Origin of the sequence: Tumebacillus permanentifrigoris (assembly GCF_003148565.1) — a bacterium.
Lineage (GTDB): Bacteria > Bacillota > Bacilli > Tumebacillales > Tumebacillaceae > Tumebacillus > Tumebacillus permanentifrigoris.
Genome location: NZ_QGGL01000010.1, coordinates 53,669 through 111,339 on the forward strand (window position 1 = coordinate 53,669; position 57,671 = coordinate 111,339).

44 protein-coding genes are annotated in these 57,671 nt (G+C 53.9%); 36 read left to right on the forward strand and 8 right to left on the reverse strand.

The annotated features are described in order from the left end of the window. Positions 1-1,445: 1,445 nt before the first annotated feature. The 10 genes from C7459_RS12610 to C7459_RS12655 are packed head-to-tail and all read left to right on the forward strand — an operon-like array spanning position 1,446 to position 15,538. Positions 1,446-2,744 carry a hypothetical protein gene (locus C7459_RS12610; RefSeq protein WP_109689667.1) on the forward strand — a complete coding sequence of 433 codons (1,299 nt, stop codon included), beginning with the start codon at positions 1,446-1,448 and terminating at the stop codon, positions 2,742-2,744. A gap of 21 nt (positions 2,745-2,765) precedes the next feature. Next, positions 2,766-3,398 (forward strand): CIS tube protein, encoded by a 633-nt coding sequence (locus C7459_RS12615; protein WP_109689668.1) that lies wholly within the window; start codon positions 2,766-2,768, stop codon positions 3,396-3,398. 4 nt (positions 3,399-3,402) lie between these two features. Continuing rightward, positions 3,403-4,509, forward strand: a complete 1,107-nt coding sequence (locus tag C7459_RS12620; RefSeq protein WP_109689669.1) for a phage late control D family protein — start codon at positions 3,403-3,405, stop codon at positions 4,507-4,509. Further along, on the forward strand, positions 4,506-5,258 hold the full coding sequence (locus C7459_RS12625) for a phage baseplate assembly protein V (protein ID WP_109689670.1): 753 nt from the start codon (positions 4,506-4,508) through the stop codon (positions 5,256-5,258). Before C7459_RS12620 ends, C7459_RS12625 begins: the two co-directional genes overlap by 4 nt. 37 nt (positions 5,259-5,295) lie before the next feature. Further along, entirely contained in the window at positions 5,296-5,697 is a 402-nt protein-coding gene (locus tag C7459_RS12630; protein WP_109689671.1) for a GPW/gp25 family protein, read from the forward strand. 24 nt (positions 5,698-5,721) lie between these two features. Continuing rightward, positions 5,722-8,775 (forward strand): putative baseplate assembly protein, encoded by a 3,054-nt coding sequence (locus C7459_RS12635; protein ID WP_109689672.1) that lies wholly within the window; start codon positions 5,722-5,724, stop codon positions 8,773-8,775. A 21-nt stretch (positions 8,776-8,796) separates the two neighbouring features. After that, positions 8,797-11,049 carry a putative baseplate assembly protein gene (locus tag C7459_RS12640; protein ID WP_109689673.1) on the forward strand — a complete coding sequence of 751 codons (2,253 nt, stop codon included), beginning with the start codon at positions 8,797-8,799 and terminating at the stop codon, positions 11,047-11,049. Positions 11,050-11,061: 12 nt separating this feature from the next. Then, positions 11,062-13,167, forward strand: a complete 2,106-nt coding sequence (locus tag C7459_RS12645) for a phage tail protein (protein ID WP_109689674.1) — start codon at positions 11,062-11,064, stop codon at positions 13,165-13,167. 22 nt (positions 13,168-13,189) lie between these two features. Beyond that, entirely contained in the window at positions 13,190-14,863 is a 1,674-nt protein-coding gene (locus C7459_RS12650; protein ID WP_109689675.1) for a hypothetical protein, read from the forward strand. A gap of 12 nt (positions 14,864-14,875) precedes the next feature. Beyond that, positions 14,876-15,538 carry an eCIS core domain-containing protein gene (locus tag C7459_RS12655; protein WP_245884520.1) on the forward strand — a complete coding sequence of 221 codons (663 nt, stop codon included), beginning with the start codon at positions 14,876-14,878 and terminating at the stop codon, positions 15,536-15,538. Between the two features lie 109 nt (positions 15,539-15,647). Here the strand turns inward: C7459_RS12655 and C7459_RS12660 are convergent, their stop codons facing one another. Both C7459_RS12660 and C7459_RS12665 read right to left on the reverse strand, forming a co-directional pair. Next, positions 15,648-17,264, reverse strand: a complete 1,617-nt coding sequence (locus C7459_RS12660; RefSeq protein WP_109689676.1) for an MORN repeat-containing protein — start codon at positions 17,262-17,264, stop codon at positions 15,648-15,650. Then, entirely contained in the window at positions 17,265-17,684 is a 420-nt protein-coding gene (locus C7459_RS12665) for a DUF4280 domain-containing protein (protein ID WP_342766665.1), read from the reverse strand. Between the two features lie 113 nt (positions 17,685-17,797). Between C7459_RS12665 and C7459_RS12670 the strand changes: the two genes are divergently transcribed. The 11 genes from C7459_RS12670 (at position 17,798) to spo0A (ending at position 36,139) form a co-directional block, all read left to right on the forward strand. After that, positions 17,798-19,507 carry a TolC family protein gene (locus tag C7459_RS12670; RefSeq protein WP_109689678.1) on the forward strand — a complete coding sequence of 570 codons (1,710 nt, stop codon included), beginning with the start codon at positions 17,798-17,800 and terminating at the stop codon, positions 19,505-19,507. Between the two features lie 17 nt (positions 19,508-19,524). Next, positions 19,525-21,561, forward strand: coding sequence for a stalk domain-containing protein (locus C7459_RS12675; protein WP_109689679.1), 2,037 nt, complete (start codon positions 19,525-19,527; stop codon positions 21,559-21,561). Further along, complete coding sequence (locus tag C7459_RS12680) at positions 21,558-24,404, forward strand: adenylate/guanylate cyclase domain-containing protein (RefSeq protein WP_109689680.1); 2,847 nt, start codon at positions 21,558-21,560, stop codon at positions 24,402-24,404. Before C7459_RS12675 ends, C7459_RS12680 begins: the two co-directional genes overlap by 4 nt. A 147-nt stretch (positions 24,405-24,551) precedes the next feature. Further along, positions 24,552-26,444, forward strand: a complete 1,893-nt coding sequence (dxs, locus tag C7459_RS12685; RefSeq protein ID WP_109689681.1) for a 1-deoxy-D-xylulose-5-phosphate synthase — start codon at positions 24,552-24,554, stop codon at positions 26,442-26,444. 88 nt (positions 26,445-26,532) lie between these two features. Next, positions 26,533-27,351, forward strand: a complete 819-nt coding sequence (locus C7459_RS12690; protein WP_109689682.1) for a TlyA family RNA methyltransferase — start codon at positions 26,533-26,535, stop codon at positions 27,349-27,351. 90 nt (positions 27,352-27,441) lie between these two features. Then, positions 27,442-28,296 carry an NAD(+)/NADH kinase gene (locus C7459_RS12695; protein ID WP_109689683.1) on the forward strand — a complete coding sequence of 285 codons (855 nt, stop codon included), beginning with the start codon at positions 27,442-27,444 and terminating at the stop codon, positions 28,294-28,296. Positions 28,297-28,312: 16 nt separating this feature from the next. Continuing rightward, positions 28,313-28,759, forward strand: a complete 447-nt coding sequence (ahrC, locus tag C7459_RS12700) for a transcriptional regulator AhrC/ArgR (RefSeq protein WP_109689684.1) — start codon at positions 28,313-28,315, stop codon at positions 28,757-28,759. A 14-nt stretch (positions 28,760-28,773) separates the two neighbouring features. After that, positions 28,774-30,501: a DNA repair protein RecN gene (gene recN / locus C7459_RS12705; protein ID WP_109689685.1), complete on the forward strand. Its 1,728-nt coding sequence runs from the start codon at positions 28,774-28,776 to the stop codon at positions 30,499-30,501. Positions 30,502-30,613: 112 nt separating this feature from the next. Further along, positions 30,614-31,924 (forward strand): SpoIVB peptidase, encoded by a 1,311-nt coding sequence (gene spoIVB, locus C7459_RS12710; RefSeq protein ID WP_211320387.1) that lies wholly within the window; start codon positions 30,614-30,616, stop codon positions 31,922-31,924. Positions 31,925-32,085: 161 nt separating this feature from the next. Beyond that, positions 32,086-35,115, forward strand: coding sequence for an efflux RND transporter permease subunit (locus tag C7459_RS12715; RefSeq protein WP_170119443.1), 3,030 nt, complete (start codon positions 32,086-32,088; stop codon positions 35,113-35,115). 253 nt (positions 35,116-35,368) lie between these two features. After that, positions 35,369-36,139 (forward strand): sporulation transcription factor Spo0A, encoded by a 771-nt coding sequence (gene spo0A, locus C7459_RS12720; RefSeq protein WP_109689688.1) that lies wholly within the window; start codon positions 35,369-35,371, stop codon positions 36,137-36,139. Between the two features lie 411 nt (positions 36,140-36,550). Here spo0A and C7459_RS12725 read toward each other — a convergent pair whose 3' ends face one another. After that, positions 36,551-37,438, reverse strand: coding sequence for a DMT family transporter (locus C7459_RS12725; protein ID WP_109689689.1), 888 nt, complete (start codon positions 37,436-37,438; stop codon positions 36,551-36,553). A 584-nt stretch (positions 37,439-38,022) separates the two neighbouring features. Here C7459_RS12725 and C7459_RS12730 point away from each other — a divergent pair. From C7459_RS12730 to C7459_RS12740, 3 genes are all read left to right on the forward strand, one after another. Then, the gene (locus tag C7459_RS12730; RefSeq protein WP_109689690.1) at positions 38,023-39,210 is read left to right on the forward strand and encodes a helix-turn-helix domain-containing protein; all 1,188 of its coding nucleotides are present in this window, start codon (positions 38,023-38,025) and stop codon (positions 39,208-39,210) included. 298 nt (positions 39,211-39,508) lie between these two features. Beyond that, entirely contained in the window at positions 39,509-40,801 is a 1,293-nt protein-coding gene (locus C7459_RS12735) for a helix-turn-helix domain-containing protein (RefSeq protein ID WP_109689691.1), read from the forward strand. After that, positions 40,798-41,373, forward strand: coding sequence for a hypothetical protein (locus C7459_RS12740; RefSeq protein WP_109689692.1), 576 nt, complete (start codon positions 40,798-40,800; stop codon positions 41,371-41,373). Before C7459_RS12735 ends, C7459_RS12740 begins: the two co-directional genes overlap by 4 nt. A gap of 784 nt (positions 41,374-42,157) precedes the next feature. Here C7459_RS12740 and C7459_RS12745 read toward each other — a convergent pair. Then, positions 42,158-43,486, reverse strand: coding sequence for a rhamnogalacturonan endolyase family protein (locus tag C7459_RS12745; RefSeq protein ID WP_109689693.1), 1,329 nt, complete (start codon positions 43,484-43,486; stop codon positions 42,158-42,160). Between the two features lie 542 nt (positions 43,487-44,028). Here C7459_RS12745 and C7459_RS12750 point away from each other — a divergent pair. Further along, positions 44,029-45,099: a DUF4850 domain-containing protein gene (locus C7459_RS12750; RefSeq protein ID WP_109689694.1), complete on the forward strand. Its 1,071-nt coding sequence runs from the start codon at positions 44,029-44,031 to the stop codon at positions 45,097-45,099. 356 nt (positions 45,100-45,455) lie between these two features. Further along, positions 45,456-46,715 carry a hypothetical protein gene (locus tag C7459_RS12755; protein ID WP_109689695.1) on the forward strand — a complete coding sequence of 420 codons (1,260 nt, stop codon included), beginning with the start codon at positions 45,456-45,458 and terminating at the stop codon, positions 46,713-46,715. 226 nt (positions 46,716-46,941) lie between these two features. Here C7459_RS12755 and C7459_RS12760 read toward each other — a convergent pair whose 3' ends face one another. Further along, on the reverse strand, positions 46,942-48,585 hold the full coding sequence (locus C7459_RS12760; protein WP_109689696.1) for a SulP family inorganic anion transporter: 1,644 nt from the start codon (positions 48,583-48,585) through the stop codon (positions 46,942-46,944). Positions 48,586-49,090: 505 nt separating this feature from the next. On the opposite strand from C7459_RS12760, the gene C7459_RS12765 reads away from it, so the two are divergent. Both C7459_RS12765 and C7459_RS12770 read left to right on the forward strand, forming a co-directional pair. Next, the gene (locus C7459_RS12765) at positions 49,091-49,822 is read left to right on the forward strand and encodes a type 1 glutamine amidotransferase domain-containing protein (RefSeq protein ID WP_109689697.1); all 732 of its coding nucleotides are present in this window, start codon (positions 49,091-49,093) and stop codon (positions 49,820-49,822) included. Between the two features lie 195 nt (positions 49,823-50,017). Then, the gene (locus C7459_RS12770; protein WP_109689698.1) at positions 50,018-51,232 is read left to right on the forward strand and encodes a multidrug effflux MFS transporter; all 1,215 of its coding nucleotides are present in this window, start codon (positions 50,018-50,020) and stop codon (positions 51,230-51,232) included. A gap of 53 nt (positions 51,233-51,285) precedes the next feature. On the opposite strand, the gene C7459_RS12775 is transcribed toward C7459_RS12770, so the two are convergent. Beyond that, positions 51,286-52,278 (reverse strand): GNAT family N-acetyltransferase, encoded by a 993-nt coding sequence (locus C7459_RS12775; protein ID WP_170119444.1) that lies wholly within the window; start codon positions 52,276-52,278, stop codon positions 51,286-51,288. Positions 52,279-52,473: 195 nt separating this feature from the next. Here C7459_RS12775 and C7459_RS12780 point away from each other — a divergent pair, with 195 nt between their 5' ends. The 4 genes from C7459_RS12780 to C7459_RS12795 all read left to right on the forward strand — a co-directional run bounded on the left by C7459_RS12780 (position 52,474) and on the right by C7459_RS12795 (position 54,744). Continuing rightward, positions 52,474-52,818, forward strand: a complete 345-nt coding sequence (locus C7459_RS12780; protein ID WP_109689700.1) for a DUF1904 family protein — start codon at positions 52,474-52,476, stop codon at positions 52,816-52,818. A gap of 235 nt (positions 52,819-53,053) precedes the next feature. Then, positions 53,054-53,371, forward strand: coding sequence for a hypothetical protein (locus C7459_RS12785; protein WP_109689701.1), 318 nt, complete (start codon positions 53,054-53,056; stop codon positions 53,369-53,371). 113 nt (positions 53,372-53,484) lie between these two features. Further along, positions 53,485-53,880: a hypothetical protein gene (locus C7459_RS12790; protein ID WP_109689702.1), complete on the forward strand. Its 396-nt coding sequence runs from the start codon at positions 53,485-53,487 to the stop codon at positions 53,878-53,880. Between the two features lie 102 nt (positions 53,881-53,982). Further along, a complete protein-coding gene (locus C7459_RS12795; protein WP_245884524.1) occupies positions 53,983-54,744 on the forward strand; it encodes an ion transporter in 762 nt (253 codons plus the stop codon). A 43-nt stretch (positions 54,745-54,787) separates the two neighbouring features. On the opposite strand, the gene C7459_RS24005 is transcribed toward C7459_RS12795, so the two are convergent. Further along, positions 54,788-54,916 carry a hypothetical protein gene (locus C7459_RS24005; protein WP_281272773.1) on the reverse strand — a complete coding sequence of 43 codons (129 nt, stop codon included), beginning with the start codon at positions 54,914-54,916 and terminating at the stop codon, positions 54,788-54,790. 2 nt (positions 54,917-54,918) lie between these two features. Next, on the reverse strand, positions 54,919-56,097 hold the full coding sequence (locus C7459_RS12800; RefSeq protein ID WP_146200999.1) for a tetratricopeptide repeat protein: 1,179 nt from the start codon (positions 56,095-56,097) through the stop codon (positions 54,919-54,921). A gap of 446 nt (positions 56,098-56,543) precedes the next feature. Here C7459_RS12800 and C7459_RS12805 point away from each other — a divergent pair, with 446 nt between their 5' ends. The 4 genes from C7459_RS12805 (at position 56,544) to C7459_RS12820 (ending at position 57,659) form a co-directional block, all read left to right on the forward strand. Beyond that, complete coding sequence (locus C7459_RS12805) at positions 56,544-56,750, forward strand: alpha/beta-type small acid-soluble spore protein (protein ID WP_109689705.1); 207 nt, start codon at positions 56,544-56,546, stop codon at positions 56,748-56,750. A gap of 89 nt (positions 56,751-56,839) precedes the next feature. Continuing rightward, positions 56,840-57,043, forward strand: coding sequence for an alpha/beta-type small acid-soluble spore protein (locus C7459_RS12810; RefSeq protein WP_109689706.1), 204 nt, complete (start codon positions 56,840-56,842; stop codon positions 57,041-57,043). Positions 57,044-57,184: 141 nt separating this feature from the next. Next, complete coding sequence (locus C7459_RS12815) at positions 57,185-57,382, forward strand: alpha/beta-type small acid-soluble spore protein (RefSeq protein ID WP_109689707.1); 198 nt, start codon at positions 57,185-57,187, stop codon at positions 57,380-57,382. 82 nt (positions 57,383-57,464) lie between these two features. Beyond that, positions 57,465-57,659 carry an alpha/beta-type small acid-soluble spore protein gene (locus tag C7459_RS12820; RefSeq protein ID WP_109689708.1) on the forward strand — a complete coding sequence of 65 codons (195 nt, stop codon included), beginning with the start codon at positions 57,465-57,467 and terminating at the stop codon, positions 57,657-57,659. Positions 57,660-57,671 lie beyond the last annotated feature (12 nt).

The window sequence follows — 57,671 nt, forward strand, 5'->3', positions numbered from 1 at the left end:
GAGAACTACCTGCAGAGACGATGGTAGGTCTAGCTAATACAACCCCTCTCTGGAGAGCATCTCAAACAAACGCGGTGGAAGGTTTGGATAAGACCTCGCCACTCTGGAGAGCCCTTCCAGCAAGTGTGATACAGGCTCTAGGAATGTCATCCACCAACTGGAGAACCACCCTTGGAGCGGAACGAACTTCCGTAGGGACACCTTTCATTTGGCGGACGACCTCCGAAGCTGGAGAAGGAGCACAAGACGGATTACAAGTCCCGAGCGTGTCGACTGCTCCAAATGGAAGTCTCATTCAAGGCACAGCGCCAGAACAAGGTCAAGGTGTGATAGCCCCGCTCTGGAGAGAACTGCCTGCAAGAATGTTGGAAGGTCAAGGTCTGATAACTCCACTCTGGAGAGAACTACCTGCAGAGATAATGGAAGGTCTAGCTAATACAACCCCTCTCTGGAGAGCATCTCAAACAGACACGGTGGAAGGTTTGGATAAGACCTCGCCACTCTGGAGAGCCCTTCCAGCAAGCGTGATACAGGCTCTAACCATGTCATCCACCAACTGGAGAACCACCCTTGGAGCGGAACGAACTTCCGTAGGGACACCTTTCATTTGGCGGACGACCTCCGAAGCTGGAGAAGGAACACAAGACGGAATACAAGGTTCGAGCGTGCCAACTGCTCAAAATGGAAGGCTCATTCAGGGCATTGCGCCAGAGCAAGGTCAAGTGTTAGTAGCTCCGCTCTGGAGAGAACTACCTGCAGAGACGATGGTAGGTCTAGCTAATACAACCCCTCTCTGGAGAGCATCTCAAACAGACGCGGTGGAAGGTTTGGATAAGACCTCACCACTCTGGAGAGCCCTTCCAGCAAGCGTGATGCAGGCGCTAGGCATGTCAACCACCAACTGGAGAACCACTCTCGGAGCGGAACGAACTTCCGTAGGGACATCCTTCATCTGGCGGACGAACTCCGAAAATGGAGATGGATCACAACAAGACTCTCGCTTGTCATCACCCATCTTGAGAACGAGCCCGGCAACACCGATTGGTCTTGGAATGCCATCGTCCAACTGGAGCACAAACCCTCTAAGAGCCGCACTACCGCCAGAAGCAACATCCTCTAACTGGAGGATGAACTTGGCTGGATCGGTACAAAGGAACCTGCTTCCTCTGATCTGGAAATCAATCTATGCGAACTCGATTCCATCTCAGGCAGCAGAGGCAGTAACCTTCGTTGAGAAGTCAACCCACATGGGAGCACTTCATGGTCTAGGAACCCTATCTCCAAGTGGGAGAATGATTTCGATTGGGGCGATACAGGGTTTAGGGATGCCAGCTGCTCTCTGGATAGCGAACTCCACTGGAATCGAACGCAATCTGAAATCTGCCGAATTCATCTGGAGAATGCTCGCAACAGGAGATGCCTCAAATTCAATTTCAGGTATGCCAATGAGCACCCAATATCGCTCACCTGCTACTAACGGCAGGGCTGTTCCCACCGGGATTGCGAACCCATCACTTGAACGCTCAAACCGAGAAGTAGGCACGATAGGTGGAGCGAACGCTGCGGAAAACGTTCGTATCCTTCACGAGGGCATCCTGATTCCGGTTCCTTCCGCAGGTCAAAACCATCCTCAAGCCTTCCGCGACTTCGTGCAAGAATTACTAACCACGAAAAACGGACTGAGTTACACCGATGTTGGGCGAAACCTGTCCGAAGTCACCTCGCATTGGCCGAACGGAGAGGTGGTCTTGGACTGGAGGCAGGCCGTTGCTGAACCGCATGCTGGCAGGGATGGACACACCGCCACGACGCCATCAGGAGCCGCAATCGTACCACCCATCCAGTTCCATACCTTCTGGAACCAACTTAACAAAAAGCCGAGCACACAACTCGGCGCGCACCTCATCACACAACTTGGCAATGCAGGCCTTTCGCGATTCCTCGTGAACCGAGCACCGCTCATCGATCACTTAACCCGTTCGAACTCTCCGATCTCAGGAGGCACGTTCCCGGACATCCACCACTTGCTGAACGCAGGCGGTACTTCCTCCGCAGACTCGGTCGGCATCAACACGGCGACCGAAATGCCGAGAGCCCAACTCGAACGCCAAACGTTCGTCAACCGCCTGCTCCTCGCCTTGCGCGGTGCAGACGGAAGGCAGCCACAACCGAGCTTGCCCCGTTCCATACGCAACATCATGAGTTCAAGCAACGAGACCGACTTCCTCACCAACACCTCCAACGCCGAACGCTCGACCCCCTTCGCGACAACCGTCTGGCGCATGTTGGGAGCGTCTAGCAGTTCCGAGCCGCAAGCGGCGATGGAACGCTTTTTCACAAAAGGGACGTTGGGAGCTCACCAGCAACAAGCGTCGATCTCGCTGCTCCACCGCTTGCACACGGAGGAGCAGGCGATCACCTACGAACGGATACGCGACCGGTACTTGACCTTGCATGAGGAAACGACCCATGTCGTCCCCCTCCACCACCGCCAAGACCCAAGCTCCAACACCGAGATCGTTCGCCTCGACCACCGACAGCCGGAGTCCAGCACCTCCTCTGCACGTGACGAGAGCCGCAGCTCGACCAAGGCAGTCGTCACCACGCCGATCGTCACCGTCGAAGCGCCGACCAACCCGAGCCCGACCGATCTCTCGCAGGTGGACATCGACCGACTCGTCGACCGCGTCTACCGCGAATTTCAGAAAAAACTCGCGTTCGAACGCTCGATCCGAGGTATCTAACGCAGGAAAGGAGAATGCCAGATGGCGGAAAAAGCGATCATTCAGGTCTTGGACGGCAAGCAAAAAAACAAAAACTTCAAAGTACTGTTCAACCCGAATTCCTACAGCATCGACCACGGCAATCAGTACACGTGGCACACCATCCCTGGTCTCTCCCTTCCGCTCGCACAATTTGTGTCGGGACAAACACCGACGTTGTCGATGGAGTTGTTTTTTGATTGCAGTGACAAAGGCCCCAAGGCCGACATCCGTCTCAAGACCAGCGAGTTCGCCAACTTGCTCTCCGTCGACTCGGAACTGCACGTTCCACCAACCTGCAAATTTGTCTGGGGCTCCCTGCAATTCAAAGGCGTCATCGAGAAGATCTCCCAGAAATTCACGATGTTCTCCGCTGCGGGCAATCCGATTCGCGCCACGATGAACGTCACGTTCAAAGCGGTCGCCAGCGTCGAGGAACAGTTGCAAGGCACCCCGCGCCACTCACCAGACCGCACCAAGCAAAAAACACTCAAACAAGGCGACCAGCTCTGGTTGCTCGCCGCCGAGGAGTATGAGGACCCGAAGCACTGGCGAGCGATTGCCGATGCCAACAACATCGACAACCCCAGAATTCTGACGACCGGCCGCCGTGTGGTCGTGCCGAGATTGGAGTAGACCGATGGCGGAAGTCAAATTTGATGAAAAAACCTACTCATTCGATGACCTCGATGATACGTTCCACGACTTCAAGGCTCCGGAAATTGAGGTCACCAGCAACGGCAAAAACATCGTCAAGGAAGGTGCCGCGATCAGCTCGCTTCGTGTCACAACCAGCACATCTCCTGAGGCGAACAACTTCACATTTACCGTCACCAACGCATACGATTGGGTCTCGCGTGATTTCAAGTGGGTCAAGGAATTTTTTCCGTTGGGGACAAGTGTGAACATTTCAATCGGCTATGGCGGGACACGCGAGCCCGTTTTTACCGGCTTGATCACCGCGATTTCCTATGACTATCCATCGGAAGGCAACCCAACCCTGACCATCTCAGGCATGGATTACTCCTACCAGATGATGAAAGGCAAAGGCACCGCTGCGAAAAACATCTGGACCGACCAAAAGCACAGTGACATCGTGAGTGAAATTGCAAAGTCTTACTCGCTGACCGCCACCGTCGATGCTACCGCCGAACCGATGAAGGTCGACCGCGAAGGGCTCGATGACTACCAACTGCTGGTGCGACTCGCCAAAGAGAACCAGTACGAACTGTTCGTGATCGGGAAAAAGCTCTACTTCCGCAAGCCGGGCAAATCGACCACGCCGGTGTTGACGCTGGAATACGGGAAAAACCTGCACTCCTTCACGGCCTCGACAGACATTGCGACGCAGGTGGGCCAGTTCATTGTTCGTGGCTATGACAACAAAGAAAACAAGTGGATCGAAGCCAAGTCGGAGGCGATCAAGCCCTTTGGCGAAGGCTCCACGACAGGGCCCGATCTCATCCACAGCGTCACGAAAAACAAAATTCACTACGAATACACCAACTATGCCAAGCCCAAGCAGTTGGAGGAGCGGGCGAACGCGATGGCTCGTGAAGCCGCGATGCGGTTGATCACTGGGAGCGGGGAATCGATCGGGATTCCGTATCTGATCGCAGGGCGTTTTATCAAGCTCAAAGGGCTTGGCCCGCGTTTTAGTGGATTGCTGTACCTGACCCAGGTTTCGCACTTGATCAACAGCTCCGGCTACCTGACCAGCTTTACCGTAGGAGGGAACGCGCTATGAGTTTCGGTGATTTTGACTTTTTGGGAGGAGGGTTCTCTTCATCGGGGCAAGCCTCGTCCAACCGGATCAGCGGCGTCCTCGTCGGCGTCGTCACGGACAACAAGGACCCGGAAAACCTCGCCCGCGTCAAGCTGAAATTCCCGATTCGCGAAGGCGAGGAAGTGACCGACTGGGCACGCGTAGCCAGTCTGATGGCGGGCAGTGACCGCGGATCGCTGTTCATCCCCGAAGTGGGCGATGAAGTGCTGGTGGCGTTTCACCTCGGCGATGTCAGCCAGCCCTACGTGATCGGCGCGCTCTGGAACAAGGACCAAGCGGCGCCCAAGGGAGATGCGGACAAAAACAACATCCGCAAATTCCGCTCTCGATCCGGTCATGAGATCTTGTTCAACGACGATGGCGAGCAAGGCAACGTGCAGATCCTCACCAGCAAGGGGCACCAAGTGCTGATCGACGACAAAGCGGACACGATCACGATCTCGGATGCCAAAAGCAAAAACGTGATCGAGATCAAAGGCGGCGACTCTGGAAAAATCACCGTGACCTCTGCGGGTTCCGGTGCCAGCGCCGTCCTGACGCTTGCCGCCACTGGAGATGTCACGCTCAATGGTGCCAAGTCGATCAAAGTGGAATCCCCGCAGATCAACATCGAATCCTCTGGCATGCTCAATTTAAAGGCGAGCGGCAACATCCAGATGGAGTCGAACGCGATGGTGACGATCAAAGGTTCGATGGTCAAAATCAACTGACGCAACGAGAGCAAGATCAACGAGGAGGAATCCGCGCATGGACAACAACTTTCTCGGTCGAGGCTGGAAGTTTCCCGTCTCCGTCGACCCTGCCACCGGCCGGATTCTGATGTCGGAAGGCGAAGAGGACATCGCCGAAGCGATCCGCTTGATCGTCTGGACGGCCAAGGGCGAACGGGTGATGCGACCCGAATTCGGCTGTGGCATCCATGAATATGTGTTTGAGCGGACCGACCCGACGACGGTAAGTCTGATGGTTGAGAGCGTAAAGGTCGCGATCATGCGCTGGGAGCCACGCGTCCACGAAGTGGAAGTGGATGTGCAAGCTGACCAGCAGGAGGACGGGCGCTTGCAAATCCACGTCCAATACACCGTGCGCTCGACGAACAACCTGTACAACCAAGTCTATCCGTTCTACATCCATGAAGGCACGAGCTAACACACTGGAAAGGAGGGGAGAGCGATGCTGCCACCCCCGATCGACCCACGCACCTTGCAAGACCTGATCGACCACATGAAAGAGATGGTGCCGTACTACACCCCGGAATGGCGGTTCTCCCCAGACGACCCGGACCCGGGAACCGCGCTTTTCTACCTGTTTGCCGACATGTATCTGCAGAACGTTGACCGCATGAACCGCGTGCCCGTCAAAAACATGATCGCCTTCCTCAACCTGCTCGACCTTCAGCGATTGACCGCCCGCCCGGCGCGTGGTTATGTGACGTTCACCCTCAGCGAAGGAACCCCGCATCCTGTCCTCGTCCCTAGAGGTACGGAAGTCGCCGCCAAGGACGAAGAGGGTGCGCCTGTCGTGTTTCAGACAGACCACGCGATGCTGGTCACGCCGGCGCGCATCGCCGAGACATTTCTGGTCAGTGCGCGACAGGATCGGATCGTCTGCTTGACCGAACGCCTCGCCGCGCGCGAGGCCGTGACGATTTTTGACGTCACGCAGGGGCAAGACGAGCAGGCGCATGCGTTGTACATCGGACATCACGACCTGTTGTGGATCGATGGCATGGCAGAGGTGGAAGTGCAGTTTTTCAATTCCAAGGAACGTCACTTGGAGCGCACCTGTGGCGAATGGTTTGCCGACCCTGAGCGCGTCGAGTGGCGCTACCTCGGGGCGCAAGGCTGGGAGCCGTTTGAGGAAGTGACGGGTGATGGCAACCGACTCTGGTTGCGCAAAAAGCGCTCCGTCCCGTTCGCGCTGGACAATGTCAACGGCATCGAGAACCGCTGGCTCCGCGCCCGGCTGCTCCCCACAAGCGTTCCCCAAGGCTCGCATCCGCTTTTGATCGACGGCTTGCGGTTGAAGACGCAGTCCATCGATGAGCAGCGCCGCGGGGGATTTGCACCCGAATTGCTATTTGCCAACGACCAAGAAGCCGACCCGGCGGGATGTTTCCCGTTCGGGGAGTTTTTGGCCCCGTACAGCTTGCTCTACCTCGCCAGCGATGAAGCCTTCAGCAAAAAGGACAGCCTCATCGAGCTGTCCATGCGCCTCAAAGCGATCCACCGCCAACTCATGCCTGTCGAGGAGCCTGAGGTGGAATGGAAGCTGATCATGAAGGACTCCGACATCCCGAAAGCTCCGAAAATCTACCTCGCCTCGATTCGCAGTGTGGTCTGGGAGTACTGGAACGGCAAGTCATGGGCGCGCTTGACGAACGAGCTGGGGCATGAGGAACTTTTTTACCGACCGCTGCAGGAGGGGATCGATGTCAAGGTGCGCTTCCGCTGCCCGGACGATCTCGCCGAAACGTTCGTCAACGGACACTTCAAGCGCTTCATCCGCGTGCGTGTCCAGAGTGTTGACAACCTCTACACGCCCAACCCGGTACACCTCTCGCCGTGGGTGGAGAATGTTCGCTTGCAGTACCGTTATGAGCCGGATGTGTCATTTCCCGCCGAGCGCTTGCTTGCGGACAACAACATGCAGTGGAGCGACGGCACCCCCGATTTGACGGCGAATCCGCCGCGTCTGTTCCTGCCGTTTGCACCGCTCGACACAGGACATCCGGGGCTGTATCTCGGGTTTGACGCGCCGCCGACCAAGGGGCCGCTGCATCTGTACTTCTCCTTGCGCCAACAGAACGGCGTGGAGCAGAACCGCCCGATCGTCGATTGGGAGTACCTGCGCCGCGAAGGGGATCGCGCGGAGTGGGCGACGTTGAAAACGGTCGATGAAACGCTCGACTTCACCCGCAGTGGTGCGGTGCAGTTCGTCGGCCCGTCCGACTTCACCCGCGCTTCGCTGTTCCGTCGCGAGCTGTTCTGGATTCGAGCTGTCAACCGCGACAATCGCTATGACAGCCCGGCCACCGATCAGAAACGGCCGATCCTGCAAGCGTTGCACCTCAACACGGTGCGCGTCACGCAGCAAGAGACCCTGCGTGACGAATCGCCGAAGCAAGTCTCCCTGAACGACACCGAAGTGGAGTTCCAATTGGCGCATGCGCCCGTGTTCTCTGAGGAAGTTTGGGTGGACGAGACCGGGCACGTGACGGAGCGCGGCGTGCAAGAACTGCAGGAAGCAGGCATTCGCACCGAAGTGGTGCGCGACGTCGGCGGGAATCTGTTGAAACTCTGGGTACACTGGCAGGCGGTTGACCACATCGGCGACGCTTCTGGGCAGGAGCGCGTGTATCGCATCGACCGCACAGCGGGTACGATTCGATTCGGTGACGGTCGCCACGGCAAGCGGCTCCCTGATGGCGGGTCCGATCGCATCCGTGTGCATTCGAACAAGATCGCGGGGAAAAAAGGCAACGTGCCTGCCGCCGCGATCCACCAGATGCAACGTTCGATCGCCTTTGTACAAAGCGTCACCAACGCGGAGCCTACCGCTGGCGGCTGTGACACCGAACCCTTGTCCAAATCGCTCCAGCGCGGCCCGCAGACGATCCGCCATCGCGACCGCGCCGTCACCGCACAGGATTACGAATGGTTGGCGCGGGAGGCCTACCCCGATTTGGCGAAGGTCAAGACCTTCGCGGGATACGACGGGCGCATGAAGCGGAAAAGCGGCTGTGTCACGCTCGCCGTCTTACCCAGCGGCGGAGGCCCAGGCTTACCCTTTTTCCCCGAGCTGAAGCGCCAGATCGAGGAGTATCTGCAGAAGCGCTCCGCCACATCAATCGCCATGACGGGACGCGTCGAAGTCATCGAGCCTGCGTACTTGAAGATCTCTGTATTTGCCGAACTGGTCGTGAAGTCGATGGATGATGTCGTGCCGGCCGAGCGGGAAGCGATCGAGAAGTTGAACCACTTCCTCAACCCGTTCACGGGCAATTATGACGGCAAGGGATGGGAGATCGGTCAGCAGATTCACGCCTCGGTGCTCTACGGCCTGTTGAAGTCGGTCGTGGGAATCAACCATGTGCAGAAGCTCTCGATGACCGTGCACCGCATCACGGACGGACAAGCGCACGAGGTACGCCTCGAAGAAGTCAGCCATCTGCCGCACGGAATTGTGATCAACGGCAGGCACCAGATCGTCGTCGATCTGGTGTAACCAGAGAGGAGGGGAGCGCCGATGCTGCCGATGCCGAATTTGGACGATCGCCTTTTCGCGGAGATCGTCGACGATGCGCGCAAGAACATCCCGAGCCTACTGCCGCAGTGGACGGATGAGAACGCCCACGATCCAGGTATCACGATGATCGAACTGTTCTCGTGGCTGACGGAGATGCAGCAGTACTACCTCAACCGCGTCACCGCCAAAAATGAACGCAAATTTCTCCAACTTCTCGGCCTCACGCTTCGCCCTGCCACCTCTGCACAAGTAGATGTGACATTTGGCGGTTTGGAACAAGCGCAACGATTGCCGCGCGGGTTGAAATTACAAGCGTTGGACGAGACGTTCGAGACGACCGAAGCGCTGTGGGCGTTCCCGCATCGCATCCAGCGCGTGCTGGTCAAGTCGAACGCAGAATCCTCCGACTACACCTCTGCGAATGAAAATGGGCGAGTCGGTTTCTATGCGTTCGGTGCCGAGGCACAGCGCCAGACGAGTCTCTGCCTTGGCTTTGACCAGCCGTTGCCGCCAGAGCAATTTTTCACGCTGACGATCAACTTGCGTGAGGAACACGCGATTGTGCGCAATCCAGCACAGGAGGGTCTGGAGGTCACTCCCTCCGCCCGCGTGGCGTGGAGTTACTATGGAAGCGATGGAACTTGGCATCCGTTGAAGGAGCCGAACGTGCAAGACGGCACGAACCAGTTTTCTCAGACTGGTCGCGTCACGATCAAACTGCCGGGCGAGATGGGACGGACGACGATCCACCCAGCGAGCGATATCGAGCGGGCGTGGATCGCCTGCGAGGTTGTGGAAACCGGCTACGAAGTGCCGCCGATGGTGGAGAAATGTACCCTGAACACCGCCCTCGCCGTACATGGCGACACGCATAGCCTCGTGCGTGCCTATGAAAGCGACGGGTCGGCACACCAGACGCTGGAGTCGGACGACTACCTCGCTTGGTTCGGTCATGTGGATGTGCAGGTGTTAGAGCCGGGCGGGAATTGGCGCGATTGGAAAAAAGTTGACGCCCTCGCCGCTTGCGCGCCGCGCGACAACTGTTATGAGTTGGTGCGTAACCCTGAGCACAAGACCACGCGCATCACCTTCGGCGATGCTCGCAACGGTCGCATCCCACCGCGTGGACAAGGGACGATCCGCCTGATCTGCTATGCCGAAGACTTCAAATCCCACCGCTTGCTCGGAAAAAGCGACGGGTTGCCCAACCAGCGCTTCTCCCTGCCGATGAGTCCGTTGTTGCCCGATTCCCTGATGGTGCAAGTCGGCATCCCAGTTCCAGGGACGGACGGCAAACAGTGGGAGTGGCAGGACTGGACGCGGGTCGACGATCTCGAACGCTCCCGATCGGACGACTGCCACTATCTCGTTGATCTTGATGAGGAGGAAATTCTGTTCGGCGATCATGAGTACGGGCAGATTCCGCACAAGATGGCGGAGTCCGTGCCGGACTTCAACATCCGGTTGATCTCCTATCGCACCGGGGGAGGAGAGCGCGGCAACGTGCAAAAGGACCGGATCAGCGGTGTGATCGCACCGGCTCACGCGTTTGCGCCAACACTGTCCGTGACCAACCACGTCTACGCGGCAGGTGGCAGGGAGCGGGAGTCGCTGACGGAGGCGAAGGGGCGCTTGCGCCAAGAGATGCGCCATGCCACACGTGCTGTCACGGCGGACGATTACGAGCAGATTGCGCGTGCCACACCGGGTTTGCGCGTGGCGCGGGTCAAAGCGATCCCGCTGTATCGCGTCGGGCAGGAAGACGAGCAAGAGCATCTGCCGGGGCAAGTGACGGTCGTCGTCGTACCGTTTAGCGACAGTGCGAAGCCGATGCCGAGCACTGGCTTTTTGCAGACGGTGCAGCGACATCTGAATCAACACCGCCTGCTCACGACCGAAGTGCATGTCGTAGCACCGGAGTATGTGCAGATTACCGTCAATGCGGTCGTCGTGGTGCATCCGGATTATCGGCATCAGACAGAGCGGGTGCTGGCGGCGCTCGGGAACTTGCTCGACGTGTTGGACGACCGCGATCCGACCAAGGGATGGGAGTTTGGACGTGCCGTCTACAAAGGCGACGTGTATGAAGTGATCAACCGTTTGCCAGGCGTCGAGTACATCCAATCGCTGTGGTTGGATGCGGAGGGACGTGGGATTCGCCGTGACAGCAATGGCGACATCCACCTGCCGCCGCATGGGCTGGTCTATTCGGGCGCACATACCGTCCAATTGCTCAGTCGCACCGATTTGTAGGGGGGAGTCCCGTTGTACGAAAACACCACGTTTTTTTCATTAAACAAAGCGAGAGATTGGCAACAAGGGACGTACCACAACCTGCATCTGTCGGACGAAGGTGTTCGGCTGGAGCGCACGGTGCGCTATGGCAGACGGAGCGACATCTGGCTCAACCAGATCGAAGGCATGGGGTCGGTCGCCGATCTGACGCTCGGGCCGCGTGGGACGTTGCTGTTGCTCGATCACGAGGCCAAGGTCTGGCTGTACGACTATGTGAACCGGATCAGCGATTCACTATTTCCACCAGAGCACAATCTGTTCACGAACCGAGCCGTGCTAGGGGCGACAGAAGATCTGGTGGTCGTAGCAGAACGCCAGCAGCGTGGCCGCATCACCGCGTACTCGCTCTCGAACATCCAAGCAGTCTGGGAAGTGCGCGAGTGGCAAGGACAGGAGATCTGCCCGTTGGCGATGGGAACTGATGGCGAGCACGAGGTGTATGTGGTGATCCCCGAACAGACGGTTGCCGCCGAGAGCGGGCGCATCGTCCCGGCTGGGACTGCGCTCGTCGTGTTGCAGATCGGTGATGGCGGTCGCCTGCGCCATGTGTACCGTGACGAGGCCCTGACCGTCCCGCAAGCGACGCGGTTGGAGGAACTCTGGCAGCGGTTTTCCCTACAGGTGCAGCACAAGGGGAGATGGCTCTATCTGTTGGACGGAGACACGCGTCGGGTGCATGTGTTCCACCGCAATGGCGGTCTGGATCGCCATGTGGAGATCGAATTTCCCGGCATCCCGTCCGCCCTCGCCGTTGACACTCGTGACACGCTCTATGTGAGCGACGGTCGCGAGTTGTCATCCGGGAGCTTGGATGATCGCTTCGTCCACACCTACCAAGCGGACGGAGAACCTTCCGAACCGCTCTCCGGTAGCCAAGGCGAGGTCGGCAAGATCCTCTATGGCCATCAACACTTGCTCTACTTGTGGTATCGCGCGGAAAATCGCATCGCGGTGCTGGAACAATCGCCGCGCATCCAAGGAGCGGGTCAGCTCGGGGGGGCACCAGAGGGCGTCTACTTCTCCCGCGCATTCGATGCGGTCGCGTCTGAGACCGTTTGGCACAAGCTCTTGCTGGACGCTGATCTGCCGGATGAGACACAACTGCGCGTCTACTACATCGCGTCCGATCATCCGGAAGTATGGGTGGACGGTGGCACGTTGCCACTCGACCACTTTTTGCATAATGAACAGACTTTGCAGGAGAAGTTGGAGCGAACGCGAAACCTCTGGCAGGGGCCTATCGTCAATCCGCGCGATGCGCTGTTGCGCGCCCAAGGCCGCTTCCTCTGGTTGCGCATCGAATGGAGTGGAAGTGATCGGAAGACCCCGCTGCTGAAAAAACTGCGCGTGTACTACCCGCGCGTTTCCTATCTACAGTACTTGCCGGCTGTCTTTCAACAGGACCCGCAGAGCCGGGACTTTATGGAGCGGTTTCTGTCGCTGTTCGGAACGTTTTTTGACGAGATGGAAGAGGCGATCGACCACATCGCGCGGTGTTTTGACGCGGATGCGGCGACGGGCGATCTCCTGAAGTGGTTGTCGACGTGGCTTGGTATCGCCGTGGACGACCGCTGGACGGAGGAGCAGACGCGCGCGCTGCTCAAGCGAGCCCCGGACCTGTACCAAAAACGCGGCACCCGTGAAGGCTTGCAGGACCTGTTTGAGATCTTCACCGGGGAGAAGCCTTACATCGTCGAGTTTTTTCAATATAAATACCTGATCGAGAAGGCGGAGATTCGCCGCACGATGGAACGCCTCTACGGGTTGGACCCGTACCGCTTCTGCGTGCTGGTGAAGCCGGACGTTGTGCCGGATGAACGGAGCCGGGCGATTCTGCAAAAGCTCCTCGACGAGGAGCGGCCGGCCTTCACGGAGGCGCAGTTGATCGTGTTGGAACCGCACATTCACATGGGGTCGCACGCGTATCTCGGCATCAATAGCTTTTTGATGGAACCGTCCTTGCTCGTGTTGGATGACAAGGCGGCACTCCCGTACAACACCGTCCTCGTCGACGTTGACCGCAACAGCCGCATCGGGTTGCACTCGCGTCTCGGGATGGATTCGACTTTGGAATGACGGCGGAAAGGAGATTTTACACATGCAAAATTCACGATCGTACCCGTTTGAACGCAATCGGTATTTTTATGGGAAGCTGCTGACCGTCCGTGATTTCGAGTCGGAGCAGACCTACATGAACCAAAAGCGCTGGCTGTTGAACCGTCTCCTGCATGGGGTCGGTGTCGTAACTGGCCTACAAGTGACACCAGCGGGGGAGCGCAAGATCACGGTCAATTCGGGTCTCGCGTTCGACTACCAAGGTCGCGAGATCATCATCGATGAGCGCCAGACCTTGGATCTCTCGACCGTAAAAGGCTTCCAGAACAACGGTGACTATGCCAAGATCGTCTACCTCTGCCTCAAGTACGACGAGACGGGCAAAGAGATGGTACACTCCGTGGCGAACACCGGGCGCAAGGAGGAAGTCAGCGAGTACAACCGAATGGTCGAAAGCTACAGCTTGCTGATCAAGGAGGAGCTTCCGCCCGCTGAGCAGTTTGACGCGACGAACCTCTCCTGCACGACCAGCCTCTTGCATGAAGACCGCGATGTGCGCATCCTGCACCAAGTTCCGCGATTTGTGCAGGCGAACGACCGCTTCCAAGCCAAGTTGCTGATCCAGCGCATCTCGCAACAGCGCCATGTGCGCCTCGAACTCCACCCGGCTGGCAACGGCTGTGTGCTGGAACAGGAGACGAAGCAGGGGGATAAACTGGTCTTTGAGAAGGAGTTCGCGGACGGGGAGTACAACGTTGAGTACCTGTATACCCTCCGCGCTCTGCAACCTGCACCGGGCGCCACAGAGGGTACGGTCAGCATGAAGACGAGCGACGTGCAACTGTTTATCGCGGGCCACGAAGTCTCGGTGACGCGTTCGGTGCAGCATACATTTACGGTGACCTACGATTCGATTGCTGAGCAATTGTTGCAAAAAGCCTACTCGCGCTCCCTCGATGATGTGTTGACCGCGCCGAACGACCAATGCTTGTACCTCGCGCAGATTCACTTACAGCCGTTTGGTTCTTCGTACAAGGTCGACAGCATCGTACCGGTGCCGTTTTTTGAACAAGTCCACAATCCATCGATGCTGTTCAACCTCGGCACCGCGGGCGGGAGTCGTTCAGGAGCCGACAGCATCCTCGATGTGCAGGCACAGACGCAAGCGATTCCGGCAGATCAACCGCCACACCTCGATGTGAACTATGACCGTGCCCAAAAAGTTTTGACATTTACGCTGGGTCTGCCAGAAGTCAAACCCATCGAGCCACCGAAAACGATGACGACAGGCACCACCGATTTCTTTTTGCTGGAACGTAACAAACCGGGTATTTTCGGCAAGGCAGAACGCAGTTATGTGACAGATGAGATCACGCACGGACTGGGTGCTGGGCCGGTGTTGATCACGGTGGGCTTGGAAGCTTCGGAAAGCCTGTTGCCTGAGCAGCAGAGCACGATCTATGGTGATGCGGACGCTTTTCAGGGCACTGAATTTGCGACTGAGCTGCCGAAGCATACGATCGGCACACTGGTCTACCCGCACCGGGGTACGTTCCGCATCGGCGTTCGCCTGTTGGAGCCAGCCGAGCGTGGCAGTTTGCGCGTTCGGTGGTGGGCGCATCGTGCAGATGCGCAGTCGGTACAGGAGCTGGCACAACCGAAACTAGAGGCGGCGGCCGGCACGAGCGACGGTCATGAAACACTGCCCCTCGACTAGGAGGAATTGATCTTGACACGAGCGAGACAACAAGCCAAAGGCGCCACATCCTCTGTTTCTCAGCAAAAAACGCCAGCCGCCTCCAAGGCGCAGGCGTCCGCACTGCCATCCGCGATCTTGCAATTGCAACGCGCGTATGGGAACCAAGCGACCACTCGTTATCTCCAACGCCAAGCCATCCAACGCATGGGCTTGCCTGAGGAGGAGGAGGAACTGCAACTCAAAGCCGACCCCGCGCAACGCATGGGTAGCGGGGAAGACGAGGAAGAGCTGCAATTAAAAGCAGATCCTGCCGTCGCGCCCGTGCAGCGCTCCACAGGTGGCAGCAACAAGATGCCGGAGAATGTACAGGCGAAAATGGAGTCCGCGTTCCAAACGGACTTCTCTGATGTCAACATCCACGTCGGCTCCGAAGCTTCGGATGTGGGGGCGCACGCTTATGCACAGGGCAACGACATCCACTTTGCGCAGGGCAAGTTCGATCCGCAAACGCAATCGGGGCAGGAACTGCTCGGCCACGAACTGGCACACGTCGTCCAACAACGCCAAGGCCGCGTCCAACCCAACACCGAAGTCGCAGGGCTCCCGGTCAATGATGACCCCGCACTGGAACAAGAAGCGGACCAACTCGGCCGCGCTGCCGCACAGGCCAAGTTTGAGGACGAAGAAAACTAGCCTTTTCAATGAGTCCGAACCAGCATGAACCAGCAGGCGGGCGCTCTCGTCTGCCTCGCAAAAAGGCCACGATCCGCATCCGCGGTTCGTGGCCTTTTCTACGTACTCCTCATCCCTGCTTATAAGGCCCTACCATCGCCCGCAACAGCTTCTCACCGTTGTAGTAGCAGTAGTACAACGCATCGCCGACCTTGTAGACCGTCACGTTGCCATCCTTGCGATAGAGGCTTGGTTTGGTGTCAGCATCCTCGCCTTTGGCATTGCTTGGCTCATCCAAAGCATCGGCTCCGGCGACATCCTTGCCTTTGACGATCGCGTCGATATCCTGCAACCCGCTCTCGTTCCAGACCTCGACCGCCGTGACCAGCGAGTCTTTGGCGTTTTCCTTGGAGAGTTCCAGTTGGAACGTCATCTTGTACTTGCTGTACAGCATCTCCAACTTCTGCTCGCCGCTCGTCGCCATCGTGACGTCGGTCGGTTTGTCCAACAACGCCTCGACCGCTTTGGGCGAGAAACCGAGGAAGCCAGGGTAGTAGATACGCCCGCGTTGGAAAAAGCCTTTGTACAGGCTCGTGCCTTTTTTATCAAAACGTTCGCCGCTGCCGTCTTCGAGACCTGACTTGAACTGCCCCTTGTACAGCGGCAAGCCGTCTGCGTCGAACTTCTGCCCTTCGCCTTCAAACTTCCCACTGACAAATGACCCCGTGTAGGACGGTTTGCCAGTGGCGGCGAACAACTTGCCTTCTCCTTGGTACTTTCCGGCGGCGAACTCACCTTTGAACTTCACGGTGCCGTCGTCATAGAATTCCGTGCCCGCGCCCGAGTATTGTCCGTTCTGGAACGCGCCGTCATAAATCGGCTTGCCGCTCTCGCCAAACAACTTCCCCACGCCGCTGTACAGGCCTGCAGAAAACGCCCCCGTATAGAGCACGCTGCCCTTGTTGGTGTACAAGGTTCCGACGCCCTCGTACTTTCCCGCGAGGAACAGGCCGTCATACTGCACCTTGCCGAACACATCGTAGAGCGTGCCTTTGCCTGCATACTCGTCGTTGACGAACTCGCCGGTGTATTGCACTTGACCTGTCACGTAGTACTTGGTGCCAGCGCCTTGCATCGCGCCGTTTTTGAACTCGCCGTCGTAGCGCATCTTGCCGCTGCCGTGGTACGCCTGCCCACTTCCAGAGAACAGGCCGTCCTTGAACGAGCCTTGGTAGACCAACTGTCCAAATCCGTTGTATTGTGTGCCCGTGCCGTTGGGCAGACCTTTTTTAAATTCTCCGTCATAGATCAGCACTTCGCGGTCGTTGTAGAGCTTGCCCTGACCTGCATAGACGCCCTTGACGACTTGTCCGACGTAGTGCAGTTCTCCTTCTTGGGTGATCAGCTTGCCAAGCCCTTGGAACGCCATCGCTTGCTTGCTGCCTTCGATCAACGTGCGCGGCCAGCCGAGCCATCCGGCGAGCAGTGCAGGGGGGCGCAAGTAGAGATAGAGACTGCCGCCGACCAACAACAGGACGACCGCCACGAGCAACCGCTTGGAAAAGTAGCGCCGCCCGATTCGCACATATTGCGAGAGGGAGCGTTCGGGTGCTAGAACTTTTTCCTCAACCGTTTCCTTGCCTTTTTTCAAAAGCTCTGGGAGCTTTTTCACCCACTCCACGACCGCCAGCACCCACTTGATCAGCGGGGCAAACGGCTTGCTGATGATCTCCAATAAGGCTCCCATCTACGGCACCTGAATCGTCTGCTGACCGGGATTGGTCAGCGAGACCACACCACCCCAGTTGCACATCAACTTGGAGGAATTGTTCAAGGCTGGGAAGTTCGCGATCTGCACGGTAGGCGCTCCAGGCGTCCACGGAGCGGTCGTCATCGGAATGCAAGGTTGCGGTGTCAACGCGCCCATCGCTGCGGCGGTGGCAGCGGCCACCATCGGATTCGCCAGCGATTGACACATCCCAAATGGCAAGACGTTGAGCATCGGTTTGTTATCCATAATCGTCGCAATCGGCTGCGACGTGAGTGTTCGGTTGGCGGGAAGTACCATCAAATTGCTCGGAGCCGTGCCGAAACTACACTGCATCTGCGCGCCTCCACATACTGCGATCCCCATCTCTACATTCATCTCCCTCACTAGCCAAATCATCTTCCATAAATGTATCACACTCTTTGTAATTCTTGTTGTATTTTTAGGTGTCAGCAGAGGAAATTTTATAGTAAGATTGACATGCAGTTGTGACTGAAGAAAGAGGGATTTGAATGTTGAACCATCAACGCTGGAAGGCGGCCTTGCACCTCGTCACCATCGGAGTCGTCGCCGCTCAGATCGCCCCTGCTGGACCTGCGCACGCCTCCGTGCAGCTGTCGTTGTCTGATGCCATCCGCAGCAGTGTCGACTCCAGTACAACGCTACAGGATCTGCGCATCAACCAAACGCAACAGATGGAACTGGAGCTTGCTCAAGCCTACCAATCGTTGCGCAATCAGGATGAGAAGGACAATTCGAACAAAGCCAAGGAACACAGCATGAGCCGCGACATCGAGCTCGGCATGAAAGTTCCTGGAGCCCTCTATAACCAGAAAAAAGTCCAGCATCAAGTGGAGGACATGACCGCCCAGACGCAAGTGCAGACGGAGCAAGCTTATATGACGGCCTACCAATCACAGCTCGCTGCAGATCTTGCCCAAGCGGCGGTCGTGAAAGCGGAGAAAAAAGCCAAGGATCTGCACAACAAGCAGGCTTTCGGTTATGCCACCGCCGACGAAGTGAAAGCGGCTGACGAACTGGTGGAGCAAGCCCAATCGGGCTACAAAACGGCGCAACTCTCCTTTAAATCGAGCCGACTCGCGCTAGGCTTGCTGCTTGGCCGAGACCTTGATGGGGATTACCGGTTCGAACTGCCGCGCGTCTACGCCAACTTGAACCAAGAGACCATGTGGAAACTGTATGAGTCTGCCAAAAAGTCGGACTACAGCCTCTTCCAAGACTCCGAAGCGCTCGGACTCGCCCAAACCAAGTCGGAGATCATCCGTGGACTGTACCTCAAAAAGTTCGGGAGCCAAGCGACCGATTTGCTGGCGGCGATGTATGAGAAGCCCAATGCGCCAGATTACCAGTCTTTTTCGGCACAGTATGACGGCCTGATCCAGAAATTGAAAAACCGTTGGAAGGGCAAAGCGTTGGTGCTGACACTTTCGTTTCCATTTCTCAAAATTGTCCCAAAAGTCGAACTGCAAGGGGAGTACCAGGACGACCGTTACTTTGAAGATCTGTCGACCTCGCTCCCGCTCGCACTGCTTGAAGTCGACAAAGCGAAGGTCAAGGAAGCGGACACCCGCAACCAACTCGCGGCAAAAACCAAACAGTCCTACCTCAACGCCAAGCAGGCGGAGGCCGTCTACCTCCTCGCCCTGACGACCGAAACCGCGATGCAAAAAGCGACCGAAGATGCGGTGCAGAAGCAAAAGTTCGGTCGGGTGACACAGGACGACGTGGACAAGCAACAGGGCGTGTACGACCAAGCCAAGCAATCCACCGTCTCCACCTACGTCGCGTACAAGCAAGCGCTCTCCAACCTGAACCTCGTCTCTGGTGGGGGCCTATCCTATGTATCGGGCATCCCCAATACTGCCCCGTCGGAGAGTGGCAATGAGCCGTTTGAGCAGGAGCAACCCGCACCGAAGTCGTTGGGCATCTGGAGATTGGAACCGGTCGCCACGGGCATGACCAGCACGTTCAAGCTCAAGTTGACAGACGGTTCGCCAGCCACGCACTACGCATTGCGTTTCAAAAAAGACGGCAAATTGATCGCGGAGAAGCAGCCGATCGCCTCCACGATCACGCACTTGAATCTCGTGTTCCAAGACCCGAGCGCACTTCAACTTGTGCTCTATGCCGGGGACAAGCAACTGTCTGTCGCCGACCTCGCCGGGTACGCACCGTCTGGCTCGCTGACCGAGACCCCGTAACGAAAGGAGGCACTCGCATGCCCAAACGATCACATCTTCGACTGTTCAGCGCTGTCATGCTGGCGGCGTTGCTAACTGCCTCATGCCCGTTGCCGGACGTCTCGGCAGCGACCGTCAGCCGACCCGCTGCCGCCTCCACACCTAACGGCACGTTGCTGATCGGAACCTATTTGGTACAAAAAGAAGCCTTGACCCAGTCGGTTTACACCGCTGCCAAAGGCACGATGGCCGATTCTGACCAAGGCGTGTACTACAAGTCTGAATTCGCCGCGGGTGCATGGATGAACATCGGAACAGCCAATGACCTCAACGCCCTTTTTAAGGGAGGGAAAAGCGTCTCCGTCCCGTTCGACACCATCGACGACCTGCAGATTGCGTTCTGGATCTACTTGCAAGAGGGCAAGCCTCGACTTGTCAGCTTCCTGACCTCGACGGAAGTGCGCACGAGCATCGCAAGCGTCACAGACAAACTGGAAGCGAAAAAAACAGCAGCCCAAACGGCATCTGACAGCGAGATCAGCCAACTTGCGCTCGACGTGGCGACCTTGCAAGCGCAACTCGATTTTTTGACGGCGGTGCAGAACGGCGAAGAGAGCAAAGCGTTGGCGGCGTTGGATCGTCAAGCGGACCCCGCCTCGGCCGCGTCGACCGACCTTCAACAAGCGCAGGAAACCCAGCGTCAGAACTTGCAAGCCCAGCTCGACCAAGCCAAAAAAGACCTCGTGGCGGCCCTCGCCTCTGGTGATGCCGCCCAAGCGACCGAACTGCAAGCCTCGATCCAAAACCTGACCACCCAACTGCAACAGCTCGACGCCCAGGCGACAGAAACCAGCCTCCAAGCGGCGGGAGAGAAACTGACGGGGCTGTTACAAGATTTGCAAAAAGCGACCACGGCTTCCCAATCGCAGACGGCGATCAAGTTGCTCCCTCAGATTGTCCAAGCATCCGCCGCGCTCGAAGACGTCCGCCAAGGGCTTTTGCAAAAGCAACTGGCGCTGACCACCGATGCGCAAGCGCAGGCAGACCTCCGCAAGCAGTCGTCAGAAGCGACACAAGCCACGCTGCTGGCGACGAATGGCAGGCTCCGCAAAGCACAGGAGCAAGCCAAGCTCACAGGACAGGTCGAACTCGCGAACTCCTTGCTGCTGTTGCTTCAAGAGAACAACGCCAAGCGCGAGACCCTGCGCCAAGCGGACAAGCAAGCTCGCCTCGTCGCGTTGCAAAATCAAGTGATTACGCTCAAGTCTCAATACGCACAGACCCCGACCGATGCGCTTTTGCTTGCTATCGTGAAGACCGAGGCACAAGTGAAAGCTGAACAACAGAACGTGCCAGATGATGCCACGATGGCGCAGGAGGATGTGAACTTCCTGCAAGGCTTGATCGATACGCGCAACGCCGAGGGCGATGCGACCAGTGCAGCCGAATTGCAACCACAGCTCACAGATGCCAAGCGGCGTTTGGTGCATGCAACAAAAACGCCGCTTTTTTTACAGAAGTATGGGGTGGAGGCCAAACAACTTGAACTGGGCAAGCCGAACGCGGCGCTCAGCGACTTGCACAAGCAGTCGATCACCCAGATCGAAGCTGTTGAGCTCACGCGCTATACCAAGGATGAACTCGCCGTGCTGAAGCAACTGAGCGACCAACTGGACAAGCAGCTCAGCCAACCGCATCAGATTCTACCCGTCGATCATCTCATCTCCAACTCGATCGACTTCAAACTGACCGCACCGCTCGTCCGGCTCAACGGGACGACGATGGTGCCGATCCGCACGTTGCTCGAAGGCTTCGGCGCACAAGTGCAATGGGAGGACGCGGAGCAGATGGTGCGCGTGGAGTACCGTGGACGCACCGTTGTGGCGTGGATTGGCAACAACCGCTACCACGTCAATGGTGAACCCAAAACCATCGATGTTGCCCCGATACTTGCGGTCGAACGCACGTATGTCCCGTTGCGACTGCTCGTGGAAGCGTTCGGTTTTGATGTGCAGTGGGATGAACCGACCGAGACGATTGACATCAAAGCCCTGCCAGCGGAGGTGACACGATGAAGCGTTACCTCTGGCGTGTCGTGTTGCTCCTGCTCGCGATGACGCTGCTGTCTATCGGTCTTTGGGTGAAAAATGACTACTTCACCCTCCACCCGTTGGAGCGCTCCGTCATGCTGAAAAGCCCTACCCGCGTGCTCGCCGATCACGACTCGCTCTACATCATCACCAGATCGAAGGAAGGTCTCGTCAAGTACCACCGAGATGGCTCATGGGAATACGACATCGACGTCCCGACGCTTGAAGATCTGGAAGCGTTGACGCCGACGATCGACAGTCCTGACAAACTTGACCCAACGAAACTCAATGCGGATAACTTCTACCTCCGATACGGCGACGCTGTGCCAGATGGACAGGGGGGTCTGTATACGCTGGTGCAAGTGCTCGACGACAAAGCCTTGGTCCTCAAGTACGAAGTGCTGTACCATTATGATGCACAAGGTGAGATCGACCCGAGCTGGGGCGTACACATCCGCAAGTACGATACCAAGAAAAACGCGTCGCTGCGCACCGGCACCACCAAGGCTCTGCAGATGAATGACGGCCAGTTCACCTATATCTCCCAAGAGGAGGGGGAACTGCGCTGGAACCGCTGGGATGACGTCCTGCACAAGTTCGTCACCTCCGAAAAACTCGCGGTCCCAAGCAATCTCTACCTCTCCGAAGTGCTCGGTTCCAAGCCAGCAGACCTGCTCTATACCACGCAGCAGGGCGTGCTCTACAAGCGCGGAGGACAGCAACTCTACCCGCTGGCCAACGCTGGCACAAGCGACACCGCGTTTGTGGAAAACATCCAAACCGATGCCCGAGGCGAGGTCTGGTTCCTCGATCCTTACGGCAAAAGCGTCAAACGCCTCGACCCGACCCGAGCGGAGGGCGTCCAGACCATGCTCGACGTGCCACAGGTCGAGCAGGAACTGGGCAAGTCCTTCTCCCACGGCAATCGCAAATCGGCGAGCTTCAGCTGGATGAATGTCGCGCCAGATGGGACCTTGATGCTGATCTTGGAGGATCATCTCATCCTCGCCAGCGCGGACGGACACACGCAAACGCTTGATTACTCGACCCACATCCTGACCAAGCAGTGGGTGTATTGGGGTGGGCTCGTTCTGCTCGCCTTGCTGTTCGGCTGGCTGGGCAAGATCCTGTACCGTGACATCATGCCGAAGTCGATCATTCTCAAGCAGGTGTTCATCCTGTTCCCACTCGTCGCTCTGTGCATGAGCGGTCTCGCGGTGATCGTACAGTTTCAAATGAATGACATCACCGACACAGAAGTCCGTCGCTCGATGGAATATGTCGTCCAAGACGCAGAGGGTCTCGTACATCCAGAGAAGCTTGCCAACATCAACTCTCCTCGCGATTTCATGAGCCCAGACTACCAAGCGTTGACCGCTGACATGCAAAAAGAGGAGCATGACGGACGTTACTACACGATGGTGCACAAAGTCGAAGGGGACCGCGCCTACAGCGTGTACGAGGACGACAACGATTTCCGAATGTTTGACTCGTTCACCTTGACGACTGACGATGACAGCCTGTCCTCGTGCAAGATGTACAACAAGGAACTGAACATGTACGAAACGTTGGATCAAACCCAATTCAACACGCACTTGACGGAGCGCAAACTGGTCACCTGCCAGTCGGAGGACGAGAACGGTACGTGGCTGTTTGCCCTCGGGCCGCTGTTTGATACCAGCAAGACGAAGTTGGTCGGCGTTTTTGAGGCCGGTGTGAACATGCACAGCTACCAGCAAGATATGGAGTTCAACCGGTACGTAACGCTGTTGATCGTAGCGGTGTTCACGATTCTCATCCTCGTCGTGATCTTCCTGGTCACGTGGTTGCAATTGCGCCGAATCACCACCCTCAAGGAGAGCGTCAACCAGCTCAAAACCAATCCAGAGGAGACGCGAACCACTTGGGTCGAGGACAATTCCCAAGACCAAGTGGGCGAACTCGGACGTTCCTTCAATGAGATGGCCTCCGCGATTCAGGCGAATATCGAGCAGACCAAAAAAGTTCGCGATGCCTACAAGCGATATTTCCCGGAAAATCTCGAAGCGTATCTCGGCAAAGAGATCACGGCCTTGGACCTTGGGGATCAAAAAGTGTTGGAGCGGATGACCGTGCTGGTCATCAACATCCGCAACTTCCACCAAGAGGTCAAAGACCCGGCAGGCACCTACGACCTGATCAACAATCGCTTCCTCAAGCATGTCTCAGAGGAGATCACGAAGCATGGGGGCATGATCGGGAAGTTTATGGAAGCCGGCGTGATCGCGCTGTTCCCGCAACAGCCTGCCGATGCCTATCGTGCCGCGGTCGGCATGTGCCACCGCTTGCAACGCCAGATTCCCTCTGGCGTTGGAGTTGGCGTTCACCAAGGGGACATCACACTCGGGGTGATCGGGGCCGAGGATCGATTGGACAGCAGTTTGATCTCCGACCAAGTGATCCTGACAGGCACGCTGGAACGGCTCACCGGAAAATTCGGCGTTCGCTTGTTGACCACGCAGACGACCTACCTCGCAGCAGACGCCGCAGCCAATGCACGCTATATCGGCAAGCTGCTGCTCGACGGGCAAACGCTCGAACTGTACGATGTCTTTGCCGCAGACGAGCCAGAAATCGCCCGTTTGAAATCAGAGACCAAGCGCCTGTTCGAAGAAGGCGTGACCTTCTTCCAGCATGGACGATTCTATGACGCCCGCGAGCGGTTCGTCGAAGTGATGCGTCGCTACCCGCAGGATCTCATCGCACTGGCGTACTTCAACCAGAGCGACGAATACCTGCGCACCAACGTTTCCCTGCAATGGGCAGGTACTCTGACTGTCCAACTGTAAAAAAAGGAGGAGAGCCGAGCGGCTTTCCTCCTTTTTTTGTGTACACTAGGTAACAACAGCAAAAAGGATGGCAACTGAAATCTGGTCTGTGTTACAATGCTTACTACGAGTGACTTTTTTTGACTACCTAGAAGTGAGGCGGTACACATGCTGCTTGAACAAATCAATACCCCCTCTGATATAAAGAATTTGTCGGTGGACCAATTGAATCAACTCGCGGAGGAGATTCGACAATTCCTCATCGAGAACTTGGCGACGACAGGCGGTCACTTTGGTTCGAATCTGGGGGCCGTGGAATTGACCCTCGCGTTGCACCAGACCTTTGACTCGCCGCGTGACAAGATCATTTGGGACGTAGGACATCAAGCGTATGTACACAAGATCTTGACCGGTCGGAAGCATCTCTTCCCGACCCTGCGCAAATTCAAGGGGTTGTCAGGCTTCCCGAAACGTTCGGAATCGGAGCATGACATGTTTGACGTTGGCCATGCCAGCACTTCCATCTCGGCGGCGATGGGCTATGCCTGCGCACGAGACATCGATGGCGAGGACAACAAAGTCATCGCCGTGATCGGTGACGGATCGATGACGGGTGGGATGGCGTTTGAAGCGCTTAACCATGCCGGACACCTCGGCACCGATATGCTCGTCGTCCTCAACGACAACGAGATGTCGATTGCACCGAACGTCGGTGCGATTTCCAATTACCTAACCAAACTGCGCGTCGATCCGACCTATTCGACGTTTAAAAAAGATATCGCCAGCTTCCTGCACAAGTTCGGTGAGTTGGGTGACAAAACCACCAAAGTGCTCGATCGCTTCAAGGACTCCTTCAAGAGCTTCCTCGTGCCGGGCATGCTCTTCGAAGAATTTGGCTTCACCTATCTCGGCCCGATCAATGGTCATGATCTGCCCACGCTCTTGAAGTACATGCAGCGTGCGAAGAACACCAAGGGTCCGGTCCTCTTGCACGTCGTCACCCAAAAAGGCAAAGGCTATGCAGTGGCAGCCGATGCCCCGGACAAGATGCACTCCGTCAGCAAAGGCTTCAACCTTGCCAAAAGCGATGCTCCCAAAGTTGTGAAGGCTGCACCGCCACAATACCCGAACATGTTTGCCGACACGATGATTGAACTGGCGGCACAGGACCCAGACATCGTCGCGATCACGCCGGCGATGCTTCCAGGGTCTGGTCTGATCAAGTTCCAAGAGGCGTTCCCCGAGCGTTGCTATGACGTGGGAATCGCGGAGCAGCACGCGGCGACATTTGCCGCGGGGATGGCGTGCACGGGCAAAAAGCCGGTGCTGGCGATCTACTCGACGTTCTTGCAACGCGCCTACGACCAAGCGATCCACGACATTGCGATCCAGAACTTGCCAGTCACGATCGCGATCGACCGGGCGGGACTGGTCGGGAATGACGGGGAGACGCACCAAGGGGCGTTCGACATCGCGTTCCTGCGTTGCATCCCGAACTTCACGGTCATGGCTCCGAAGGACGAGAACGAATTCCGCAACATGCTCTACACCGCGGTCAACCACGGCGCACCGGTGGCCGTTCGTTACCCGCGCGGAGCAGGTCTTGGCGTCGCGATCGACTCGGAATTCCAGACGCTGCCGATCGGCAAGTCGGAAGTGATCCGCGATGGTCAGGACGTTGCGATCCTCGCGCTCGGTTCGATGGTTCCAGTGGCTATGCGAGCTGCAGAAGCCTTGAAGGAGAACGGCATCGACGCGAAGGTCGTCAACATGCGCTTCGTGAAGCCGCTCGATGAGGAACTGTTGTTGGACCTCGCCAAGACGGGAACGCGCATCGTCACCGTCGAGGAAGGGTCGACGCTGGGCGGGATGGGCAGCGCCGTGATGGAATTCTACGCGCTCAACCGCATCTACGGCATGGAGATCTACCCGCTAGGTCTGCCAGATCTGTTCGTGGAACACGGTGATCCGCAACAATTGCTCGACCATGTCGGCCTCAACGTCGACTCGCTGGTCGAATTGGTCAAGACGATGGCGCCGCGTAAACAAAAGCGTGCGTAACATAGCTGTACCTACGGGCGGGACGCATGTCTTGCCCGTTTTTAGTGAACGGTAACAAACAGACAATCTCAACGACAGAGGGTATGATATGAGCGCGAAGGAACGGTTAGATGTACTTTTAGTGGAACAAGGTCTCTATGAAAGCCGCGAGAAAGCCAAGGCAGCCGTCATGGCCGGGCTGGTTTCCGTCGATGGCGAACGCGTCGACAAAGCGGGCACCAAGATCAAGGTCGAAGCCACGATCACCGTCAAGGGCGAGCTGCATCCGTATGTCTCGCGCGGCGGCCTCAAGTTGGAAAAGGCGATCGCCACATTTGGCGAATCGCTGGTGGACAAGGTCGTGATGGACGTCGGAGCCTCCACAGGGGGATTCACCGACTGTGCGTTGCAAAATGGGGCCAAGCAAGTCTACTCGATCGACGTTGGCTATGGTCAACTGGCGTGGAAACTGCGCAACGACCCGCGTGTGGTCGTGATGGAGCGCACGAACTTCCGCCACTTGAAACGTGAGGATCTCAAAGGAGAAACCCCGCAAGTGGCGGTGATGGACGTGTCGTTCATCTCGATCCGCCTGCTGTTGCCGGTGATCTCCAGCCTGTTGTCGGAGGATGGGGTTTTGTTGACGCTGATCAAGCCGCAGTTCGAGGCGGGTCGTGAGCGCGTCGGGAAAAATGGCATCGTCCGCGACCCGGAGGTCCATCGCGACGTGCTGGTGCATGTACTGGGTTCGGCGGTCAACCAAGGCTTTCAGGTACAAGAGGTCACCTACTCGCCGATCACGGGCGGGGATGGCAACATTGAATTTTTGGCACACTTGACCAAGCAAGGGACAGGCTTGAATGCAGATGAGATTCCAGTCAAGATCGACGCCGTCGTCCAAGCCGCACACGCGAGCTTGGAGCGATAAAAAAAGGAATTTTTATTCACGATAGCGAATGCTTTTCTAAGAAAGCGCTGTCTGAATGCGCGAAGTGTCGACAGAACGGAGGGCATCCTTATGAAGACGATCGGATTGGCGGTCAACCCCACCAAACCGAAGGCGATTCCGGTGACAAAGAGTTTGGTGGAACTGATCGAGCGCCACGGAGCGCACGTGTTTGTCGATGAGGAATCGGCGGAACGAATTGGCCGTCCTGACCTCGGTCTTGCGCAGAGTGAGTTTCCCAATCGGGTGGAGATCCTGTTCGTGCTCGGTGGGGATGGGACGATCCTTGGGTTCGCCCGTCAATTTGCCAAGACCGGATTGCCGATGCTCGGCATCAATTTAGGGCATCTCGGCTTTCTCTCCGAAGCGGAACCACAGGACTTGGAGAACGCCGTTCAGCGTGTCTTGAGCGGGGATTATTGCCTAGAGAATCGCTTGATGCTGGAGGCGCAGGTCGTGCGTGGCGGACAAGTGATCTACGAAGCGGTTGGCTTGAACGATGTGGCGATCGCCAAGGGTTCGTTTGGCCGGATGATCACCAATCGTGTGTTTGTGGATGACATGTACGTGGACCAATACACGGGCGATGGCTTGCTCGTCTCCACACCGACTGGATCGACCGCCTACTCGCTGTCCTGCGGAGGACCGATCGTCTCGCCGCATATCGATGTGATCGTGCTGACACCGATCTGTCCGCACACCTTGCACTCCCGCCCGATGGTGATTGCAGCCGATCAAGAAGTGCGCGTGGAAGTCGAGGCGACACATGACGAGTTGGTGCTCTCCGTCGACGGACAACTTTTTTACGAATTAGAGAATCACGACGTGATCCGCGTCCGCCAAGCGGGGTACAAAACCACGCTGATCAAGTGGCGCGACCGAGAATTTTTCGATGTATTACGCCGCAAGTTGCATGTGGCGACGTGAGAAAGGGTTCGATAGAATGAAAGGCCAACGCCTGTTGAAAATTCGTGAAATCATCACCGCACAAGACATTGAAACGCAGGAGGAACTGGTGGAAAAACTGCGCAGCGCGGGCTTCCAAGTTACACAGGCCACCGTTTCCCGCGATATCAAAGAACTGCACCTCGTCAAAACACCAACCTCAAATGGAATCTACAAGTATTCGTTGCCGGCAGAACCGACCTACAACCCCGAACACAAACTGCGTCGGATGTTGCTGGATTCCTTTGTGTCGATCGACCGCGCGGAGAACTTGATCGTTATGAAAACCTTGCCGGGCAACGCACATGCGGTCGGGGCGATCGTCGATGCGCTCGACTGGTCGGAAGTGCTCGGCACGATCTGTGGCGATGACACGATCTTGATCATCACCCGCTCGACGGAGATCGCCCCGAGCATCGTCAATCGATTCCTCTCCTACATCTAGGGGGTACCGCTATCATGTTGATGGAATTGACAGTGCGTAATTTTGCACTTATAGAAGAAGTCCACCTGTCCCTGGAGTTAGGATTAAACATTCTGACCGGGGAGACAGGTGCCGGGAAATCGATTTTGCTCGACGCTGTGAGCCTCATCTTGGGGGGGCGTGCCTCGTCCGACTTGGTTCGGTCAGGTGCTGCCAAAGCCACCATAGAGGCTCTTTTTGCCGTTCCTGTAGCAGATGAATTTCGTGAATTGTGTGAGGAGTATGGAGTGGATCTGGAGGACGACCAAGTGCTCGTCGTGCGCGAATTGTCAGCGGCGGGCAAAAACGTCTGCCGGGTCAATGGACGGATGGTCACCGTGCAGATGTTGAAGCGATTTGGGCAATACTTAATGAGCATGCACGGCCAGCACGAACACCAGACCTTGACTGACCCACGCGAACAACTCATGCTCATCGATGCGTTTGGTGGTGAGGGCTTGCTCCCGTTGCGCGAGCAGGTGGTTGCGAGTTTCCGCGACTTCCGCGAGGCTCGCCAGAAACTCCGAGCCGCACGACTGGGCGAACAGGAGCGCATCCAGCGGCTCGACATCGTTCGCTTCCAACTACAAGAGATTCTCGAAGCCAAACCGCGTCTCGGTGAGGACACAGACTTGGAGGAAGAACGCAAGCGGCTGGCCTATGCGGAGAAGCTATACGCCGCTTCGAACTCCTCTTATGAACACCTGTACAGCGGAGCCGGGCGCAGTTCCTCCGCGCTCGACCAACTCAACCAGACGATCATCGACTTGGAGAGCGTCGTTCGCTACGACGATACGCTGGCCCCCACGCTGGAACTGGTCAAAACCGCTCTCGTCCATGTCGAAGAGGCGGCGCATACGTTGCGCGACTACCGTGACGAAGTCGAGTTCAACCCTAACAAATTGTCACAGTTGGACGAGCGGCTGAATGTCTTGCGCCGTCTGCGGAAAAAATATGGGGACACCGTCGAGGAGATCCTCGCCTACCAAGACAAGCTGGTCCACGACCTCGAAGCGCTGGAAAACCACGAGGAAAACTTGGAACGCTTGACCCAAGAGCTGGAACGGACAGGGAACGTGCTTGCCAAAAACGCCGTCGCCCTCTCCAAGGCACGGCGCGTCACCTCGGAACGCCTCGCCAAAGCGGTGATGCATGAATTGGGTGAGTTGATGATGCCGAACACGCAGTTTGCGATCAGCTTCACGCAGATTCAGGAAGAAGACGGATTGCCGATCGGTGAACGCTGCGTCCATGTCACGGAGGCAGGAATCGACCGCGTCGAGTTCCTTTTCTCCCCGAATGTGGGTGAATCTCTGCGCCCGTTGGCCAAGATCGCATCTGGCGGCGAACTCTCGCGCACGATGCTCGCGCTCAAGACCTTGTTAGCCGACGCAGATCAGGTCGGCACGCTGATCTTTGATGAAGTGGATACTGGCATCAGTGGCCGCGCTGCCCAAGCGGTGGCTGAGAAACTGGCGGTGGTCTCGGTGAAGCGACAAGTGATCTGTGTCACGCACTTGGCGCAAGTCTCCTCGATGGCCGATACGCACTACCTGATTGAGAAGAGCATGGAGGACGGACGCACGCGGACCGCCGTGTACGCGCTCGATGATGAGGCGCGTGTGCGGGAAGTGGCGCGGATGATCTCCGGCACCGAACTGACCGAAACCACGGTTCGCCATGCCTCGGAAATGTTGGAACGCGCTCGACGATTCAAGCGCTGACAGTGGCAGTCATGGTAGATGTTACGCAGGATACGCCATCTGTACCAGAGGCATAGTAGAACCATCACTTCAAAGAGGTGTAGACACGGGAAGGAAGGGGAGCGTGAGATGGTTGACTAAACACACTCGCAGGAAACTGGCAGGTCTCTTCGTCGCAATCCTATTCGTGGCCATGTGTTGGTTTACACCCATTCATCAGCTCGCAAGCATTCCCCAGGAACTGCGCGTCTTACAAGGCGCACATGCCGCGCTCGATCTCGGGATGAAGTCGTTCGCCACGGTGACGACGTCACAACCAGATGTGATCTCCGTCTCTGGAGCCCCGACATCGGCGGTCTCCCACCTCAAACAACCTCTGCAGCTCGATTCCGGCAAGACAGGTTCAGCCGATGTAAAAGTGAAACTTTTCGGTCTGATCCCGGTCAAGTCGGTCCACGTGAACGTGGTCCCGGACCTAAAAGTGATTCCCGGTGGCCAGTCGATCGGTGTCAAACTCAAATCCTCCGGTATCATGGTCGTTGGCTACAACCTCGTCAAACAAGGCAAAGACGCCATCTCTCCTGCTGAACAAGCCCAAGTGAAAGTCGGGGATATCATCACGGCAATTGACGGCAGCACCGTCAAGTCTGTGGAACAGGCGGCCGAGTTGATTAACAAAGCCGGCAAATCGGGCAAGCCCATGGAATTTACCATCAAGCGACAAAAAGAGCTCGTCAAGTTGAAAGTGAAGCCACTCTATGACAAAGACAGCGAAATCTACCGCATCGGTCTCTACATCCGCGATTCTGCGGCCGGTGTGGGCACGCTGACCTTCTACGCGCCGGATCAGAAAAAATTCGGGGCGTTGGGTCACATCATCACCGATGTGGACACCGGACAAGCGATCGGCGTCGGCGAAGGTCAGATCGTCCACAGCAGCGTCACCTCGATCGACAAAGGACAGAGTGGTGCCCCAGGGGAGAAGCGCGGGATCTTCATCGACGAGGACAAAGTTCTCGGCTCGATCACCCGCAACTCCGACTTTGGTGTCTTCGGCAACATGAGCAACCTGCCGGGCAATGCCAAAATCGCCAAGGCGATGCCGGTTGCGCTCGCGGAGCAAGTCCATGAAGGCAAGGCGAGCATCCTCACCGTCGTGGATAGCCAAAAGGTCGAGGAATTTGACATCCAGATCGTCAATGTGATGAAACAAAAATTCCCGGCCACCAAGTCGATGGTGATCAAAGTGACCGACAAGCGGTTGTTGGAGAAAACGGGTGGCATCATCCAAGGCATGTCGGGCAGTCCGATCCTCCAAGACGGCAAAGTCGTCGGCGCTGTCACCCACGTATTCGTCAACGACCCGACCCAAGGTTACGGTGTTTTCCTCGAATGGATGCTCAACGAAGCGGGCATCCAGACCAAGACCACGGTGAAATCCTGAGCATGCGCCTATCCGAATATCGGATAGGCGTATTTTCGTTCATATAATAAGAACATTTAGGTTTGAAGGGTTTCTTATCTTTCGTGCGTCTAAAAGATTGAAACTGGCAAAAAAAGGTGTTAACATGGGAGCATGCAGAGATAGAAAGTGGGGAGAAATACGTGTCGTTTTTCACTAAGTTTTCACTGAGGAATCCCGTTGCGATCGTCATCTTGTGCATCCTGATCGCAATCGGGGGTGTGTTCTCAGCCACCAAGTTCCGTCAAGAACAATTGCCGGACATTAATTTCCCGGCGGTCACAATTGTCGCCGTCTACCCAGGCGCCTCTCCGAATGACGTCCTCAACCAAGTCACAATCCCTTTGGAGACTGTGCTACGCAATGTTGAAGGTGTCAAAAACGTCAGCTCCGAATCACAGAACAACGTTTCCGTGATCTCGATGGAGTTTAGCTTCTCCGACGACATCGCAGACAAAAAGAAAAAAGTAGACGATGCGATCGCCAACGTCAAACTTCCGAACGAAGTGGAGCGTCCGAAGGTCAACACGTTTGGCACTTCGAACCAGGCGATCATGTACTCGGCCGTGCAAGTCAAAGGTGACACGACGCAAGCCGAACTCAACGACATCGTCAAAAACCGTCTGCTGCCGGCCCTAAAAGCTGTTGACGGTGTTTCTGATGTCAAGGCACACGGTCTGGTCGATACGGGCGTGTACATTCAATTGAACACGGACAAAATGAAAGAGAAGAAACTCTCCTTCAACCAGATCCAACAAGTGCTACAAGCGAACAACCTGAGCATTCCGCTCGGGGAAGCAACCCTGAACCAAACCAAGGAACCGGTGATCATCACGGGCAAAGTCGACTCTGTCGACAGCCTCAAAAACATCGTGTTGCTCCCAGAACCGCAGCGAACCACCCTTGGCGATGTTGCGGACATCAAAAAAGGCAAGGACGCCAATGTCATCACCCGGACCAACGGTTCGCCCTCCATCTCGTTGGACCTCTACAAGTCCTCCTCGGCGAATACAGTTACCGTTTCGGAAAAAGCATTGGCTGTGTTTGACAGTTTGGAAAAGGAAGGCAAAGTCACGATGTTGCTTGAGTACGACCGATCCGAAGATGTCAAAGAATCGGTCAACTCGATGGCGCGCGAGGGCGGCCTTGGGGCGCTTTTTGCCTCGATCCTGATCCTGTTCTTCCTGCGTAACCTCCGCGCGACGATCATCGCGATCGTTTCGATTCCGCTGTCGATCCTGACGGCATTGATCTTCCTGAAGTACTTCTCCGACATTACATTAAACATCATGACGCTGGGCGGCATGGCAGTTGCGACCGGGCGTGTCGTCGACGACTCGATCGTCGTCATCGAGAACATCGTCCGCCGTCTGCAAAAAGAAAAAATCTCCAAAGACCTGCTGCTGACTTCGACCAAGGAAGTGGGATCGGCGATCACCGCCTCCACACTGACCACCGTCGCAGTCTTCGCACCGTTGGGTCTGCTGCAGGGCATCTCCGGTCAATTTTTTGCCCCGTTTGCCTTGACGGTTGCGTGCTCGTTGATCGCGTCGCTGTTCATCGCGTTAACGGTCGTTCCGTTGCTGTCCTGGGCGCTGTTGCGCAAAAAGGTACCGCAGGAGCATGACCAAGAGTCGGGCGCGTCCCGCTTCTACAAGCGCGTGCTGAGCTGGTCGTTGAACCACAAAGCGGTCGTGCTCGTCCTCTCCGTCGTCCTGTTCGTCGGCACGTTGCCGCTGACCACCATCGTGGGCGTCACGTTCCTGCCGGAGACGGAGAACAAAATCCTCTTCGCAGAACTTCAGATGCCCAAGGGTACTCAGCTGAGCGTCGTCGATGAACTGACGAAAAAAATCGACGCGCAACTGCATGACAACAAGAACGTCGAAAACACGCAATACTCGGTGGGTCGTGAGGAAAACGGCAACCTACAACCGCAATTTGCGAGCTGGTTTATCAAGTTGAAGTCTGACACCGACACCAAGCAGTTCCAAGACGACATCAAAGCGGCCGTCAAAGTCAGCGAGGGAACCAAGTTTGACCTCATTTCCCCGAGCACAGGCAGTGGCTCGGCAGGCATCGCCTTGACCCTCACAGGTGGGAGCAAGGAAGACCGCAAGAAAGCCACCGAAGACATCACCGCAGCGGTCAAGAACGTCGAAGGCACGGCCAACGTCACGAACAACCTGACAGAAGGCACCAAGGGCGTGCAGATTCAAGTGCGCACCGAAGACGCGCTCAAACACGGCCTGACCACGATGCAAGCGTCAGCGATGCTTCGTCCGTTCCTGACCGAGACCAACCTCGGCAAAGTCGGCGACGGCAAGTCTGCGTCTGACCTGTTCCTCTCGCTCAAAGGCAATGCGATCAACTCGGTCGATGAGATCGGCAAGTTGAGCCTCGACCTGCCGACGGGTCAGCAAGTGCTCGTCAAGGACATCGCCGATGTGAAGGAAGTCCAACTGCCAGGCTCGATCCAAAACAAAAACGGTGACGAGTATGCCACCGTCACGGGGACGATCACCAGCAAGGACGCCAACAGCGTCAACTCCGCTGTGCAAACGGCAGTCGAAGCGCTGACGCTTCCACAAGGCGTGACCTATTCGATGGGGGGCGCTAGTGAGGACATCACGAACATGTTGAAAGACATGATGCTGGCGATGTCTGTCGCACTGGGTATGGTGTACGTGGTCATGGTCATCTCGTTTGGGGAAGGCCGTGCACCGTTTGCCATCCTGTTCTCGCTGCCGTTCGCACTGATCGGCGGCTTGCTGGGTACGATCGTGATCAAGGAACCGATTTCGATCTCCTCGTTGATCGGATTCCTGATGCTGATCGGGATCGTCGTCACCAACGCGATCGTGCTGATCGACCGCGTGCAACAGCAGATCAAGAGCGGTGTCCCGATTCGGGAGGCGCTGTTGGAATCTGGTGGTACGCGTCTGCGTCCGATCTTGATGACGGCGATTGCGACGATCTGTGCGTTGCTTCCGCTCGCGATGGGGATCGGCAGTGGCTCGATCATCTCGAAGGGCTTGGGGGCGGTCGTCATCGGCGGTCTGGTCACCTCGACCTTGCTGACCCTCGTGATTGTCCCGGTTATGTTCGAGCTGTTGAACTACCGGAAAGCTCGGGCACAGCGTCGCGACACCGTTGCAAAAGCTGCGCTGTAAGTTGAAAAAAGACGATTCCCGCTTGCGGGGTCGTCTTTTTTTCATATACTTTTCGACAAAAAGGGTGCTGAGAAGGGTGTTTTCGATGCAATTAGTGGGAAAAAGCATGGGAGAACCCACTTATTAGGGGGGATTTTGTTGAAAGTAGTCTAAATCTTTATCAGTTGAAAATGGAGGAATAAATATGGCTTTGTCGAAATATCTTCCTGTCAGAAACCAATTGAACGCACTAACCTAAGGGGGTTCCCATACAGTGAAACAAATCAAAGTGATGATTGCGGATGATAACCGTGAGTTCGCCGAACTGCTCAAGGAATTTGTATCTGAGCAACGAGATATGGATGTAGTCGGTGTTGCCTACAACGGGAATGAAGTACTGGAGATGTTGGAGCCGCAACAACCTGACGTCATCATCCTCGACATCATCATGCCGGTGCTCGACGGCATTGGAGTCTTGGAGAAAATCCAGCAGATGGATCTGTCCTTCGACCCGAAAGTGATCATGCTGACGGCGTTTGGTCAGGAGAACATCACCAAGCGAGCGGTGGAGTTCGGCGCTGCGTACTACATCTTGAAACCGTTTGATATGGACGTGCTGGCGAATCGCATCCGCCAAGTGGTGCGCGTGCCGGGGTCGGCCCCCAAGACGAACATGATGATGACGCGCGGCAAGAACGTCGATGCCTCGATCACCAACGTGATCCACGAGATCGGTGTCCCGGCGCACATCAAGGGCTACCACTACCTGCGTGAAGCGATTGGCATGGTGTACAAGGACGTCGAGATCCTCGGCTCGATCACCAAGATCCTCTACCCAAAGATCGCCGACAAGTACAACACCACCCCGTCCCGCGTCGAGCGTGCGATCCGCCACGCGATCGAGGTTGCCTGGGGCCGTGGGAACGTCGACTCGATCCGTGCGCTGTTCGGGAACACCGTAAATGTCGGCAAGTCGAAACCGACGAACTCGGAGTTTATTGCGATGGTCGCGGATAAGCTGCGGATTGAGGCGAAGATTTCGTAAGCGTTTGAAGTTGTATACGTGGCAAGGGTTCTAGGCATATCGCACTTATTCAATCCTAATTGTGACAAGCCGATAAACTTGTTTTGGAACCGATAAATTTTCTCCATTTCACCCGATGAATCTTTTGATTCGTTGGGTTTTTTGTTGGGGGGGAGATGGAGGAATTGACCCATGAAGATGAGCGAATTTGATTTTTACCTTTGGACTGTGAGGGCCATGTCATGGAGAAAATGTTTTCCGATATGTAATTCGGAATACGAGTGTTACGATCACTTGATCAGAATGATCTCAGCCAAGCCGAAAACGAAATCACCTATCCCCGTATCGGAAAAAAGAGCGTAAGCAATGTCTCTCGTTTGAGACCGCCTACGCTCTTTTTTGACTTGTTATTCCGCAAGGTTCACACTTGTCTCATTCTCGGATGACGAACAGAACCCCGCCCAAAATAAGCACGGCACCGATCCAAAACATGACGCCGATCTGTTCGCCAAGAAGCAACCATCCAAGCAACGTTCCGACCAAAGGTTGAAAGAAAAAGAACACCCCTCCGCTCGAAGCGTTTAACATCTGCAAGCCACGATTCCAAAGCAAGAAGCCGCCCGCCGTCGAGACAACGCCCAAATACAAGACCCCGCCCCAAATTGCAGGATGCATCAGTTGCTGGACGTTTAGGAGGTGCAACTGCCCCACCACGATGGGTGTCAACGCGACCAAGGCAACGAAGATCCCATACGTGGTGACCACAAGCTGTGAATAATGGCTTGGCACACGCTTGACGAGGACAGACATGAGCGCCCAGGTTAACGCTGCGACGACCAAAGAGATGCTACCTAGCTGGTGACTGCCTTCGCTCTGGAAGCCCCCTACGATGAGAAGAACACCAAGAGTGGCGAACGAAACAGAGAGAACTTTTCGCCAAGTAAGCAGTTCTCGGAGCAAGATTCGAGCAAAAACCACCATAAATGCAGGCGTTGATGAGGTAATCATCGCCCCCATTTGTGCGGAGGACAGCAAGGTACCCGTTTCCTGCAAGACGATAGAAAGTGTATATCCAACGAGACCGATCACGAGGATCAGCGGTACATCGCGTTTGTGTATTCGCCAAGATTGTCGTGTGATCAAGCCCACTATCAAAAGCGCGATTAGTGCGACCAGATAGCGCATCCAGACGAGTTCGAATGGAGGTATCACCGCGACCGTTACTTTTACCACTACATACATGCCACCCCAGATACTTGCCGCTAAAGCCAAGTACAAGGAGCCAATATATTTGTTTTTCCTGTTGAGTTGGTTTGGCATAGATTTGTCCCCTCCGTCTTAGGTGTTCATCAGGTTCCCTGACGGAGAGAGGCAGATATCGCACTCACTCCATTAGGGGAGAAGTGCAGAGGTGGGAACGTCTTGTTCAAACAACGGTTTCATGTACATGGGTCGTCACCTCCTATCTACTTTATGGCTAGTATGAAAGAAAAGTGGTTGTGAGTCAATGAGTGAGACACAGCTAACTCGAATTCAACAACTAGAGAGAAATTTTTTAGTGTTCCTTGCAATCGGAACTTCAGTGCATCAATCACGATTGGGGAGTAGACTCAGGTAATCTTTTACTCTCAAGCAATGATACGGCTCGAATTATAGAAATAAGCTGATATGAGTGGGTCATTTGCGACCCGCTCTTTTTGTTGTTTGGAGGTGAAGTTTTTGTGAAACGTGGCTGTAGGCTCTGATTGTAGGCGTCGCGTATCCGTACATTTTTCCCATCGCTCCAATGAATCTGTATGGAAAGTAGCTATGCAGATAAAATGATTACGATTATAATTAATTGGTGCGCAAGATAGTAATGAATTTATATCTTACATAGATTGTTTCAAACGGGGTCATTTCATATGTCTACGCTTGTGAATTCATCTGCATCGGAATTGAATAGAATCCCGTTGGGAAGACGAATATCGGAACTCATGAAAGAAAAAGGGGAGGCTTACTCGATTCGTGGATTCGCAACCAAACTTGGAGTGAATAGAGAACTATTGCGTAACATGCTAAACGGTACCAGAACGATTGTTCCTTCTGAGTTGCAACAAATTGCTAAGGGTTTAGGGATTTCAGTTGAGCGGTTGAAACAGATGGATACAGTAAAAAGGGAACTAGAGTTAGAAGCCATTTTGCAGGCTAAATCTAGAACGAAGCCAATGATGATGAATGCGAACTCTTTGGCAAAAGAATTGGCCGAGTTTGCAATAGGTGCTACTGAGCGTGGCTATAGCTTTAACAATCTTGGTCGTGTTCAGTATTTACTCCGACATTATGATGAGGCTCATGAATCATGGATGGTTGCAATGAAGTTCGCCAAGGAAATTCATGAGGATTGCAACGACAGCAAGTTACTCTACTTAGTCACGGCAAACCTAATGCTAACTCACACCATTCGTAATGAATACAGTAATATTGAAGACATGTTACATGTTGTAGAGAAAGCATTTGCTGATAATCCTCGTGCAATGGGTCTGACGCATTATACTCGAATGAAAATGCATGAAGCCCGTGGGAATATAGACCGCGCTAGAAAACATGCGTACTTATCTCTTGAAAACTATGAGCAAACATACGATGCCCTACAGATCGGTATTGCTATGATCAATATTGCACACTTCGAGTCCCTACTTCTAAACTTTACTGAAGCTGCAAAGGTACTCTCAAACGCTATCAACATCCTACATCCGTATGGATACTCACTAGTTTTTTCTGTGAATGAATATGTAAAGGTACTTTTAAAGCGTGGTGAACGTGGTACTGCAAAAGACTTGATTTTTTCTTATCAAGAAAAATCAAAATTGTATCCAGATTTACACAACAAGCTTCTAATTTCTCGTACAGTTGCTGAGAGAAACCCAATTTTTGCGGAGCGTGTTAGTAATGATTCAGATTCCAGTTTTGAAGTTCGGTTGCTTGCATATAAGTGTTTGATTGAATATTACAGTTCGATTGATGACGCAGAATCAGTGTTGAGATATTATAAGAAGGGGCGCTTGCTCTCTGGAAAGCATAGCGAGTTTTTTGATTGGGAGGCGAAGTAGTGAAAAGGGGTTTGACATTACTTGTTGTTGCAGTTGGTTTGATTTTCTGTTTAACCTCCAATCGAGGTGTTCCAAGTAAGAGTGCAGATACGCATCCTGTTGATCCTCTAGGAATTGTAGCATTAAAATAGTAGTACACACCTCCCTTCGAACAATTCGAAGGGTTTTTTCATGTCAGGGTGCATTTGTGACATCGCCCTTGAACTTGTTGACATATCGGTTTCGTTGTTAATAAACAAAAAGTAACAAATATGAGTTACCCTTTTTATATGACTTTGTAGTAAGAGGGGGAGGTATTATGGAAACCTTTGGTCAACGACTCCGTCAACTTCGGATGAAAAAGGGCTTAACGCAAATACAACTAGCAGAGGGGATTGTAACTCCATCAATGGTTTCACAGATTGAATCGGACAAGGCCAAGCCAAGCTATCATGTCTTGGGGAAGATCGCTGAGAAACTTGAAATCCCCCTGGACGAACTGATTGGCAACTTGGAAATGAACCTCGTCATCATCAGTGAGTACAGACTGGCAAAAGGAATGCTGTCTGCTGGTGAATTTTCAGGTGCGCTGCCGTTTTTGAAAAAAGTCATCGAAACGAACAATGGCAAACTCGATCCGTTTGAAATTCGCTACGATTACGCCTGCTGTCTGCTTGGGTTGAATCAGTTTCGAGAAGCAGAGGAGTCGTTTCAACTGCTAATAGAACATGCACAATCATATAGCGGCAGCCCCACCTTGCTTATCCGTGTCTCCCATCAACTCGGACAGCTTGAGTTGAAACGCAGACGTTTTCAGATCGCGGAGTACTATTTGACAAATGCCCTCACACAGATGAGGTCTTCCAATTTGAAGGACGTACATCTCCAATGTTCACTGCTTCTGACGCTGGCGGAGATTCAACAAAAATCGGGTCAATTGAAACAAGCAGTTGTCACGCTTAAAATGGCCTTGCCGATCTTTGAGGAACGAGAGGACATCCAAGGACTTGGGAACCTCTATATGAAACTGGCAACGTCCTCACACGTAGCCGACCAGTATGAGCAAGCAACGGACTACGCCCAACGTGCTCAAGGGTGTTTTGAGACATTGAACAACAAAACTGAGAAACTGACTCTTGAAGTCCGGCTTGCAGTTCTCCAAGGGGAGATGGGGAATCGTGACAAAGCGATAAATATATTAGAATCAATCGTAGAGGACTTCCGAAGACTTCGGAGGGATGAAGAAACGGGGAACACGGTAACAGAGCTTGCGAAACTCTACCTAGCGGGTGGGAAACTGGATCAAGCAGAGGAAGCGTGTCAAACGGCTCGTAAACTGTTGCCAACTGTTCATTTTAACCAAGCTTGGATCGCCAGGGTCCAAGCTGGTATCGCACAGGCTCGAAATCAACAGACTGTCGCGGTCAAATACATGAAACAGGCGGCAGACTGCTTCAAACTCACCGAGTTCCACATGGAATACGAGGAGACGATGCAAGAACTATCTCGCTTGTACGAGTCCCACGATGACTGTCAGAGTGCTTTACGTGTGATGCATGAGATGTGGTTATTCAACCGGCAAGCACGGGAGCAAAGAGGGATCGTGCTATGAGTCAGGTTGTATTGCCGCAGAGCGTCAGCGAGTTTGTCCGTACTGATTCTGGCTCACACCTCCTCCTGTTGCTATTAGAGCATTCGTTTGGGCATTCCCTACAGCGGATCAATCACATTGAATGTGCAAACTTGGCACGAGAATACGGCAACGACTCAACCGTAGAATTGGACTTGGAGTTACTTTTAGACCATCTCTCCATGATTCGGGTGGTTACCAACCTAAACAGTCGTGCAGAGGAAAGTCTAATCAACTATTGGGCTTCGGAGGACGGATCAATCTTTCGGGCTGATGCGAGACGCTACATAGCCGATGCCTTGCGAATCGCACCACAGAAACACCCTGAACGTGGGAGAGCGTATAAGAACCTTGCCTATCTCCTGCTGGCACGGAACAAGACACAAGCAGCCTGTGAACTAATCTGTAAGGCTATGGAGATATTCCAGCAGAATGGGCTAATGGAACAGATCGAGGAACTTCTTGAAATGATCTCGATCCGAACAGAGTTGGAGTGCAAATTGTTGCAAGAAGACATTGTAGCTGTACTTTGGAAAATGGAAGTGGAGTTGTAATGAAGATTGAACCTGAATGGGTAAGGTGGGGGAGAGGCCAAGTCACCCGATGAAGCTATTTGGATTCATTGGTTTTTTTGTTTTGGTAGGAGATGGGGGAACTTACCGTGAAAATGAGCTACACTTATGACAATATGATGACGACAGACCTTAGATCGATTTGAATCGAAGGAAAAGGCGGTTTGTGTATATCAAATTTCTAGAAATGTAACTCGTAGTGCTGGAGGGACCAATATGATTCACTTTTTTCAAGATGATGAGGGATACACCGCTTGGTGCAAGGAAAACGATGGTGGGTTCGTGTTCAATTGGTTTCGTGGATCTGGGGCGCAAGGACGGATGAACAAAATCCATCGTGCGGATTGTAGACACCTATGGAATCGGAGTGATCAAGGGAGAAGAACAAGTACATATGCAAAAGTGTGCTCAAACAGCTTTACTGAACTCACAGATTTTGTAGCTGATGAACGTGGGTTTTCGTGGTCTTATTGTGCAACGTGCAATCCCAACTACGAGGAGAATCATGTAGTCGTGACAGATGTAGGATACTGGAACTTACAGAAGCCGTTTACACCTCGAATACACTGAGAAAGCGAACGCCTTTTCAGTTGTGAACAATAGTTGTAACATCTCCAATCATAAACGGTTGAAATTTCCCCACTTCAGGTAGATTGCACTCGTGAATTTTACCATCAACCCGTTGAATCGTGCGGATTCATCGGGTTTTTTGTATAAAAAAACCTCTGCGGCAGATGGAAATGCTGCAGAGGTGTCACGCATTCAACTAGTAGGTGCCGAAGACATCAAACTCAAGCAGTGTGCTACCGTAGAGTGGATTCACGACCACTACCACTTTGGTTACGTTCTGTGCATCAACAGGGGTGAGATTGTTGGTTGGATCTGTCGCTCCAATGGTAGCTACAAGATTCCCTACCGCATCGTACAACTGGATCTGGACGCCGCTTTCGCCCACCGCGAAAACTCCTGTAATATGTGCCGGTTTGGGAAGGAGGTAGGTCGGGGGATTTTGATGGGAAACGAAAACGTTCTCATCATAGTTGCCGTCAGTCAACATCGTTTGACCTTTTGTGGAAGACATCCCTCGCAGCAGGCCAGCCGGAGCGGTCGGACCTGCCAAGGCATAATAGAACTTGGCTTCTTCGCCAGACGGCAGGATCGGGGCGAGGTAGTACGTATAGAGGGATCCATTGGTGACGTGGGTGTCCGTAAACGTGGTGCCTGTGATCGGTTCGGTATTGACTCTGTTTTCCACCTGAGCGCCATCCCGGTACAGATTGTACCCGACCGCCCCATCGAACTCGCCCCATCTGAAGGTGACTTGCGAGTGGGAGGCTTCGGGAATCGACTCAAATTCCGAAATCAGGGTCTCGAAATCCGGACGATCCAGTGTGCCGATGACGTCGAGGTCTTTCATGTCGACCGTACTGTCCGAGAGATTTGTCACTCTCACTTGAGTGATGTGTTGTTTATCAACAGGGATGTACTCGTTACTTGGAGCGGTCGAAGAATAGTCGGCTACAAACATCCCTGATTGGTCACCAAGAGTAATGATAAGGGATGGGTCACCCACCGCTTTCAGTCCAGAGATTTTAGCTCCGGGAGCCAGTGTGTAGATTATGCAGTCATAGGGGGCGATCGAAGTGACCGTTGCATTGTCACCATCGGTCAGATTCGTCACACCATCATAGTCGGAAGCCACTCCCCGCAACAACCCCGGTTTCGACTTGGGTAACAGCGAAACCTCATTCGAATGGGGCGAAGAAAAGCCTCCGATGATGGCCGACACGGTGTAGATATAGGTGTTGCCATCGATGACCGTCGTGTCCAGATAAGTGGTTTCTGTGATCGGCTTGTCGGTGATTTTGGAACCGTCCCGGTAGACGTCGTACCCCGTTGCGCCTGCGACAGCCTCCCAAGTCAACTTGGTTTTGGCGTCGTCCGCAGCTCCGCTGACTGTTACAGGTCCTGTCGCTGCAACCGCGGATGTGGGAAAAAACGATACAACGGTGGACGTCGTAGCCAACAACAGCGCACTCAGAAGTGCAACGCCGCTGAGCTTGATTTTGGGTCGAATATGAGTCCGTTTTTCCATGACGTCACTCTCCTCAATACCGTAATTTTTACACAAACTTAAAACTATTATTTTGTAGTTTGCAAAAAATAGTATATCATGGATAAAATAGAATTTCTATTAATTTATGACATTGATTACGCGGAAATTATTTCTGTTGAATATCTAGTGATTCTGAATGTTTTGGGGGAAGCTGGCAAGGATATACTTTTTCCAACGCACCCGATGAATCAAATAGATTCACAGAAGCAGGATTCCGTGTATTCGCGCAGCGGGGTTTCTTTTTTTGCTGATTCAAGAAATTCCTATTCCTTTGTAAAAACAAAAAATTAAACCCTGTTTTATCGATTCCACAACGACATCGCGGGTAAGTTGCGGAATTGGAAACCAATGAATCTGCTGATTCGTTGGTTTTTTAGACTAGCCCAGTTGTGCGAGATTTGACAAGTTGATCATCATAAGAGGTACAGTGTACATATGCGCTGAACGATTGTATAATCAAGTGCGATCGAACTATACAATTGGTGGTGAAGTTTTTGCGAAAAAAGAGTACTGGACTCATAATGGCAATCTTCGTTCTTGTTTTGATGGCGATCACCAATCCAACTAAACCTGAATATGTGTCTTGGTTTAAGGAAAAAGCGGTTGATAACAGTGATGGATTCATTGCGAAAAGTGTAATTTCTCTGTTGGGAGACCCCTTTTTTGAATCCTCGACACGATCGACAAATCTCGTATTTTTCACGGTGTTTCGTTCAGACCTTGGTGGGAGTGATAACATATCCGTGCTGGGACTTTTTCATAATTTCCTGCCACTCAAGATGCCGATTGGAGATAATCAGTCAACTACTTCATCGGCCACCAAGCCATTGTCCAAGCCTGTAAATTCAACTCCCAAACCATCAGAACCATCCAGTACAAGCGTGAAGCAGACGACAACGCATGCCGACCCACTACCCGTCATGAAATCTGGTGGAACGGTCAAGGTAATCGGGAAAGAGGGAACCTTTGAACTCCCACTACTTGGGGTTCAAGGTCTATACGGGTTCCCTGTAAATACGGAGCCTTCTATCCTTCCTGACGCGAAACTTCCAGACCTCCACTTTGATTTACCAGCGAACAAGGCAGACCAAGTAGCTGTGTATTGGGTAAATGCAGGGGAGGGGTCTACTTCCAAAGGCAACATCTATCTCGCACCTAAAGGATGGATCGCAACGAGCGCTGGAATCGGAGCGGACGGTTCTACAGGTTTAACTTTAGTTTCCGATGTGTCTACAAAAAATCAGCAAAGTATTTCGATTAGAACAGACGGAAATTGTATCGGTTGTATAGTTACTGATATAGGGGAATATTTCTCTGACTTAAACCAGTGGGCGAATGAAAACTTTCCTATTTCAAGTGGTATACATCTAGTTGATGGGTTGAACGTTTCTCGTATAGATGATCATACAATTGCCTATTCTGTTCAACAGTCTGAGGGTTCGTTTGAAACTAATGGTGTTGTTGTTGAAAGGCATGAATCTAGGCCGTTCTTTTTTGGGAAAGCAGAAATAAAAACTCAAGATCGAGAACTTGCAACAACTGTCCTAAATATTTATTTACAACAGCTGACTCAAATCAGGACGTCAAATTGAGTCAGTCACATATTGATCTATGCAGTAGCTATCCGATTCGACTCCCAGGCAGGACTTTTCAGGACAAATGAAAAGCCTCGTGTATAGCCAAAGGAGGCGAATAAATGGATAAAGGGAGCCTATAGCGGGCTCCCTTTTTTGTTGTCCATCGACCCGAGAAGTAACCACGGCTGCGAATGTTCCTCTTCATAGAGGGATCGTGCTATGAGTCGAGTTGTATGACCGATTCTGAATTCCGGATCGACAACTGTAAGCATTTCACCGGAGATGGACAGGGTATATTATCCTGTCTATCTGTGTTTACTATGATACTATTAGTTGTATCAGGAACGAGATAAATGTAAGGAGGGATTGTCGTGTACCAGCGTTCCAGTGACGGCAATAAACAAGCAGATCATGCTCAAATGTCGGCTGACCGCAACAAAACTGCAGGAGCAATCCCCACATACGCGACACATACGATCATGCAGATGCAAAAATCAGTAGGGAACCGAGCGGTCTTGCAATTGATGAGGTCAAGACTTCATTCACAGCAGGCAACCGTACAGAAACAAAATCACTCACGACCGGCTCAGATGAAATTCGTACCTCAACAGGATTCCAATTTGGAGTATCTAGAACCGGAGTTTTTAGAGCAGAAACTGGCCATCGTGGCTCCGCAGTTATACAAAGATTTGTACTACAAGCTGGATGACGTGGAAGATAAAAAAATCTTCGTGTACGGAGGTGCTTCTGGCAGTTTTGACTTCAAGAACAATTATCTGAGTTTACCGACAGCAGGCTTGGAGTCTATTGTGCCACGAATCATCGCAGGTGCACCGGCTGAAGATGACAGCAAGAAGGTTAAAACCATAATGGCGATGACTGCACATGAAATGCAGCATGCAGTGGACAATCTTTTTTCCAAAACAGATCTAGACAAGGACGATGGAACGAAAGCGAAGTATGTGGCGGTCATGGATACGGAGTTGAGGGCTTGGGCTACCGAGGCGATCGTCTATAAGCAATATAAAGGGGACATTACGGCCAATGGGGAAGCGATCCTCAAGGGATGGAAGACGTTTCGAAAGGATCAGGTTGATCAAGCGGACGATGCTCTAACGGGGAATGTGATTTGGGCACGAATTATGAGATATTCCACCACCAACAATTACGACGGCAAGAGCTGGAGAGATTGTGCCAAGACCGACAATGTTCTCGATCGAGCAGAGGAAGAGCGGGACAGGGTTTTGCAGCATGTGGATATTCAAGCGGGCGCCCTTGCTCCTGTGACCATCGATTCCGTTCCAGACCTTGAAACGAATCATCCGGAGTTCAAATTGGGCGACGAGAGGGTCAAAAAGATGGGGACGGATGGAAGTTATACGGTGTACAAGTTTAAACGCAGAACCTACAAGATTCACGAGGATGTTACAAAGGCGATTGCGTATGTCGATGTGAATACCGAAGAGGATCTGAATAGGTTTAGTGAATTTAAAAATGCCGGCGCTACGGTGTCCAAAGTGAGGATCGAAGGGATGCACAAGATCTACTTGTACAAGGGGAAGGAGTATAAAGTCCATAAGACTGTCGCAGCTAATGGTTATTTTGATAATGCTTCCGGCAGTTGGGCTTGAAGAGCGGAGGCCAGCGATTCTCTCGCTTCATTTGTCACCATACGTTTACCAACACACCCGATGAATTTTGTGGATTCATTGGGTTTTTTGTTGGGCGTATAGAAAAAAGCCATCACCAGTCCTGAACAGAACTGGTGATGGCTCGTTCAAACGACCAGCAGCCGGGGTGATCGTGTAGAAGCAGGATTCCGATGCCTCAGCTGATCCTTCAACTGTCTCAGATCGCTTAGACCGGTGACATTCCCGGCTCAAATACCGTCTCTTTCTTGTGGGGCTGTTGGGAGTGCTTGACCAACTGTTCTCCCTGCTTGAGCGCATCGCCCATATGTTCGAAGAAGTTTTCCTGACCTACGATGTCATACAGACCACTCGCTAGCATCAATTCTTTCGGTTGCGGTTGGATCTTGGCGATCAGCACCATGCCTTTTCGATCCTTGAAGTCCGTAATGATCGTCTTCAAACTAGCCTCACAGGTGCTGTCGAGGAAGGGAACTCGATCCATCCGCAAGATCCATACTTCAGTATCTTCCGTAATCGATTCCAAAATGGTGTTCTCAAACGCTTGGACAGAACCAAAGAACATGGAGCCTTCAATCGCACAGATGCGAATCTGTGGACAATCTTGCTTCACGTGTTTCACCGCGAGGGATTCCCCCATGCGCTTGGTGAACAGGATCACGGATACGCCCAACCCGATCAGGACGGCTGTCGTCAAGTCTGTGAAGACCGTAAACAAAAACGTCACACTCAACACGAGGGAGTCACTGTTTTTCATCTTGAACACTTCGATGAAGTGATGCTTTTCACTCATGTTCCAAGCCACTACGAATAAAACGGGAGCGATACTGGCTAACGCGATATGGGAAGCGTAAGAAGCAAATAGCAGCAAGGTCAGCAACACCACAACACCGTGAATGATGCCAGAGACCTTGGATGTGGCACCACTTCGAATATTGGTAGCCGTTCGCGCGATTGCCCCTGTCGCAGGGATGCCGCCAAACAAAGGGGTGACCATGTTGGCAATGCCTTGACCAATCAATTCTTGGTTGCTGTCGTGTTTCGTTTTCGACATGCCATCCGCTACCACAGCGGAGAGCAGCGATTCGATTCCGCCCAAAAACGCGATCAAAAGGGCCGGGTAAATCAGCGTGGGCAGCGTCTCCCACGAAAAGTTAGGGAGCTGGAAGCGGGGAAGGGAACTCGAGATCGGGCCATAGGTAGAGCCGATCGTGGCAACCTGTTCGGCGTAAAGCACCGAAGCCAGCGTACTTGAAATGATGATCCCCAGAAGCGCTCCAGGTACCTTCGGAAACTTTTTGGTACAGGTCAGGATGACAACGAAGCAGAGTACGGCGGTCAAGACACTGTAGAAGTTCGTGTCACCTAGATGTTTCGCGATTTCTTTCATATTATTGAGAAAATACTTGTGCTTTTCGATGTGTATACCCAAGAAGTGTGGGATCTCGCCTGTGAAGATGATGACAGCGATCCCCGTTGTGAATCCCACGGTGACGGGTCTGGGGATGAATCGGATCAGAGAACCCAGCTTGAGGAGCCCGATGATCAGGAGCAGCAACCCCGCCATGAAGCCGGCCACCAACAAGTTTTCATACCCATACGTTGCAACAATCCCAAACAGGATCGGGACAAAGGCTCCGGTCGGCCCGCCGATCTGGAATTTCGACCCTCCGAACAGCGAGATCAAGATGCCGGCGAAGATCGTTGTATAAATCCCGTATTCTGGCTCGACACCAGTGGCGATGGCAAATCCCATACCGAGTGGAATCGCGATCACCCCCACAATCAAGCCTGATAGGAGGTCTTTTTTAAATCTGTCAAAGGAATAGCCAGTTCGATCCATTTTTTTCATTTTGATTCCTTCCTCTCCATAACTCATCGGGGTCACGAATGAAACACGAGATCCGATCCCCTCTTTTTCTGTGTGAAACGCACTTCTTGGGACAACTTCTACGGACGACTGCGACTAGCAACAGGACGTGTACGGTTTCTTTTTGGGGATCACCTCCGGTTTCAAGAAACCTCTCCGGTTGTCGGAATATTCTGTATCTAAAATTCAGAAGACTCCCTTTCAACTGGTGGTTCCCTTGCCGTTGTTGCTGAAATTCGGCTCTGATTTATTTACCTATACTTCATTATATTGTGTTACGATTTAATAGTAAACCTGATACACCGTTATTTTTCGTGAAATTTTAGCATTTTCGAAAATATTATCATAACTTTGGGATATATAGGAAATTTGTGGTTTCGGGAATTCACGTTGTGAAAAGCTTTTTCACCTCTTCGCGTGGCGACAGGAATGCGCTCCTGTGCCGTCAAATACGTACCTATCTAAAAGGTGAAATGAGGTTGCCTTGATGTCCTTTTCGACGAAAAAAATCCTGATCCCGATTCCTGACCGTGACTTTGATACGACGGAAGTGTCGATTCCTTGGAAAGCACTTACCGCTCGTGGATACGAAGTGGTCTTCAGCACAGAAACTGGCCAAGTCGGTCAAACGGACCCTTTGTTGCTGACGGGCGTTCTATTTGGCAAGCTAGGGGCGAAACCGGAAGCGATCGAGGCGTATCGGCAACTGGTGAAAAGTGATCGCTTCAAACATCCAATACCCTATCATGAGATTCAACCGACCGACTATGAACTCCTGATCCTGCCGGGCGGACATGCCAAAGGGATGCGGCAGTACTTGGAGAGTCAAATGCTCCAAACGAAAGTGTTGGAATTTATGAAAAATGACCAACTCGTGGCCGCCATCTGTCATGGCACCATCGTTCTAGCGCGAACACGAGATCCCGAAACCGGGAAAAGTGTCTTGTACGGACGCAAAGTAACCGCTTTGACGCAGACACTTGAGCGAACGGCTTATTATCTAACCGCCTGGAAACACGGCGACTATTACAGGACGTATCCTGAGTATGTGGAGGAAGAAGTGATTCACGCGCTTCAGAACCCCCACGACTTCCAACGCGGGCAGGCCTCGTGGAAACCATTTTGCCTGGAGGATGGCAATTTGATTACCGCTCGCTATCCTTTGGACGCTCATGTGTTTGCAGATGCATTGCTGAAAAGACTAGCAGAACCGAAGTAACAGACCCAAAAACCAACGAATCATTTGGAGCCGTTGGTTTTTTGGAGATGGTAAATACCGATCAATAGAGTGAAGTGGACAGTAGCGGCTTTCTTCCTTGGGCGGACTGGCTGTTCTTGACGAACGAAGGGGCTGTAACTATGATAGATGCAACGGAAAGGAAGGGTGCATGATGAAGGTTGGAGTGAATTGCTCATGAAGGAACAGGTCGCAGCTTTGCCTGCGCAGTCACGTCGGTTGTGGATGGTGCTCGTCCTTGGTTCGCTGACAGCGTTGGCACCACTGTCGATTGATATGTATTTGCCAGCTCTGCCAACGCTTGCGGACGACATGCACACCACGACATCACTGGCACAGTTGAGTTTGACATTCTGCTTGATCGGGCTCGCTGTCGGGCAATTGCTCGCCGGGCCGCTCAGCGACGCACGGGGTCGGCGGATGCCGCTGATCGTCGGAATCCTGATCTATATCCTCTCCTCGTTGTTGTGCGCAGTCGTACCCTCGATTTGGATGCTGATCGTGCTGCGCTTCATACAGGGGGCGTCAGGTGCGGCGGGCATCGTCATCGCCCGCGCGATCGTGCGAGACTTGTATGCCGGGACGGAGATGACGAAATTTTTTGCGCTGTTGATGTTGGTCAACGGAGTCGCCCCGATCCTTGCTCCTGTCACCGGAGGGCAACTGCTGCGGGTGACATCCTGGCATGGGGTCTTTATCGTGCTGGCGCTGCTTGGCGTGTTGATGCTGATCGGTGTGATCACTAGCTTACCGGAAACCTTGCCCCTCGAAAAACGCTCGACCGGCGGCATCAAAAAAACGCTCGCCACGATGCGCAACCTGCTCAGCGATCGTGTCTTCATGGGGTATGCGTGGTCGCAAGGGCTGGTGACGGCCGCGATGTTTGGATACATCTCCGGCTCGCCGTTCGTGTTGCAGGATCTGTTCGGGGTCTCGCCGCAACTGTTTAGCGTGCTGTTCGCGATCAATGGCATCGGCATCATCATCGCCGGGCAGGTGACCGCACGTCTGGCGGTCCGATATGGGGAGACCCGGGTATTTCTGGGCGGGCTCGTCTATGCCAGCATCGGAGGGCTCGGGTTGTTGACCATGATTCTCACGGGCGCCGGATTGGTTGCTGTGATGATCCCGTTGTTCCTCGTCGTATCGGCCGTCGGGATCGTAGGCCCGACCAGCACCTCGCTTGCGATGCAGAACCAAGGCCGCAACGCAGGGAGTGCTGCCGCGCTGATTGGCGTTCCGCAATTGATCGCGGGTGCCATCGCCGCACCGCTCGTCGGTTTGGGCGGCAGTCACACCGCGACACCGATGGGGATGACGATCGCGATCGCAGATGTAGGGGCGATCGTGTTGTATGCCTTGCTGGTTCGCGGCAGAAAGTCCAACGTTTAGGTACAAAAAGACCCTGAACGCGTCGTTCTACGCGTTCAGGGTCTTTTTTTGCGTTACCGTCCGTCAGCCCATGCGATGCGCGGGTCGATCTGACGGAAGAGGCGATAGGCGACCGGTTGGAACCCAAGTCTAGGCCAAAACCGCGAGGACAGCAGGTTGGTCATCCGCCAGTCGGTGGAGCAGTTGGTGAAGCCAGATGCCTTGGCGTGCTGGAAACCTTGGCGAACCAATGCGGTGCCGACACCTACTCCACGCGCTGCGGGCGATGTCCCGCCGACGCCGAGCGAGATGCAGGATGTCGGTGTCAACAGGTTGTGGTCGGAGGCGGTGTCCGGCCAGAAGACTTGATAGCCGAGCGGTTCGGAGTCTCGCGTGGCCAACCAGAACGAAACATCCGACTCGTCCAACAATCCCGCATAGCCTTCTTGCAGGCTGGGGGCATCGTCTGGGAAGGCGATGCCGAATACCGGGGTGCCGACTTGATGCCTCATGATCGTGGGGGCAAGTGCGCGCACCGACGATTCATCGGTTTTGCCCGCGCGGCGGACCGTGATGCCGGAGGGCAGAGCTGGGACTTCCACCTCAGACGGCAAGGTGAGCAGCGCATGGACTTGCTCGTGGCCGAACCCCAAGCGGAACCAGGCATGGAGCGAATCCTCATCGCTGCTGGGAAGCAGGGCATAGTGTTTGAAGTAGCCTTTTGCGACGGCGACCTCTGCGAGCTGTGCGTAGAGGTCGCGATACAGTTCAACACCAACGCCAGCTGCGAGGGCAGAACCTGCGTAATCGACCCAGAGATGTCGTTCCCGGATCTCACTGAAGGCCAGAGTGCCGATGATATACCCGACCACTTGCTCCTCGTGGATGGCCGCGAATGCCAGCGGAGTCGGTTTTTCCAACAGCGCTTGGAGTGCTTTTCGTGCCTGTTCAGGCTGTTCGAACTGCTCAGGCAGTGCTGGGTGCTGGATGCGCGCACGGACATGACGAGCGGAGAGGAGTTGTGCGGCTGCGTCGAGCATCTCGTGTTGGAACGTTACGAGTTTCATGGCTTCACATCCCTTTATTACCCATTTGTATGTATCATACTGCAACATGGCGGGAGTCGTCGAACCTTTTTGGGGCCGGTAGCACAAAACTGGGAGTTGCCTCAGACCTGCAAGATTCGTTACAATAAAAGGGCGCTATCTAACACGTAATATAAATAACTATATATTTCGCAATACCTGAAAAGGGGTAAGCCAATGCCATTTTTACGGTTCACAGGATTCGAGAAGGACTTCCTTCAAGAACTAGCACCTGTGCTCATCGAGCAATTCTCTGACATCGCCAACGTTCCGAAGGAAATCATCAAAATTGAACGCCTGCATGTCGACCCGATTGCCAACAGTCCGCAGTCGGTGGAGATTCAAATGTTCCAACGCGAACAGGAAACGCACAACGCCCTCGCGATGATGTTGCACCAACTGCTCCATGCTCGTGGTGCTACACACGCTCATCTCTATTTCGTGATCCTCACGCCGTCGCTCTATTATAAGGAAGGGATTCCGCTCAAGGAGATCCCGCGACGAGTTAGCGAGGTCCGGTAGCTTGTCAAAAAAAGATCCGCAGAGCGTCTGCGGATCTTTTTTTTGCCTGAGCGAGCGGGTCGAAACGATCGTATCTGTGACTTCCTACCCGCTGAAAAGCCCTTGACTAGTTCGAACGTAACAGAACGTGGCGTAAAATCCACCACGAATCGGGTCAATTCGACTATTTAACCAATCTCATGAGTCGGATAAACTCAAATTATCAAGTAGAGGGCTCGCCAAGGGAGGCAACGGCATGAAATCGAAAACCTGCTGCATGGACGGATGTGACAAATTGGTACGCGCGCGCGGGATGTGTTCGATGCATTATAATCGCTCGTACAACTTCGTGCGCAACCGCTCCGGGAATCTGTCCACGACCGCACCTGATCCGACCGCGGGCAATACGTTCGCAGAGTCGGTTTTCCTGTATTACTTGCTCCGCCTGTACAAACAAACCAAACAGATCCAGGAGCGGCCGGACATCGCCCGGTACATCAGTGAATACCCGAAAGTGAAACAAGAGTTGGAACAAAACGTCCGAGACAACAACCGCTGGTTGGAACTCGGGTAAGAGCTTGCCCAAAAAGCACGTTTTGTACCTGATGCAGCGAAACTGTGCGCTTGTCCCTTACCGATTGTCCCTCTCCTGCGTATGATGAGTGGAACGGGAGAGGAGGGATACCGATGTCTGACAAATGGCGGAAGACAGCCAAGAAACTGATGGGTCAACCGGTGGTCGTTCGGCACCAAAACGGGCACACCACGCACGGAATTCTGCGGCAAGCGGATGAGCGAGGCGTTTATGTGCAGCCAATGCACGGCGGTCACTACGCTTCGGTCATGAAGCAAAACGCACAGGTTGCGCAAGCGGTCGCAACGGAGACGGACACTGTGGAGACCGAGCACGTTTTCTTTGGCGCGTGGTTCCTGATCCTGTACGCACTGATCGGCGGGCTGTTCGCATTCGGTGCGGGTGGTTTTGGCGGCGGGTATGGCTATGGTCGTGGCTACGGCGGAGGTTATGGCGGTGTTGCACGGCCCTATGGTCGAGCACCCTATGGGCAACGTCGAGTCTACTAGTAGGCTGGAGAAGTCGTCGTAAAAAAGAGCCTGCCCGATCGAGGCAGGCTCTTTTTTTCAATGTTAAATGGTACAATGAAGGGGTTGATAGAGAGAGGAGCAGTGAGAGTTACGCGGCTATTATATGAGATTTTTATTTTATTGGTTGTGTTGACGTATGCCATTCTCATTTTTGCTGATCCTGCCGACCAACCCTTTTTGACGGAAACGTTTTACCGTCGCATTGATTATGCGATGATCACGTTCTTCGCGATTGAGTATTCGATTCGGCTCTGGCGCACGGAGGACCGCAAACGGTTTGTGATCAGGAATTGGTTTGATCTGCTCGCGATGATCCCCTTGGATGTCCATTTCCCGCTGGCTCGCTTCATGCGTCTCGTCCGTCTGGTTCGCATCTTGCATGCGTCTCCGTTGTTATGGAGCGTGGTTACGTCGAAGCAGATGCGCTTGATCTTCCTGTTTATGATGCTGATCTTGGCCTGGAGTTCGGCGGGCATCTACGTGTTAGAACTGCACCACAACGATTCGATCAACAGCTTCGGGGATGCGCTCTGGTGGGCGATCGTCACGATGACCACGGTTGGCTATGGGGACGTCTCTCCGGCGACCGATGGCGGGCGGATCATCGCGGTGTTCCTGATGTTCACCGGGATCGGCTTGATCGGGACATTCACCGCGAATCTCGCCAACCACTGGGTTGGGTTTTTTCATGGGCCAGACAAGGAACAGGCGAGGGTCAACCGAGTTCAAGACCAATTGAAAACAAACGCCTTGCAATGGATGTATCGCATCGAAACGCTGAATGATGAGGAGTATCAGCAGTTGCTTAAGGTGATGGAGACACTCCGCCCACCCAAGGAGTAAAAAACCACCCGTCCAACAGGACTGGGTGGTTTTTGGTACCTGCTTAGAAGACCAACGTGGTTTTCGGGTCGGGCCCTTCCCAATCGGCTTGCGGGGTACTGGTATGGCTTTGGTTCGCACCGAACACAACCATCAGGACGGCGACTGCCAAAATCACGAGAAACTGTTTCAAACTCATTCCCTCCTCTGCTGCATAAGATCTTCGAATGAAGAAGGTTGATTGTCGGCTAGTAAATAGTACTGGAAGTATTTCATAACAGCAAGGGAATCTCCAATGTCAGAAAAATAGCTCATCAGATACTTGTACCCGCTGGCCTTCAGCGGTTTCTCTACGATCTCCAGCGTCAAAACCTCCGCCAGTCGATCAGGGTCACCGCTTTGGTAGGCGTGTTGGAGGTAAAGCAACGCCAAGACTTTTGGATTCTCTTGCCACAGCTCACGGTGTTCGTTGAGCAGTTGCTCCGCACGTTCCAATTCGTGGAGTTGAATCAAAGCCTTCACGAGATACTCCACGACTTTGGTGCTGGTTTTTTGATCCGTATTCAGGTACTGGAGCGCCGTTTCGAGATAGTCGACCGCAAGCGCGTCCTGACCGATCAGATACTCCAGCCGGCCGAGGTTGTAATAGCCGCGACCGATGAGGACTGTGTTCTCACTGTTGAGGTACGCGTGCAAGGACTGCTGGAAACGTTGCTTGGCTTGCTCGACGTTGCCCAATTCGTACTGGACGACGGCACTGGCAAAAAACACAGCACCTTTTTGCTCCGGGTCTTGCCACTCGATGGATTCTGCCTGGTCGAGGATCTCAGCCAAGCCTTGATAGTCCTTTTGCTTGTTATAACTAAATATCAAATTATTAAAGAGGCGAAGGAGTCGATCAAAATCCCGATGTCGATCCATCACAGGCTTGTAGTGTGTGTACGCTTGGACGAAAGCCTCGTGCGCATCCTCGAGCCGACGACAGCGGAAGTAGGCTTTGCCCAAGTTGGTGAAGGCATCACTGCGCTCGGTCGCTCCCTGGGCAACAGACGCTAACTCCCGTGCGAGCTGCACCACATCCTCCGATACGCCCGGCGATTGCAATTGTAGATGCAGGTGTTCCGTCTGCTCCAGCGTGTCCTGTTGGGTTAAGCGCTCCACCGAGAGGCCAAGTCCCTTGGCGATCTGTTCGAGATCGGATGAGGTCGGCGTGATCTCCCCTTGCAGTATAGCCACGAGGCGGCGGGGATCAAACTGGATGCGGTTTGCAAAAAATCCGATCAGATACGCTGCGCCCCGTTCGTCCAAGATTTCCTCGATCCGATGACCTATGGGGATTCGATAACTAGATGAAGTTGTTGCTCCGGTTGCCATATGCTTGCCCCACCTCACGAAGTCTCTCATTATATAACTTCACTTTGACATAATCGCGTGTCGAATTCAATGGTATTTTGTCGAAAGTACAATCTTCTATAGAACACACGTCTCCCGGGCATAGTAACGGCGGGGAGGGATGAGCCATGGCAAACAAAGTGGACGCGAACAAAAATGAAAACACGTACAACCCAAATACCCCGAAAGTACAGCGCCCGGAAAACCTCGCCAAAAGCAAAAACAAAGCGCGGAACAAGTAACGACACCCTTGCAAAGATCACCTGTCGCAGGCTGCGGCGGGTGATCTTTTTTTCGCATAAAAAGCCGCACTTGGCGCATCCTAGTTCTTGGGTTTTCTGTCGACATTTTTTCCTAAACTTGGAACGCATTCAAATCCTCCTCCGTGGCATTCTATAAACACAATCACAGAGAGGAGGTGACACAACATGTCGAACAACAGCGGTGGGAACAGACAAAAGCTCGTACAAGGTGCTTCGCAAGCGCTGGACCAAATGAAATACGAGATCGCGTCCGAGTTTGGTGTGAACCTGGGTGGTGAAACGGCTTCCCGTCTGAACGGTTCCGTCGGGGGCGAGATCACGAAGCGTCTGGTGGCGTATGCAGAGCAAGCTCTGTCCGGTGGTCGTCAGTAATCGCAGTTCCTAATTGAATAGCTCCAAACTTGTGCGAGGGGCCCTTAAAAAAACCCCTCGCACCCAAAATCCTCTGGAGGTGGCCTAACATGTCAAACAACAGCGGTGGGAACAGACAAAAGCTCGTAGAAGGTGCTTCGCAAGCGTTGGACCAAATGAAATACGAGATCGCGTCCGAGTTCGGTGTGAACTTGGGTGGGGAAACCGCTTCGCGTTTGAATGGCTCCGTCGGTGGCGAAATTACCAAGCGTCTGGTGGCGTACGCAGAGCAAGCTCTGTCCGGCCGCGCGTAGTTGCAGAAAAAAAGCCTCGGGTTTGTCCCGAGGCTTTTTTGCACCCCAAGGCTGGCAATCCTCGAAATTCCAGTCAACAACCAGCATGAAAATCGCAACACGAACCATACTAACCTCAACACCATAAGGAGGTGACACACAGTGGCAAACAACAACTCGAACCAACATCTCGTCAACGGTGCAGCACAAGCTCTGGACCAAATGAAGTACGAAATTGCTTCCGAGTTCGGCGTCAACCTGGGTGGTGAAACTCCTTCCCGTCTCAACGGGTCGGTCGGCGGCGAGATCACCAAGCGTCTCGTAGCCTACGCAGAGCAAGCTCTGAGCGGCGGTCGCTAAACCGAAGTGGGTAAACGTAGCACGAATCAAAGCCATTCCAAAGGAACAAACTACACGCAATTCCATATAGGAGGTGCCTCTCATGGCAAATAACAACAACCAACATCTCGTCAACGGTGCTTCGCGAGCTCTTGATCAAATGAAGTACGAAATCGCTTCTGAGTTTGGTGTAAACCTTGGTGGGGAAACCGCATCCCGTCTGAACGGTTCTGTCGGTGGCGAAATCACCAAGCGCCTGGTTGCTTACGCAGAGCAAGCACTCTCCGGCCAACGCTAATCACGCCAAACT

Excerpts from the sequence above, each read along its gene's own strand:
- C7459_RS12610 (WP_109689667.1), top strand. The coding sequence starts at position 1,446 with ATGAGCACCCAATATCGCTCACCTGCTACTAACGGCAGGGCTGTTCCC.
- C7459_RS12615 (WP_109689668.1), top strand. The coding sequence starts at position 2,766 with ATGGCGGAAAAAGCGATCATTCAGGTCTTGGACGGCAAGCAAAAAAAC.
- C7459_RS12620 (WP_109689669.1), top strand. The coding sequence starts at position 3,403 with ATGGCGGAAGTCAAATTTGATGAAAAAACCTACTCATTCGATGACCTC.
- C7459_RS12625 (WP_109689670.1), top strand. The coding sequence starts at position 4,506 with ATGAGTTTCGGTGATTTTGACTTTTTGGGAGGAGGGTTCTCTTCATCG.
- C7459_RS12630 (WP_109689671.1), top strand. The coding sequence starts at position 5,296 with ATGGACAACAACTTTCTCGGTCGAGGCTGGAAGTTTCCCGTCTCCGTC.
- C7459_RS12635 (WP_109689672.1), top strand. The coding sequence starts at position 5,722 with ATGCTGCCACCCCCGATCGACCCACGCACCTTGCAAGACCTGATCGAC.
- C7459_RS12640 (WP_109689673.1), top strand. The coding sequence starts at position 8,797 with ATGCTGCCGATGCCGAATTTGGACGATCGCCTTTTCGCGGAGATCGTC.
- C7459_RS12650 (WP_109689675.1), top strand. The coding sequence starts at position 13,190 with ATGCAAAATTCACGATCGTACCCGTTTGAACGCAATCGGTATTTTTAT.
- C7459_RS12660 (WP_109689676.1), bottom strand. The coding sequence starts at position 17,264 with ATGGGAGCCTTATTGGAGATCATCAGCAAGCCGTTTGCCCCGCTGATC.
- C7459_RS12665 (WP_342766665.1), bottom strand. The coding sequence starts at position 17,684 with ATGATTTGGCTAGTGAGGGAGATGAATGTAGAGATGGGGATCGCAGTA.
- C7459_RS12670 (WP_109689678.1), top strand. The coding sequence starts at position 17,798 with ATGTTGAACCATCAACGCTGGAAGGCGGCCTTGCACCTCGTCACCATC.
- C7459_RS12675 (WP_109689679.1), top strand. The coding sequence starts at position 19,525 with ATGCCCAAACGATCACATCTTCGACTGTTCAGCGCTGTCATGCTGGCG.
- C7459_RS12680 (WP_109689680.1), top strand. The coding sequence starts at position 21,558 with ATGAAGCGTTACCTCTGGCGTGTCGTGTTGCTCCTGCTCGCGATGACG.
- dxs (WP_109689681.1), top strand. The coding sequence starts at position 24,552 with ATGCTGCTTGAACAAATCAATACCCCCTCTGATATAAAGAATTTGTCG.
- C7459_RS12690 (WP_109689682.1), top strand. The coding sequence starts at position 26,533 with ATGAGCGCGAAGGAACGGTTAGATGTACTTTTAGTGGAACAAGGTCTC.
- C7459_RS12695 (WP_109689683.1), top strand. The coding sequence starts at position 27,442 with ATGAAGACGATCGGATTGGCGGTCAACCCCACCAAACCGAAGGCGATT.
- ahrC (WP_109689684.1), top strand. The coding sequence starts at position 28,313 with ATGAAAGGCCAACGCCTGTTGAAAATTCGTGAAATCATCACCGCACAA.
- recN (WP_109689685.1), top strand. The coding sequence starts at position 28,774 with ATGTTGATGGAATTGACAGTGCGTAATTTTGCACTTATAGAAGAAGTC.
- C7459_RS12725 (WP_109689689.1), bottom strand. The coding sequence starts at position 37,438 with ATGCCAAACCAACTCAACAGGAAAAACAAATATATTGGCTCCTTGTAC.
- C7459_RS12730 (WP_109689690.1), top strand. The coding sequence starts at position 38,023 with ATGTCTACGCTTGTGAATTCATCTGCATCGGAATTGAATAGAATCCCG.
- C7459_RS12735 (WP_109689691.1), top strand. The coding sequence starts at position 39,509 with ATGGAAACCTTTGGTCAACGACTCCGTCAACTTCGGATGAAAAAGGGC.
- C7459_RS12740 (WP_109689692.1), top strand. The coding sequence starts at position 40,798 with ATGAGTCAGGTTGTATTGCCGCAGAGCGTCAGCGAGTTTGTCCGTACT.
- C7459_RS12745 (WP_109689693.1), bottom strand. The coding sequence starts at position 43,486 with ATGGAAAAACGGACTCATATTCGACCCAAAATCAAGCTCAGCGGCGTT.
- C7459_RS12750 (WP_109689694.1), top strand. The coding sequence starts at position 44,029 with ATGGCAATCTTCGTTCTTGTTTTGATGGCGATCACCAATCCAACTAAA.
- C7459_RS12760 (WP_109689696.1), bottom strand. The coding sequence starts at position 48,585 with ATGAAAAAAATGGATCGAACTGGCTATTCCTTTGACAGATTTAAAAAA.
- C7459_RS12765 (WP_109689697.1), top strand. The coding sequence starts at position 49,091 with ATGTCCTTTTCGACGAAAAAAATCCTGATCCCGATTCCTGACCGTGAC.
- C7459_RS12770 (WP_109689698.1), top strand. The coding sequence starts at position 50,018 with ATGAAGGAACAGGTCGCAGCTTTGCCTGCGCAGTCACGTCGGTTGTGG.
- C7459_RS12775 (WP_170119444.1), bottom strand. The coding sequence starts at position 52,278 with ATGAAACTCGTAACGTTCCAACACGAGATGCTCGACGCAGCCGCACAA.
- C7459_RS12780 (WP_109689700.1), top strand. The coding sequence starts at position 52,474 with ATGCCATTTTTACGGTTCACAGGATTCGAGAAGGACTTCCTTCAAGAA.
- C7459_RS12785 (WP_109689701.1), top strand. The coding sequence starts at position 53,054 with ATGAAATCGAAAACCTGCTGCATGGACGGATGTGACAAATTGGTACGC.
- C7459_RS12790 (WP_109689702.1), top strand. The coding sequence starts at position 53,485 with ATGTCTGACAAATGGCGGAAGACAGCCAAGAAACTGATGGGTCAACCG.
- C7459_RS12800 (WP_146200999.1), bottom strand. The coding sequence starts at position 56,097 with ATGGCAACCGGAGCAACAACTTCATCTAGTTATCGAATCCCCATAGGT.
- C7459_RS12805 (WP_109689705.1), top strand. The coding sequence starts at position 56,544 with ATGTCGAACAACAGCGGTGGGAACAGACAAAAGCTCGTACAAGGTGCT.
- C7459_RS12810 (WP_109689706.1), top strand. The coding sequence starts at position 56,840 with ATGTCAAACAACAGCGGTGGGAACAGACAAAAGCTCGTAGAAGGTGCT.
- C7459_RS12820 (WP_109689708.1), top strand. The coding sequence starts at position 57,465 with ATGGCAAATAACAACAACCAACATCTCGTCAACGGTGCTTCGCGAGCT.